Source organism: Arthrobacter glacialis (assembly GCF_002909415.1).
Taxonomy (GTDB): Bacteria; Actinomycetota; Actinomycetes; order Actinomycetales; family Micrococcaceae; genus Specibacter; species Specibacter glacialis.
The window spans coordinates 288,358-346,028 of record NZ_PPXB01000002.1 but is presented as its reverse complement, the minus strand read 5'-3'; the positions used below and the strand labels follow the sequence as shown (position 1 = coordinate 346,028).

The following is a 57,671-nucleotide window of genomic DNA, read 5'->3' as shown; positions in this document are numbered from 1 at the left end:
TGCAGCCAGGCAACATCGCCCGGAGCCGGCGCATCGTCGGCAAAGAACACATCGGCGTGCGCGCGCACATCCCCTGAATAGTCCAAGGTGCGCGGGGGCAGCTCGCCCAGCCAGCGCATCTGCAGGGCCGGCAGTGCCACAGCCACCAGCAGGGGGACCGGAGCAACGCCCGCCAGGCGCTCCTGGGCGTCAGCAGGATGGGCCGTGGCCACAATGTCGGCACCATCGGGAAGGTCCGCCGTCACCGCAGTGCCACCCACGGCCCAGGTGGCCAGGAGCCACACCAGTGACCGCCAGTGCAGGGGCAGGTCCACGGCAACCACTGTGCCGGGTGCAGCGTCGAGCTCGTCAACAAGGTAGTTGGCAGTCTTGGCCACCCAGTTATCCAACACGCGGCCGGAGAACTCCACACGTTCGGAATCCGGCCCGTACCAGGACAACCGGGGCGATGTTGCGTGGTTGCTGCGCAAGGAGTTCAGAAGATCTGCGGGGGTGTTCGGCACGGTGTTCATAGTGCCCCATCTTGCCACTTTCTGCCTGACGAGAAATTCCAGCGATTGGAGTAAATGTCGATTGTGACGTGAGCTGCGTTACATAAGGCTTCGGGCATATTCGCTCGCGGGCTCAGAAAAACGCGAAGACTGTGCGGAATCAAGGTATTTAGGCGATTCAAGGGTGTAAATGCACGGATGTATTGGTATGAAATTGCCGGGCGTGGCGTGCGGGATGTTCGTGCTGTGTAGTGGTTATCATCTACGTCCGCTTGACGTGGGAGACTTACATGGATGTAATTAGACCCACGAACAGCTGACAACGGCACTGAAACCGCAGCTAGCGGTATCCGGGGGGACCGGGCCTCAGTGACCGAAGATTTCAGCAACATTCAGGAGGACGATTATGGGGCAAGCTCAGCTGAGTGTGGCAAATTTCAACGACGACTCCGTAGCGGCTCAGGCTGCGGACACCTATCACTCACGTGGCGTGCCCACTGATTGGTATGTGGACCCGGCAGATCCGGATGCAGCAGCATTTCATGAACGCGAAAACCGCCAGGCTCTAACGGATGCGGCCACGGCATTCCTGACTGAGCACGAGGCGGACGAATCGGCGGTAGCCCACCCGACGCCAGTTACGGGCGTGGACAGTGTGGCTGTCTGGATAGGCCTGCGACCGTCCAAAAACGACTTCAGCGACGAAGGTGAACTAGGCTGGCAAACGGACGCCCTCTGTGCACAGACGGACCCGGAAGCGTTTTTCCCTGAAAAGGGAGGCTCCACCCGGGATGCCAAGAAAGTGTGCGGCGCCTGCAATGTTAAAGCAAAATGTTTGGAATACGCTCTGGCCAACGATGAGCGGTTTGGAATCTGGGGCGGCCTGTCCGAGCGTGAACGCCGGCGGCTGCGGAAGCGAGCAGTCTAATTCTTGATGCAGTAAAAATCACCGCCGTTCTGGTTGCCCACAACGGCGGTGCCTATATCCCCACGGTTCTAGCCGCTCTGGCAGCACAAACGCGTCCGGCCGACCAGGTCTTGGCCGCGGACTGCGGCTCCAGCGACAATTCGGGGGAGTTGCTGCGTCAGGAGCTCGGAGAGCGCAACGTCATCTCTCTCGAGGCCCGAAAAGGCTACGGAGCGGCCGTCAACGCGGTCCTGGAACATCAAAGCCGTCAGCACCAACGCAGTGCGCAAGCGGGCGGCAAAGCCGCCGCCCGCCGCAGTCTTGCTGAGCCCTCGCTTGCTCAGCCAGCGGGCGGCCGCGTGGCTGTCTTGGAGGACGAAACCAGCGCTGACCATGAATGGATCTGGCTGCTCCAGGATGACGCGGCGCCGGCACCGGATACCCTGCAATTGCTTTTGGAAGCCACCGAGCGGGCCACGAGTGCCACAGTAGTGGGCTGCAAGCAGCTCGATTGGGAGAACCGCAGGCGCCTGGTTGATGTGGGCCTGCAAGCCACACGCTGGTTCGATCGGTTCTCCATGATGGATCTGGATGAACACGACCAGGGCCAGTACGACCACTACACGGATGTTTTTGCCGTTAACACCGCAGGCATGTTGGTGCGTCGGGACGTTTTTGAAAAACTGGGCGGTTTTGATCCTGCCCTGCCTGGCCCCGGTGATGACCTGGATTTTTGTGCCCGTGTTCGCTTAGCCGGGGACAGGGTCCTTGTGGTTCCGGCGGCCCGCATGTTTCACGTGGTGCACAGGCCCAACGGCATGGGCTCGGCTGTTGCGGCCCGCAAGGCAGCAGTTTTCCTGCGGCTCAAGCATGCGCCGCTCTGGGCGGTGCCGTTGCTGGCCGTGGGCACCTTCTTCGCGGCCATCTATTGGTTGATGGCAGGTTTTGTGCTCAAGGCCCCCGGGCACGCGGTGCGCCTGTTCGTGGCAAGCTGCGCCGGGCTGCTGCGGCCCATAACGCTGAAGCACAGCCGGGCAGCGCTGGCAGCCCAGCGGCGCAAGCCGCGCTCCGTCCACAAAGCGTTGATGGTGGAGGACAGGGTTGCGCGGGCTCATTTGAAGTTGCTGCGTGAAGCAGTGGCCCCCGAAGAATTCGCAGCCCCGGAAGAGATGAGTGGCCCCTCCCTCTTGGAGCCCACGGGTGAAACACACCAGTCGGGTGTGACACCACTGGCACACATCAAAACTGCGCCCATTGTCAGCGCCATGGCACTCATTGCACTACTGAGCGGGCTCTCGCTGATTGCTCTCTCACGTTTCCTTGGCGTCCCGGCCTTGAGTGGTGGCGCCCTGCTGCCCGTTTCCGCGCAGCTGGGCCAGGTATGGGAGCACGCCACGGACTGGTGGGTGTCCCTTGGCTCCGGGATGCCCGGCCGCGGAAACCCCTTTAACTTTGTGCTGGCCATGCTGGGTGCACTGGGTGGCAATGCTTCCGTATCCGCCCTCTGGCTGGTGCTGCTGGCGCTTCCGCTCTCAGGTTTCACGGCCTGGTTGGCGGCCGGCGCCCTGACGCGGCACCGCTGGCCCCGCATTGTGGCCGGGCTGGCGTGGGCAGGCGCCCCCGCATTGCTTGTGGCCATGGGCCAGGGCAGGCTGGGCGCGCTGGTGGCACATGTGCTCATGCCGTTGGTCATGCTGGGCCTGATCCGCGCCGTGGGTGCGGCCGTGAGCCCCGTGGCCAAGCCGGACGCTGCTCACAGCCAGGTTGAAGAGTTGGCCGCCAGCAAACGCTTGACCAAGTTGGGCCGGCCCGGTGTTGATGGCAACTCGTCGTGGACCGCCGCCGCAGCAGCCGGTCTGGTGCTGGCGGTTGTGACAGCAGCCTCGCCCACCCTTTTCCCCGTGGCCGTCGTGGGCATCTTGCTGACAGCTGTGCTGATGGGCGGCCGAGGCAAGACCATTTGGTGGGCCCTGCTTCCCTCGGCCGCCGTGTACTTGCCGTTCGTCTGGTCGGCGTGGGGCAATCCGCGGGCGCTGCTGGCCGATCCGGGTGTGCCTGTTCCCTCCACCCCGGGACCCATGTGGCAACAACTTTTGGGCTTCCCCGAACAGCTTGTGGCCTCTGAAGGTGCACTGGGGATTGCCGGTTTAACCGCTTCTTGGTGGCTCTGGCTGGCAGTGGCCGTGATCGGTGTCCCCGTGGTTGCCGCGGCATTGGCGGCCCTGGTGCTGCCCTTGCGCCGTGCTCCCATGGTCCGCGCGCTGTGGCTGATTGCCTTGCTGGCGTTGGCCGCCTCATATGGGGCAAAAATGATTGCTGTGGCGTTCGACGGCGTCACCCTCGTGACGCCGTTCACCGGCACTGCCGTCTCACTCGCCTTCTTTGCGCTGCTCGGAGCAGCAGTTCTGGGCTTCGATGCCATCTACAGCCGGGCTTACGACGCCTCCCATCGCGGTCACGGACGCCGTAAGAGCGCCCGGCTCACGGCCGCCGTTCTTTCGGTGGCTCTGGTGGCGGCCCCCGTGGCGAGCCTGGCGTTGTGGACTGCCCAGCAGTTCTCGGAGCAGCCCGGTTCGCCGGCGTTGACAGGCCCCTTCCTTCCCCAAGCTGCCACGACGGGTACCCTCCCCGCGACGGCCGCTGACCGCGGCACAGGGCCCGAAGCCAGCCGCACCATTGTGCTGGCCGTGCAGCCCGGCGGCGGTGTCCAGGCCACCTTGATGCAGGGCGCCGGCACCACCCTTGACACCATGTCCAGCATTGCTGTGGCAGCACGCGTCAATGGCGCACCGGGTCAGGAAACCCTTGAGGACGTGGATTCTGCAACGGCGGCCTTTGAAGCCAGCGTCGCTGACATCTTGTCCAAGACGGGCATTGATCCGCGCCCGGGGTTGGTTGAACTGGGTGTGGGGTTTGTGGTGCTGCGCCAAGGGGATACAGCGGCTGAGCTTGTTGCCGGTGAACTCGACGCAGTCCCCGGACTGGACACTGTGGGCCCCACTGATTCGGGTTGGTTGTGGCGGGTCAAGCCAAGCTATGCCACGGCCGGACTCAGCGACGTGGTCAACCGGGTCAGGCTTGTTGATGCCAAGGGTGAGGCCCTAGCTCCTGTTCCTTCCGAGGGCCAAAAGGTGAATGCCCCCATTGCTGCTGGCAGTGGTGATCGCCGCGTGGTGATGGCGGAGCGTTCAGATCCGGGCTGGCAGGCATGGTTGGACGGCAAGGCGTTGACCAGCGTCAGTTCCGACTGGGCGCAGGCCTTTGAGGTGCCTGCAACTGCTGGCACTCTGGAAATTCGTTATGTACACCCCCTGGATTCGATCATGAGCCTGGTTCAGCTGATCTTGCTGGGCCTGACCGTTCTGCTGGCTCTTCCTGTGAAGGCACGCCGTGGCCGCACAGGGGCCTACAGGGATGAAGCGTCATTGCAAAAGGTTGGTAGAAGTGCCTGAGAACAAGGAAAGCAACCCCATGGGCAAGGCTGACATGGGTAAGGCTGAGGCGCCCAAAGCGTCCAAGCCGTCACGGCCAGTAAAATCCAAGAAGCAACGCCGCTGGCCCCTGGTGGTGGCCGGAACCGCCACCGTGGCCTTGGCTGTGGGCGTCATCGGAGCAGGCACACTGTTTCCTGGCCTCAATGCGACAGCGGAGACCACACCAAGCCCGCACGCCCTGCCGGTGGGGGAGACCCTGGCGAATTGTCAGGGCCCCACACAGTTGCTGGCAGGCTCGGCGGCGGGGACGGATCCGCAGTTTTCTGCCAACTCCTCCGCCACCAAGTCACTGTTGAACGCAGTGGTCTTGAGTAACCCCAACGGAGACTTGCCGGGCTCGGTTTTCCAGGCTCTGGACACCAAGTTCTCCTCCTTGCTCACGCTCGCCAAGGCATCCGATTCCCCGAGCACGCCAGCCACGGCCCTCTCCGGCTCACCCAAGGCACGTGCGGCCGTGGTGCTCGGTAGTGCTGTGGGTGGCGAGTCGGTGCTCCGTGCCCAGCCCTTTAGCGATGAGTCCTCCACCGGCTCGGCCTCCGTGGTGGTTGAGGCGGGCGACGGCGATCTTGCCGGCTTGGCTGCCGCAACGTGCCAGCGCCCGGCCAATGACCTGTGGCTCTCCGGTGCCAGCACCAGTGTTGGCCGCACGGCAGTGCTCATGGTTGCCAACTCATCTAAGAGTCCTGCCACGCTCACACTGGAAATGTTTGGCAACACGGGGCCTATCAACGCCCCGGGCGGCAAGGGCCTGGTCGTTGGTCCGGGCGCTGTGCGCTCCGTGGTCCTATCCGGTTTGGCCCCCGACCAGGAACTTCTCAGCGTGCACGTCAAGAGCGCTGGCGGCGCGGTCAGCGCCGTCATTCAGCAATCGGTGTTGCGCGGTCTTACCCCAGGCGGGGTTGATTATCTGGCACCAGTCCAGGCGCCGGCGTCGTTGGCCACCATTGCCGGGGTGCGGGTTCAGTCCCCGGCGGATGCCGCTAAGATTTCGTCGCAAAACTCCTATGCTGACGCAGCCACAATGTTGGCTGTGACGGTGCCCGGGGTGGGCGACGCCGTAGTGGAGGTCAAGGCCTTTGGCGCCTCGGGCCAGGTTGCTTTGCCCAACGGCGGCGTTTTCACGGCACCTGCCGGCAAGGTCAGCTCGCTGCCGCTGGCAGGACTGCCGGAGGGATCCTACTCGCTCAGCATTAGCGCCGATGCCTCAGTGACGGCGGCCGTTCGCTTGGTGAACTCCACCAAGCCCGGCGAGGCCGTAGACATGGCTGTGGCGCCTTCCACCGGCCGGCTGGGTGACAACCATGTGCTCACTGTGCCCCAAGGCGTGCGCTCCAGCCTAGTGTTCACAGCGCCAGAGGGTGCTGCGACAGTCCGGCTGGTACCGGTTTCGGACAAGGGTGTTCTGGGTGCGCCCAAGACAGTGGATCTCAAGGGCGGCAGCACGGCCGTAGTTGATCCGGGCGCCTTGCTGGGGGATGGCACTGCAGCAGTTGTTGTGTCGGTGTCCGGTGCGCCCACCTTTGGCAGCCAATTGCTGGGCAAAGACGGAACAGCCGGCATTGCCGTGCTGCCCATCCCGGGGACAAGCACCGCCAGCCACTCAATAAACATCATCACCGGGTACTAATCCCCAACTCCTCCCCAATCCAAGCCGCTGGCGCGTCTTGAATTGGGGCCCCTCGGAGTTGTGGGCCCAGTCAACTCCTCCTCAACCCAAGCCGCTGGCGCGTCTTGAATTGGGGCCCCTCGGAGTTGTGGGCCCAGCCAACTCCTCCCCAATCCAAGCCGCTGGCGCGTCTTGAATTGGGGCCCCTCGGAGTTGTGGGCCCAGCCAACTCCTCCTCAACCCAAGCCGCTGATTCGAAAATGCAGCTGATGCGGGTTGCTGATTCGAAACTGCAGCTGATGCGGGTTGCGCCGTAAGGCACCCGCATCAGCTGCCGTTTGGAATTCACAGCCAGGGGCCCACGGGCAGTTAAGTGGCCGTTCAGTGTCAGTGGCCCCGGAACTTGCGGAACAACGGGTCAACGGTGTCGGGGTCGATGTTGAGCAGCCCCGCAACTTGTTCCACCATGACCTCGTGCACCAGCTCGCGGATTTGGCCCGGGTTGTCGCACAGGACCTCCACGGGGTGCCGGTAAATGGCGATGGACGATGGCACTGCAGGGGAGGTGCCGGTGGCCGCATTGGCCCGGTTGAACTTGCCCAAGGGTGCCTGGGCCCCTGAGGCGATGATGGCTTCGAGCTGATCGGGAACTTCTTCAATCAAATATTCCACCGAGGCCAGGGAATCGGGCCACAAACCGCGCAGCCGCTCGACGGAATCCACCACCAGGTCCTCAAATTTTTCGCTGCGTGTCCGTGCCCCGGGCAGGCTTTCGGGGAGCACAGACCCGCGCAGACCGCGGCCGTGCCTGTCGCGGCGACGGCGCACAAAAGACCGCCCTGCCACTGCATCGGTTGCTGCTGTACTCGTGTCCTGGTCCGCGGAAACCGTCGGTTCCAGCGAGATGGTGAGCGATTTTTCGCTGTCTCTGGCATTGAACTGCATCTATTTACTCTAGGCTCGTGCGCCGCCAACGGGAAATATCCCGGCGCTAAGGGTAGTCTAGGGAATCGTGGGAACACTTCGTCAATGCACAAGATCAGCCTGCCGTGAATCGGCAGTGGCCACTTTGACGTACGTTTATGCCGATTCGACAGCTGTTTTGGGGCCGCTGGCCACCTTCGCTGAGCCGCATTGTTACGATCTCTGCGCCAAACATTCAGCCCGGTTGAGCGCCCCCTTGGGGTGGGAAGTCATCCATCTGGCCCGTTCGGACAAGCCCCCTGCGCCGGGTCCTGACGATCTGCTCGCCTTGGCGGACGCCGTCCGTGAGGCCGCCAATGGGCAGCCTTCAGCCGGAGATGCCTCACCGGCTGTGCGTGAATACCGCGGAACTCTTGAACCGCCGCAGTTCTCTCCCGGTGCCGGCAGCAATTCCGGGCGTCGCGGCCACCTGCGCATCCTGCGCGACTAGACTGGTAAACCAGTTGCATCTTACTTAGCGAAACGGAACACAGTGGCTAACATTAGCGAGAAATTGATGGCAGTGCTGCGCTGCCCCGTCACCGGATCGACCCTGATCCAGGACGGTGAGGAACTTGTGAGCACGGTCAATGGCCCGGCAGGTGTCCCCTTGCGTTACACCATTGACGAGGGCATTGCCTTGCTGTTGCGCCCCGAGCAGATCACCTCCTAGCAGATCAACTCGTAGCAGTAAGTTCCGCCAAGGAAGCGAAGGGCAGCCCTCATGAGCGCACGGTGGGAGCGTATCGGCAGCGTTGTCAGGCGGCGGCGGGCTGAAAATCCGGGCCCCATGACGCTCGACGGGACCAATTCCTACGTGCTGGGAGTCCCGGGCGCTGGCGGCGTTGTGGTGGTTGATCCCGGCCCGCTGCTGGATGGCCATTTGCAGGCGCTGGCCGGTGCGGGGGCCGTGGAACTGATCCTGATCTCCCATCACCACGGCGACCACACGGATGGCAGCCTTGCCCTGCACCAGCGCACGGGCGCCCCCGTCCGTGCGGCCCAGCCACGTTATTGTCACGCCGCCAATCCCTTGTACGACGGCGAACTCATCCAGGCGGGCGGGCTCACCATTACGGTGCTCGCCACCCCGGGGCACACCAGCGATTCGCTCTGCTTTGCCGTAACTGCCCGTGACGAGACAGAAGCGCCGGCCATGGTGCTGACGGGCGACACTATCCTGGGCCAGGGCAGCACAGTGATTTGCTACCCCGACGGCAGGCTGGGGGATTATCTGGATTCCCTCGAGAAGCTGCGCGGCTGGGGCCTTGAACACCGCACGGCCACCCAAGCCGTAGCCGGGCTTCCGGGTCACGGGCCGGTGCTGGCTGATGTGGCCGAGGCGGCCGGGGCCTATGCCCAGCACAGGGCCGAGCGCCTCGCCCAGGTGCGGGCCGCCGTCGAACATCTGGCGGGAAAAGGCGCCCCAGCGAGCACCGAAGCCGTGACAAGCATTGTGTATGGGGATGTGCCAGCCAATCTTCAGGGCGCGGCGCAGCTGTCCGTGGAGGCGCAGTTGGATTATCTGCGCAGCGCAGGTTCGGCGGGCCAGCAGCCACAGGGGCTATAGTCTCTTCAACAGGCACGGTAAGTCAGTTGGGGGAGGCGAGGGCCGCTTGATGGGCAACGGTGCACCACCACGGAGAAATGTGGCCATTTTCTTTGACGTTGAAAACCTGTTCGGCGGCTACCGCAGGGACGTTACGGGCGTGCAGCTGGGCAAGGTGGTGCGCACCATTGAGCAGATTGTTCGTACGTCGGGCATCGGCGGCAAGACGGCCATGGTCAGGGCCTATGCGAACTGGGCGCGTCCGGAGATGGTGGGCTACAAGCGCGAGCTGCAGGAGTACGGGATCAAGCCCGTGCAGGTCTTTTCCTTCGAGAAAAGTGTCAAAAACGCGGCCGACATTGAGCTGTGTGTTGAGGCGCTTGAGGTGGCCCATGATGCGCCGTGGGTGGAAGTATTTGTGATTGTTACGGGCGACGGCGGATTTGTCCCGTTGGTTCGTCGGCTCCACTTCCTGAACAAGTACGTTGTGGTGGTCTCCACCACTGCCCCGAACTCGGGAATCGTCAACCCGCTGCTGAAGTCGGTGGCGGATGAGTATCACCAGATAGATGTCCAGGGTCCTGCTGGTCCTGCTGGTCCGGCTGGTTCGGCTGACGTGACGCAGCCCAGCGGCCCACCGGACGTGGCGGTCCTGAAGGAAGCCATCTTGGGGTTCATTGAGAAACAGCCGCAACTCTCGAAGAAGGGCCAGATCAACACCCAAGCGCTCGGCCAGCTTGTGAGCAAGAAGTGGCCGGGGTTGAAGTACACCTCTTATAAGTCGACGAACTTGGGTGGCTTTCTTGAGAAGCACTGCGGGCTGGCAATCCAGCGACCGGCGCCCCAGAAGGCCATAACGGCGCAGAAGGCACCTGGCAAACATGTGAAACTGCCTGAAGTGCCGGTGAAAGTGCCGCCGAAGCCGGTGAAACCGCCGGCAGCACTGACAGTCAACAACCGTGACGAGTACATTGCGTCGGTGCGGGAACTTTTCACCGACGGCGAGCTGGGCCAACTGGTCCGTGCCCAGAGAATTGATGGCCTGCACTTAGGTCAGGTTTCGGCTCACCTGAGGGAGGCGATTAGCGGGTACACGTCCGCCGACTCCGGTTTCCCCAAATTCCACATGGCGCTCCAAGAGGCACTCGGCGGCACAGACTTCCGTGTGGTCCGGACCGGAGAGAAACTGATGGCAGTTGTTCACTTCCATCATGCCGACCCAGCCCACGTGCTGGCGGAACAGGCGCCATCTGGCATCGAGTAGCGGAGTCCAGCTGACGCCTTCAACAACGCCCTCACGACCGTGTCGTGTTTGCCGGGGAAGTGATCAATGTGCGTGAAATCATGGCGTAAAATGTCCTTATAGCGAATTGCGCGCCGCGGGTCAATACTGTGGAGTTAATCCACCGAATGGGGAGTTTGAATGGCTGATGTGGAAGAGACCAGGAAACCTTCTCGAGGTTTGAAGATCACGCTGATCTCCTTGGTCGCTTTTGTGGTCGTTGCCGGGGGCGTGGCTGCCGCATCGGCAACTGGCTTGTTGCCACTTGGCCAACTACTCGGGCAAGCGTCGGCTCCCACTGCGTCGGCAACTGCCACCGTCGCGCCGACCCCCACGGTTGCCGCCATCCCGGCAACTGTTGCCACGACACCCAACACTGGTGCTACCTCCGTCAATCCGGTAACGGAAGTGGCAGCAGAGGTCATCAACGGTACGGTTTTTAGCGCCGTCCTGAAGGAAACCGCCACAGGTGTTGTTTCCGAGGGTGAGCTGGTGGTCAGCGGACGCAAATGGATTTCCAAAACGCCCCTCAAATTTGCCACGGACTACACCTTTAATGTGACAGCCATGGACTCGGTGGGCGCCAAGTCCACCCACATCAGCACCTTTTCAACCGTTCCCGCCTCGCACGAGGTAGACGCCGTGCTGTACCCGGGCGCTGATTCCAAGGTGGGCGTGGCCCAGCCGCTGGAGTTCAAATTTAGTGAACCAGTGGTGAACAAGGAGGCCGTGGAGAAGGCCATCACCGTCACCACCAGCACAGGCCAGCAAGGTTCCTTCCGCTGGTACTCGGACACCTTGGTGCGTTACCGCGCCGCAGACTACTGGCCGGCCAACTCAACCATCAATGTGGACGTCAAGCTGTTCGGCCTGGATGTTGGCAACGGCATGGTGGGCAATTTCAATAAGAACTACAACGTCAACATTGGCAACAAGGTTGTTATGGAAGCCGATGCCGCAGCCCACAGTGTGACGGTCCTGGTCAACGACCAAGTTGCTCAGGTGTTCCCCGCAACTTTGGGTGATGAGGCTTTCCCGTCGGCTTCCGGGTTCATTGTGCTCACCAATGACAAGCAACGCCACGCAACGTTCAAAGCCTCCACCATTGGCTTGAAGCCGGGCGACCCCGGCGACTACGGCTCCGTGGATGTGGAATTTGCAACACGACTTTCCTACAGCGGAATCTTCATCCACCAGGCAACAGAGTCGGCCATGCCATTCCTTGGCGTCAAGAACCTCTCGCACGGCTGCATTGGCCTGTCCGCGGAGGGTGCGGGCTGGGTGTTCAACAACATGGGCGCCGGCGACATCGTCCACACGGTGGGAACACCCAATGAAACCATTGCCCCCACCGACGGTTTTGGTGACTGGAACATCCCCTTCGAGCAGTACGCCTCGCGCTAACCGCACCCGCCGGTCATAGTCCAAAGATGCCGGCCCCCATGCCGTAGCATCTGGCTATGATCAATGTGCTGGCGGACTTGTGGGCTGATGCGCCCGTGGCCTTTTGGCTGGTGCTCACGGCCGGGCTGTACTACCTGGTCATGGCAACGTGGCTGAGCGTAATCGACATCAAGCACCAGCTGCTGCCCAACCGGATTGTGTTTCCCTCGGCGGCCATTGCTGGGGTGCTGCTGCTGTCAGCATCCTTTTTCATGCACGACGCCGGAACCGCCTTGCGCACGCTCCTTGGGGGAGTGGTGCTCTGGGCCGTGTACGTGGTGCTCAGGCTGGTTTCGCCCGCCAGCATGGGCTACGGGGACGTCAAGCTGGCGTTTGTGCTGGGCTTGTACCTTGGTTTTGTTAGCTGGTCAGCAGTGCTGTGGGGGACCTTCTTGGCATTCGTGTTGGGCGCACTGTGGGGGCTGGCGTTGATGGTCACCAAAAAGGGGACCGGGAAAACCCAGATCCCCTTTGGCCCGTTCATGCTGGCAGGTGCCCTAGTCGCGCTGGTGGTGGCCTAAGGAATGTTAGCGGCATCAAGTGTCCTGGCCACATGAATGCACTCAAGCGTGGCCGCGAACGTAACTCCATTGCTTCTTGCTCGAACGCAATCAGGGAGAATGCCGCGAATTTCGGGAATCCAACTTGGCTGGAACTCGTGGGCCGCAAGAAGGCTGACGCACCCGTGCTGGGCGCCGGCCAGGTTTGCATGATCGGAAATGGCCAGATTTTCCACCCGGTATAGTGTCAAGTTTTGGTGGCAGGTGGGACTCGTTCCCGGACAAAAACACAGTCGTCAGCGAAGATGTTATGGGAACCAGCGAGTCCTGTAAGAGCTGAGGCACTCCATTCTCAGGGTGAACTGCCTGCGGGCACGCCAAAGGGGATCGGGAAAACCCGGATCCCCCTTTGGCCAGTTCATGCTGGCCGTCGCCTTGATCACGCTGGTGGGGTGAAGCGGGTCGCTATCGACCGCCCATGGAGCCACCGGGTGCAAAGATCCCAATGATATTGATGACTGCCGGCCCCATGATGATGATGAACAGTGTGGGAAAGATAAAGAGCAGAAGCGGAAAGAGCACCAAGACGGGTAATTTCATGGCCTTTTCCTCAGCCCGTTGGCGCCGCTTCAGGCGCAGCTGGCTGGCCTGAATACGCAGCACCTTGGCGATGCTGATGCCGTAGACTTCCGCTTGGATCACGGCCCGGACAAAACTCTTCAACTCTGGCACGGTGGTTCGGCTCGCCATGGCCTGGTAAGCGTCTCGGCGAGGGCGACCCATCTGCATGTCCTGGAGGGTTCGTTTCAGCTCCTCCGCCATGGGTCCCTTGCCGTTGGCGGCTGCCCGTGCCATGGCACTTTCAAAACCGAGCCCAGCCTCGACGGCAATGAGCATCTGGTCCAAGGTGTCTGGCAGTTCAAGTTGGATGGCCTTCTGACGTTCCTGCCCCTTGCTCAGAATCAACAGGTCGGGGATGAAGTAACACAGCGTTGTGAGCAAGAGTGCCAACAGCACTGTGGGGGGTCCCGGACGCAGTGCAACAAACATCAGGCTCACCGCCGCGGCACCCATGGCAAGCAATGGCTTGCCGATCAGCAGTCTTGACAACGGCAGGTTGGCCGGCCGGCCGGCCCGGGCGAGCAGGGTGTCCAATTTGGCCACATATCCTGCCGGCGTAATTTTTTTGGACAGCTCCAACCAGGTTTTGTCGCTGAAGGCCGGTGCCCCTTGGCCGCTCTGGTCGGTGCGGCCCAAGTTGTTGCGAATGGTCAGCAAGGATTTCGAATCCACACTGACAAATGACCAAACCAAGTAGCATATGGGCAAAACTATGGAGGCTATGATGAGCCAGGGCATGAGGGTCATGGTGTTCACACCTTTCAGAACTTGATTTGGATGGTTTTGCGCATCCAAAGTGAGCCAATGATCATCATGACGGCCCCGACTGCCAACATGACCCAGCCCACGGGGTTTGTGAAGAGCACGCCCAGATACGTGGGGTTGACGACCATGAGCATGAGAGCCATGACGAACGGCAACGCCACAAGGATGATTCCTGACAGTTTTCCTTCGGCACTGAGGGCCTGAACCTGGGCCTTGATCTCGCCACGTTCACGAATTGTTTCCGCCACATGGTCCAGGACTTCGGCCAAGTCACCACCCACGTCACGGTTGATCTGGATTGCCTGACTGACCCAGGAGAAGTCATCGCTTTTCATACGGTTGGCGGTTTCGCTGAGCGCCACGTCAAGGTCTCGGCCAATCCTGACCTCGTTTACAACTCTGGAAAACTCCTCGGAGGCGGGTGACTCGGCTTCCTTGGCGGCAGCGTCAAGGGCCGCCAAAACGCTGTGACCTGCACGGAGTCCGCCCGTGATCAACATGAGGTTGTCACCGAGCTGTTGATCAAATTTCGCTTTCCGTCTGTCCGCAAGCAGGCTCAGGGCCAGCCAGGAGAGCAGAGGGGCCATCACGGCCAAAATGATCGCCAACGCGGGGCCGCTGAGCAGCATTCCCGCGAGGGCCATGACAGCGCTTGCTGCCACTACCAAAATGAGGAAGTTAGAGGGAGGCATGCGAAGGCCAGCATCTTCTAGTCTGCTGCGGCTGTAAGGGCCGCCGCCGACTGTCTTGTCCAACACAGCAACTGTGGAATCCGTGAAGCTGGTCAGTGAAGACTTGCTGGAGTCGCCGAAGGGCCGCCGCCGCGCCTCCGAGATGGCCGCACCCCAAGGCTTGACTACAACCAACAAGACAACTACCAGCGCGGCAATGCAGAGGGCGAATCCAAGGACGGGCAGGGCCGTGTTCATTGTTATCTCTTTCCCTTGACAGGTGCTGGAACAGAAAAAATGTGGCTGGGGACTGAGATACCCATGTCAGCAAAATGATCGACAAAGCGCGGCCGGACACCGGTGGCTACTGGCTTGCCCAGGAACCGTCCGTTGCTGTCCACTCCTGCGGAGTAGTCAAAGACAAACGCATCCTGGAGTGTGACAACGTCGCCCTCCATGCCTTGAACCTCCGTAATGTGAGTGACCCTCCGGGTTCCGTCCCGGAGCCTAGACAAATGCACAATGAGATTTACTGCGGATGCAACTTGTTCCCGAATGGCCCGCAACGGCAGGTCCATTCCGGCCATCAAAACAAGCGTCTCCAGACGGGCTATTGCGTCCCGGGGCGAGTTTGCGTGGACTGTGGAAAGTGACCCGTCGTGGCCGGTGTTCATGGCTTGGAGCATGTCGAGTGCTTCTCCGCCACGAACTTCACCAATGACAATGCGGTCCGGGCGCATGCGCAATGAGTTGCGCAGGAGGTCCCGGATGGAGACTTCACCACGGCCCTCGATGTTGGCTGGCCGGCTCTCCAGCCGGACGATGTGACGTTGCTGCAGTTGCAATTCCACGGCATCTTCAATGGTGACAATACGGTCTTCTGCCGGCAGGAACCCGGACAAAACATTCAGCAACGTGGTCTTGCCGGTGCCCGTGCCGCCTGTAACTAGGATGTTCAGTCGGGCCCGCACACAGGCATCCAACAAAATAGCCATGTCCGGGGTCAGTGTGCCATAGCGGGCCAGATCTTCAACCGTCAGCGGGACCCGGCTGAACTTTCTGATTGTTAGCGAAGGTCCGCTAACCGCAAGAGGGGGGATGATGGCATTAACGCGGGAACCGTCCTCAAGCCGGGCATCGACCATGGGTGAAGATTCATCGATGCGCCGCCCGATTCTGGAAACAATCCTCTCTATGACCCTGCGAAGATGAGCTTCAGTGGCAAACCTGGCCCCCGTGAGGGTCAGCTGGCCGCCGCGCTCAATGTAAATTTGGTCTGGCTTGTTGACCATGATTTCAGTGACAGTGTCGTCATCCAGGAAGCGTTGCAAGGGACCCAACCCCAACACGTCGTCGCCAATCTCCCGAATAAGGCGTCGACGTTCCTCCGGCGTGAGTGGAACCTGTTCCTCGTCAATGACTTGGCTGAGTTCTTCCCGTGCAGTCTTGCGCAGATCTTCCTCGGAAATGTTGGGATCGGCGAGCCGGGCACCCATCCGTTCAAATAGTGCCTCGCCAGCACGTTGTTTTAGCCCTGCAAGGGCAGTACCCGTACCGTCGACAGCCGAATAATCATCCGGGAATCCTTCTGGCATCGTGCTTCGCTGGAATGAGTGATTTACTGGGATTTCCACGCCTGCAGCAGGGGAAATGCCGCGTGCTGCGTTCAGTCGATCAGTCAGATTCATGACACAACCACCCTTCGGTGCAGCTTCTTGTGCATTTGCCCCGCAGAATCCGGGGCAAAGCGCTCGACGAGTTTTCTTAGATTCTTTGACACGGCGCTTCTGGGACCGTCCTGCAACAAGGGCACGCCCTTGTTGGTTGAAAAGGACACTGCGGGCGAGAGCGGCAGCACCACATCCACGGGAACCCGGAGGGTGGCTTCGATGTCTTGGACGCTCAGGCCCGTGTGGCGGTTGGCAAAGTTCAGTACAACGTGACGTCCTTGTGGGACGAGCCCCAACTCGTGCAGGACGCCGAAGCCGGTGCGCAACCCCTTGATACTGGGGATGTCCATCCCCACCACCCACACGGCATCGCTTGCCTGTTCCAACGTGGCAAGTGCCAGTTCACCCAAACCAGGGGCAGTGTCCACCACCACGTACCTAAACTCTGTGGCCAGTTGCGCGATCAGGTGGCTCACATGGTCTGCCGTGACCAGATCGGCTTCGTTGGGGTTCATGGGGGAACACAACGCGTAGATGCCGCCAGTGTGCACAGTGAGGAAGGCCTTTAGGACCATGGCATCGTGCGCCGCAGCCCCGGTGACGGCATCCACCAAGGTGTGTTCCGGCTCAAGGGACAAGGCAGAGGCCACATCTCCAAACTGGACATCGAGGTCAACGATCACCACACCCATGGGGGCCAGCTTCCCAAGCCCCATGGCCAAGTTGGTGGCCACGGTGGTCTTTCCCACGCCGCCCTTGGGCGACATGACAGCAATGACACGGCCAGTTTCATGGTCGGCGGTGGCCGGGTTGGACAGCCCGCGCCGCCGTCCAGCGGAAGAAAGACAGGCCCGTTCCAGCAGGACCCGGATCTCGGCCAGGTCGGCCCCGGGGCTGACAATGTCACGAATACCCGACCGCATGGCCGTCAGCACCAGCTCCGGTGAAGTCTCTGCTGCCAGGATGACGCTGACCTCGGGGTACTGGAGGTCCAACACGGTGGCCAATTTGAGGGCCTCGTCGGTCGACACTCCAGGACCCAGAATGACCACTTCGGGTGGTTCGGACGGGTCTTGAAGGATGATTCCGCTGGGAGCGCCGTTGATGGCTGATTCAGGGAGCCTTTGGACATTTCCGTGCAAACCGCCTGTCACGGCCGCACGGACACGCTGCTCAAAGCTTGTATCTGTTGTAATGATGACGAAGCGGCTCATCTCAGCACCTGGTCCTTGTGCAACGTGTCCACGGGAGCTGTGTCGGTGTCGGCGTTTTCCTTGGACAGGTAGACGTGCCCGAATTCGATTCCATGGACGGTCTTGGTGGCATCGGTCCCTGATTGTGCCAGGGTCACCAAGACCGAACTGCTGGACTTGGCCGACTGATTTTCTTGTGAATCGGTGGTGTCCACGCCGCCATCCCCTGTGCCGACCTTGGTCACCAGTACCTTGTGGAATTGCAGTTTGGTGGCTGGAACTTCCTTGGTTCCCGGCGCAACACCGTCATTATAAGAGATGAACACGCCCACCGTGTCCCCAGCCTGCAATTCCCCGCCTAAGACGCGGTCCAAGGGCAACACAAGACTTATTTCAGCCAAGCCCTTGGGCACATCAACGCTGTTGGGAGCTGCCAGACTTTTTGGATCTACGAGACGAGCTGCCAGCAATTGTTCACCCGGTACTAGGTCAACTGCAGCAACCCTTCCCTTGAAATCATCCAGCTGCGTCACGGCACCGTCGGTTATGGCCGTCTTAGGGAATGACTGCATCTTCACCATGGACTTGAGTTCATCGACGGTGGTGCCAGCAGTTATTGGCTGCTGAACAACGAGCACTTCCACCGGCTCCATGCCGGCTTGGGCACGGTTGTCGGCTGCTTGTACGTATGAGGAGAGGAGAATCGCGCCCACAATGGCCAAAACCAGTGCGACAACGCCCCCCAGCAGGCGTGTTTTCACTTCATGCTCCTTATATCTAGTTGGTAAGACGGACTATCGATCCGCCCAGGTTCGGTCCAGTTCCCAGTGACAGCCCTTCATCGAGTGAAACAAATCGTGTGAAGTAGCCCATGAAGCCCCTGCAGTTGCCAGTGCAAGCCGGTGCCAAAGAATCCGGATGGTTTTCCGGATTGAATTTCCACCCGGTTACCTGGAAGGCAGCGAATCCATAGATGGTGTACTCCGCGTGTTGGCCGCCCTTGTCAGTGGACGAGGAGAAGATGGGAATCAGGATTGGCTTGGCCAACATGCCGTCCAGTTGCGGCTTGCATAGATTGTCTATGCTGTTTCCTGGTTTACTGCCGGCCTGCCCTGTGCCAACATCGACGGTGGCCTCACACTTGCCGCCTTCCAGGTCAAGCCATCCAAAGCCACCGGTGGGGTAAGCGCTGGTGGGGCATTCGGGCGTATAGACAGCGTTGGTGTCGGAACGAAGCAGTACGTGTGCACCGCTTGGATCGCCCGTGAAATTGCCGGTGTCCGCGAGCTCTGCTTTTTGCGTGGCTGTCAGGCTCTTGTCAAAAACGCACTTGCCGAAGGTCCAAGGCACAGAGGTTCCGGATTCTGGCGGACCCCAACTTGCTGTGGCGGAGGCGCTGACGTCGGCCTCGCTTGTACCGAAGATATTGGCAAAGGCCAGTTGAACAGGGTTCCCATTGGCAGCGTCCTTGCTGACCACAACGTTGACGCTGTTGCTCGTGGGCCGGGTGACACTCTTGAACTCGGCAAGCTGGTCGTTGGAGTTGAATTTTGCAAAATCTGCTGCGGTGACTTCATTCTCGGCCTGCACACAGGTTCCCTTGGCACATTTGTTGGCGATTGCCAGAGACGCAGCATCGGCGCCATTTTGAAGTTGTGCACGCGAGGCATATAGCATTCCAACGTCGATGGCAATGGCCGCAAAGGCCAAAAGGACCACCATGAGGATGGCTGTTATGACGGCCGTTGCTCCGCACTCACTTTGTGTGGGGGAACCCTTGAGATTATTGATTATCCGCCGCATTGCATGACACCTACTCCGGAAATTGGTGGTGCGTCAAAGGGGAAGAACCCGATCAGCCAGCCACGGGCCGGCCCTGGTGCAACGTGCACTGTAACGGTTACTCGGACGTTGGCTCCGCAGGCGGATCCTGAGCTGTAAGAAATGGTTGGCGTTCCCGCAATTGAAAGTGTTGGGGCCGAAGCAACGGCAGCTGTGTTCACGCTGCCAGGAAAACCGGCGTCTGCGTAGTGGATAGCTGCGTTGCGGGCCCCTTCTCTTGCAGCATTGGTGGCAGAGATCTGCTGGTTGAACAGGAAGCCAAATTCCATAATGCCGATGACCAATAGCAACAGAACGGGCAAAATGAACGCCGCTTCGACGGCTGCTGCGCCGCGCTCGCTAACTTGGTTTTTCATGCGACGTTCCCCCATGGGTAGTCAACAATGATTGTGCAATTTGATGGTGCGCGGCGGCCCTGGTCGAGACCAAGGCCGCCACACAGGATCCTGCCGGGCAGGAGGTGAAGTGAAATTACGGCAGTGCGTTGACGACGGTCGTGAAGGCAGTCCTGATCTCTGTGCCCAGAGTTGCGACGATCCCGACGATGACTGCTGCGATCAGGGCCACCATGATGCCGTACTCAACGGCGGTGGCGCCCTTCTCGTTGTCGCCCTTGAGGCGGTCGGCGCCGGCGATGAAAAGGGTCTGCAAGGTAACGTAGAACTTCAACATGACGTACTCCTAGAAATAGTTAAAAAGGATTCTTATTGAATTATCCCAAACCGTGTACTTGTCAATAAGTACATGTCGACATTTCCGCTGCCCCCCAGTTAGGCGGTCTTGGAAGTTCGATACCTAATGAATACAGAGTTATCCAATGGTTGGTCAACACTCGCTTTATCTAGGTGTGGCAATTAACCACTCGGTTTTATGGCAGGAACTACTTGGCTGACTACTCAGTTTCGCTGACTCTGGGAACAAAGTGGGTAAGGCGACGCGTCCTAGCCGTGAACCAGGTGCGACGGTCACTGCAGCCCCTGCAAACTCGGGTGGTCCGAGCGACCTGAGCCATTTCGCCCCGCCAATGCGGCCATCACAAGAGCATCACAAGTCACTGAAAAACCAGCAAACCCAAGGAGCGTGCCTAATACCATCAGTCCCATGGAGGGGCATTACAAGTACCAAACCAAGTAGAGCCGCGTGTTTGAGGCCGCCCAGGCCCCATCCACGCGAAGAAAATATGTCAAATCTAGATAAGTCATGGATGTGACGGCCTGTCCGGCCATCCGCAGATCAAACCTGGTCAGGATCGCGCCGGCCACCGAGGGCGGCAGGCTCGACGGATGCGACCAATAAGAGCCCTCAGCGCGAGGCCATGGTCGCAGAATGGTGGCCAGAATGGCGACACTCTCCAAGGGCGCCCGTGGAATTATTAGGGTAATGCCAGTCATAATTTCGGGTAATGCCGTGCCAGTTCTGGCTTAGGTTGAGAATGTTCAGAGACGCAAGGAATATATCCTTAATTTTTGCTCAAGATTTATGCAATGATAAATACATATGGTTCTCAAGCGGGCAATAGATAAAAATAATTGTTGCACCCATGCTGACTTGGGAACTATTCTGCACTTGAGCAGCGTTGGAGGTTATAGGGACAAGGAGCCTCGCGGTGACCAAGCAGCCACCCACACACATGCACTACCGAGACTGAAAGGTTGAATTTGATGTCAACCTCCCAACCAGCTTCATCGAACTACCTCACTATCCTTGAAGTGGCCCAACAGCTGCGTGTCTCAAAGATGACTGTGTACCGATTGGTGCAGACCCATGAGATTGAGGCCGTCCGCTTTGGCCGTTTGTATAGAGTGCCGCAGGAAGCGCTTGACGTCTATATTGAGCGCTCAGCGATCCAGGACTAGCCAAGCGCCGACGGACTAAGCAGCACCACAGCGCAAGCCTGTGCTCAATCAGACTGCTCAATCAGCCTGCTTGCCGCCCGCCCCATACCGTTGCAGCCGCCCACGAACCTGTTCGGCCCGCTGCGCTGCGGCACTCATGCGTTCGAACTCGCGGTCCCTTCGCTCGGCAATCAGGGTGGCCAGGAAAATATCCGGGGGTGTGCCCGGTGCCGGCAGCGGCGCCACATGGTGGCTGGCCTCGCTGGCAAGTTCCACGGCTAAGGAAAAGCGTGAATCGGCCGCCATGGCGCTGCCCTGGCGCAGGAAGAGCGATATCCGCCGGGCTAACGGGTCCGGCAGCCGGCCAATGTCCGCCACGGCAGCCCACTGGGCCAAGGCCGGGGCCACAGAAACCTGCAACGGCTTGTGCTCCGGGGCACGGTCCCTGATGGCATAGGTGCCGGCGAGCATGTCGCCCAAGCGCTTGGACTTGTCGTTGAACAAGGAAACCAGGCAAGCCACGGAACCCAGCGTCATATAGATTTCCAGCACGGCAAGGATCCCGCGGATCAAGGCTTGCCGAAAGCGGATGGAGCCGCCGTCGTCGCGCACTACGCGCAGGCCCATGACGAGCTTCCCCAGCGATTTGCCGCGGCTCAGTGTCTCCACAGTGATGGGGACAATCACAAACAGCGTGACGATCGTCAGCAGGATCGTGGCCCGGGCGGCGGCCGAATCGAGGGTGAACGGCAGGGCTCCGAGCAGCAGGAACAGGCCCACGGCAACAACCAGCGTGGCCAGGACATCGATGGCAGTGCCCAGCGAGCGGGCGGCAAACGATGCGGGGCGCAGCTCAAGGACAACGGCTTCGCCGGTGATGATCGCGGACATGAAAACAGTCTAGCCACCCCGCACCAGAGAGCAGCCTAAGCCTCAATGCGCCCACCAATCCCTATATGCTTGGGCACCATGGACATGGATGCCTTTACAGCCGTGCACCGCCCGCAATGGGAGCGGTTGAAGTCCCTTGCCCGGAAACGGCGCCTGGGCGGGGCAGAGGCCGACGAACTGCTGGAGCTGTACCAAAGCGTGTCCGCCCAGCTGTCGCTCATCCGCTCGGTCACGGCGGAGAGCGCGCTGTCAGCACAATTGTCAGCCATTTTGGCCCAGGCCCGCACACGCTTCACGGGCGCCAAATCCAACATTTTTGTGGACACCGCCCAATTCTTTGTGGTGTCCCTGCCCGCAGCGTTCTACCGCCTGCGCTGGCTGACGGTCATCATTGGCGCGGTCTTCGTAGCAGTTGGGTCCCTGTTTGCCATATGGACGGCGGGGAACCCCGGCGTGTTGGCGGCCATGGGCAGTGATGCCCAGCTGCAGCAGCTGGTGAACCACGATTTTGTGAACTACTACTCGGAGAACCCGGCAGCGTCCTTTGCCGGCGCCGTCTGGACCAACAACGCCTGGATCGCTGCCCAATGCGTGGCCTTCGGCGTCACGGGCATCTTCATCCCGTACCAAATCTTCATGAACGCCCAAAACGTGGGCATGACGGCGGGCGTCATGTTCGCGTACGACCGCGGTGACGTCTTTTTCAGCTACATCCTCCCGCACGGGCTCATGGAACTGTCCGCCATTTTCATCGCTGCCGCCGCCGGCCTGCGCATCTTCTGGTCCTGGGTCAGCCCGGGCCCGCGCACTCGCCTGGACTCGCTGGCCAGGGAAGGCCGTTCCCTCATCACGGTGGCCGTGGGCCTGGTGCTGGTGCTTTTTGTCTCGGGGCTGGTCGAAGCATTTGTCACCCCGAGCCCGCTGCCCGTCTGGGCCAAGATCAGCATCGGCGCGCTGGTGCTCGCAGCCTACTGGGTCTACACCCTGATCCTGGGCCGCAAGGCGGTGCTGGCGGGGGAGTACGGTGACCTTTCCGAGGACGACGCCGGAGCCTCCGTCCGCTCAGTCTGAGACTTCCGCTTCGCAACAGACTTGCCGCGTGCCAAATCGCTCCGTGCCAATTCACGGACATGGGTGCACTATGGGGGTATGGACCTGCAACGTGGCAACCGGCTGGACGGACTGCCGCACGCCCTGCCGCTTCACGGTCCTACCCATGCTGCGGTGCCATCCCCTGTGGGGGGTCGCCATCCGTGGCGGCGGTTCGTTGCCTTGGGCGACTCGTTTACCGAGGGCATTGATGATCCTGAGCCGAGCAGCGCCCTCGGCTACCGGGGGTGGGCGGATCGAGTGGCCGAGGAGCTCAGTGTAGGGGTGCCCGACTTTGCCTACGCCAATCTGGCGGTTCGGGGGCAGCTGCTGCATCAAGTGGTGGAAACCCAACTTGGCCAGGCCGTTCGGCTGGGCCCGGATCTGGTCTCCCTTCAGGCCGGCGGCAACGACCTCCTGCACCCGGGCGCCGATCCGGACAAACTCGCAAGCATCATGGAATCCGCGGTGGAGGTCCTGCGCGGCCAGGGCATTGGCGTGGTGCTGTTTGTGGGTCCGGATTCGGGCAGGTCAACTGTGCTGGGCCAGTTTCGCACCAAAATGGCCATCTACAACGAGAACTTGCGCAGCATCGCAGACCGGCATGACGCCGTCGTAGCTGACTTGTGGGCCATGACGGAGCTCCACGACATTCGCATGTGGAGCAGGGACCGGCTGCATCCCTCCGCCGTCGGACATCACGCCGTGGCCATCATGGTGCTGGACACCTTGAATGTGGAGCATTCACTGCTTCCACTCTCACCAAAACCACTTCCGGCGAAGAGCTGGCGCGAAGCCCGGGCAGAGGACATTGTGTGGGCGCGGGACTACTTGGTGCCCTGGGTGCTGCGTGGCATCAAGCGCCAGTCTCCCAGTTTGGGCTTTGAACCCAAGCGACCCCTGGCGGCGCCCCTGTTCGGCAACATCGTCCCGCCCGAGCAAGATCCCCGTTGAATATCCGGTGACAGTTTGGCATCGACCGGGGTGGCAGCCATGGCCCACGCCGGGGTGCCGGTAGTCTTTCGTCTTGTGAGCGAGAATCCAGAGCACCCAGACTCAGTCAAGAGCCCTGCTGTGGGCCAGCCCCCGATACGGAAAACGGCGGACCCGCACCGGGACGCCGTCGCGGTGGGAAAGGGTGCTGTTTCTGAGCGGGCAGCCGCCCGCCGCCTGGCCAGCACGGGATCTTCCGCCACCAAGATCAAGCTCGAAGCCAGCGCCGCCGGTGAGGACAGCGAACCCATGCGTCCCGCCAGCAGGTTCCCCCAGCTGCCCAGCGACGAGGAGATCGCCGCTGAACTGGACAACGCCGCTCCTGCCAGTGACGCCAACGAGCCCGCTCGGGATGACTCCGGCGTGTTCGTTGAGGACAGTCCCACCACCATGATCCAGCTGCGCCCTCCCGCAGAAGAAGTGGCCAAACGCCAGGCCGCCCGGGAGAAGGCAGCCAACACCAAACCCGTCCTGACCCGCGTGTTCCAGGTGCTGATTGCCGCCTTGTACCCCATTGTTCTTTTGGTGCTCTCCATCCGCCTGGTGACCACCTCCGTGTTCCTGTGGATTGAATACCACCGCCCGGGCTTTCCCGCTGATTCCTTTGGTTTCAGCACCGAGGACCGGCTCACCTACGGGTCCTACACCGTGGATTACCTGCTCAATTTAGCCCCGCCCAGATACTTGGGCGATTTGGTCACCCCCGACGGTGATCCGCTGTTCCTGGCCCGGGAGGTCGGCCACATGGCCGACGTCAAGGACGTCATCGTCATGGCGTTCCTGGTGGGGCTGGTCCTGGCCATAGTCATGGTGATCGGCATGATGTACCTGTCGAAGAAGAGCTTCGGCGGGATCCGCCGGGCCCTGTTCGCCGGTTCCATTGCCACGCTGGCGCTCATTGTGGGGCTGGGAATCTTTGCCGTCACAGGCTGGGAGAAGTTCTTCACCGAGTTCCACAAGATCTTCTTTGCCGACGGTACATGGACGTTCTACACCAACGACACCCTGATTAGGCTCTTCCCCAGCCAGTTCTGGACCGATTCCGGGATCTTCATCGGCGCGTTTGTGCTGATTGTGTCCTCCCTGACGCTGGCCTTCACCTGGCCCACCAAGGACCGCCGCCAGGCAACGGTCGCGGCACAGCGGCCCGGGCGCCGCACCGCCTAACGGCATTTCTGCTTAGTGGCTGCCTAGATCCAGCTGGGCAGCCACATGTGTTGGCGCCAATATTCCTGGGAGATGATTTCCCCGGCCCAGAGCGGGTAGAAGTACGCGCTGACGGCCACAACCAAGACCAGGAAGATGCCCACGATCACGGCGCCTTGCTGGCGGCGCCACGGCGGATCGCCCACCTTGCCCAGGATCAGGCCCAGAACCAGCACAATGGCCAGGATGATGAAGGGCTCGTAGGCGATCGCGTAGAAGAAGAAGATGGTGCGGGTGGGGTAGAAAATCCACGGCAGGAACCCTGCGGCAAAACCGGCCAGGATGGCGCCGGCACGCCAGTCGCGCTTGGCGATCCAGTAGCCAATCAGGAACAAGATGGCCAGCGTCCCGCCCCACCAGATGAGCGGGTTGCCCACACTGGTGATGGCCGCCGTGCACTTCTCCGCGGCACAGCCGCCTTGGCCTGCCTCGTAGTTCTGGACGTAGAAGGAAGTGGGCCGGCCCATGACCAGCCAGGACCACGCGTTGGATTTGTACGGGTGGTCCGAGCCCAAGCCCGTATGAAAGTTGTAGGCCGTGGAGTGGTAATGCCACAGCGATCGGAGGGAATCCGGGATCCAGCCCCACGTGCCGGAGGGGTTCTCCGCCCCCCAATTCCTGTCGTACGCGTCCCTGGACAGGAGCCAGCCGGTCCAGGTGGCCAGGTACGTCACGGCGGCCACCGGAACCATGCTGACGAACGCCACGATCCCGTCCTTCCACACGGAACCAAGGACCCAATACTTGATGCCGGCAATGCGGCGGGCGTTCAAGTCCCAGATGACGCTCATCAGGCCAAAAGCGGCCAGGAAGAACAGCCCGGACCACTTGGTGCCGATGCACAGGCCCAGTGCAATGCCCGCAGCCAAACGCCACCAGCGGATCCCCAGCCAGGGACCGTACAGCAATTCCTTGGCCGGAACCCGGCCATCAGCGCCGGCGAGGGCTGCGAGCTTAGCCGCGAGCCGGCGTCGTCCATCATCCCTGTCCATGAGCACTGCGCCAAAGGCCAGCAGGGCAAAGAACATGACAAAAATATCCAGCAACGAGGTCCGCGACTGCACAATGGCGTGGCCGTCAACGGCAAACAGGAGCCCGGCGATGGCACCCAGAATGGTGGACTGGAACATTTTTTGGGCGATCAAGGCGAGCAGGAACACCGAAAGGGTGCCCACCAGCGCCGCCGTAAACCGCCAGCCAAACGTGCTGTCTGATCCAAAGATCCACATGCCGAACGCGATCATCCACTTGCCTACCGGCGGGTGAACCACATACTCGGCCGTGCTCTCCAAGCTGGTGAAAATGCCCTGGTTGAAGAGGTCATTGGCCTTCTCCGCCCAATTGCGTTCGTAGCCGCTTTGCAAATAGCTGTAGGCGTCCTTGATGTAGTAGGTCTCATCAAAGACCAACGACGGCGGCTGGCCCAGGCGGATGAACCGCAGCAACCCGCCAATCACGGCCGTCAGGGCCGGTGCCAGCCAAAACCAGAGGCGCACATTGACCGGGGAGGTTGGCCGGCGTGCTCCGAGAAGCCTGGCCCGCAAACTTGATTGCGTGAACGCCCGTGCCGGATCACGCACCCACCCCTTGGCGGGGTCGGCAACGGAGGCCTTGGCAGGCTCGGCCGTTGGCCCGCCGTCGCCGGATTTCGGCGCGGGCGGCTCATCGTGGGCAGGGTTGTCCGGGGCCGCCGGGGCGGTATCCATTGCTTGGGATTGCACCCTGCCCATGCTACCCAAGTGGGCCGCTGATGCTGTGGCGCACTACGCTGGTGTCATGGAAGATGACTTTGGCCAAAACGCCGGCACCGCAGATGAACTTGGCGCAGATATTGATGATGACGGCGCTCCCTTGGCCGAGGAAGCCCTTGACTCGTCCATGGCGCCTCCTGTTCGTGAGGGGGAGGGCTACATCATTTTGGCTGCAACGCCCATTGGAAACATGGGCGACGCCTCCGCCCGCCTGATCGCCTGGTTGGGGGCTGCCGACATTGTGGCGGCCGAGGACACCCGCCGCCTGCACCGCCTGGTCACCAGCCTCAACGTCAAAGTGGGTGGCCAGATCATCAGCTACCACGAGCACAATGAGGCCACCAAGACTGCCGAACTGTTGACCCAGGTCCAGAGCGGCAAGGTCCTGCTCATGGTGACCGACGCCGGCATGCCCTCCGTCTCCGACCCCGGCTTCCGCCTGGTGGCCGCAGCCGTTGAGGCCGGCGTGAAGGTCACGGCCGCGCCGGGTCCCTCAGCCGTGTTGACGGCCTTGGCGTTGTCGGGGCTGCCCACTGACAGGTTCTGCTTTGAGGGCTTCCTGCCGCGCAAATCCGGTGAACGCGCCAGCCGCCTGCACGATCTTGCCGTCGAAAAGCGCACCATGGTGTTCTTTGAAGCACCGCACCGCCTCGAAGCCATGCTGCGTGCCCTGCACACTGCGTTTGGCCCCGCCCGGGCCGGCGCCGTGTGCCGCGAGCTGACCAAGACGTACGAAGAAGTTGTCCGCAAACCACTGTCCGGGCTGTTGGAGTGGGCTGAGACCACTCAGATCCGCGGCGAGATTGCCATTGTGGTGGCCGGTGCCCCGGACAAGGCTACCGGCACCCTCGAGGACCATGTTGCGGCAGTCAATGAGCTCATGTCCCAGGGCATGCGCATGAAGGAAGCCGTTGCTGTCATTGCGCACGACGTCCACGTCAGCAAGCGTGAACTGTACAGCGCGGTGCTCGCCGCCCGCGGCTGAAACTGAACATATGCGTTGAACCCGTGGTGAGTCCTGCGCATAGCAACTTATGCGCTGAACTCACTGCGGGTTTTGCGCATAATTTCAGGGCTCCCAATCCGGCTTGGACCCGCTGTTGTACAAATGCACAGCGAAGTCGCTGTTGGTAGTGCGTACATGCGTAGACACTTTTATTGGCTGAGAACTACCGTGAACTAAAGCACATTGGACTGCTGCATGGCCCAGCCGGTTCGGAGTAATTCCGCCCCGGCCATGAGTCAGCAGTCATGCATTAGCACACGATAAATCGGCCTTCGATAACGTCGTCCAAGCAACTAAGGAGTCATCATGACCGTGACAGCTGCCACCGAACTTACTGAGCGCGAAAGTGCTTTGCTGGCAAGTGTTCCCACAGGACTGCTGATCAATGGTCAATGGCGCAGTGCAGCCTCGGGGAAGACTTTCAGCGTTGAGGACCCCTCCACCGGAAACGTGCTGCTTGAGATTGCCGACGCCGGAGCCGAAGACGGTGCCGCAGCCCTGGACGCCGCCGTCGCCGTCCAGGAAGAATGGGCCGCCACGGCACCGCGTGTTCGTGCCGAGATCCTGCGCCGCGCCTTCGACATGGTCACGGCCCGCGCCGAGGACTTTGCGCTGCTCATGACACTGGAAATGGGCAAGCCGTTGGCTGAAGCCCGTGGCGAAGTGGCCTACGGTGCGGAATTCCTGCGCTGGTTCTCCGAAGAAGCCGTCCGCTCCTTTGGCCGGTACTCAACCAACCCCGAAGGTACCGCCCAGATCCTGGTGCAGAAGAAGCCGGTTGGCCCCTGCCTGTTGATCACGCCCTGGAATTTCCCGCTGGCCATGGCAACCCGCAAGATTGCCCCGGCCATCGCGGCAGGCTGCACCATGGTGCTCAAGCCGGCAAATCTGACTCCTCTCACCAGCCACTTGTTCGCACAGGTCATGATCGAGGCCGGCCTGCCGGCGGGCGTGCTGAACGTGGTTTCCACCACCACCGCCGGCCAGGTTACTGGCCCGCTGATCCAGGACACCCGACTGCGCAAGCTTTCCTTCACCGGCTCCACACCCGTGGGCCGCCGCCTGCTGGCTGATGCTTCCACCAACGTGCTGCGCACCTCCATGGAACTGGGTGGCAACGCCCCGTTCCTGGTCTTCGAGGATGCTGACATCGATGCAGCCGTTGACGGTGCCATGGCCGCCAAGCTGCGCAACATGGGTGAGGCCTGCACCGCTGCGAACCGCTTCCTGGTGCACGAATCCGTTGCCGACGAATTTGCCACCAAGTTTGCTGCCAAAATGGGCGCCATGACAACAGGCCGCGGCACCGATCCGGCAACCAAGCTGGGCCCGTTGATCGACGGTAAGAGCCGCGACAAGGTCCACTCCCTGGTGACCGATGCCCTGGCCGACGGCGCCCGCGCCATCACCGGCGGCGCCCACGCCGAAGGCCCCGGCTACTTCTACCAGCCAACGGTGCTGCAGGGTGTTGAGCCTGGCTCACGCATCCTCAGCGAGGAAATCTTTGGCCCGGTGGCACCCATCGTCACGTTCAAGAATGAGGACGAAGCCGTGGCCCTGGCCAACGACACCGAGTATGGCCTGGTGGCCTACGTCTTCACCAAGGACCACAACCGCGGCCTGCGCATGGCCAATCGCATCGAGACGGGCATGATGGGCCTGAACGCCGGAGTCATCTCCAACGCGGCTGCCCCCTTTGGTGGCGTGAAGCAGTCCGGCATGGGCCGTGAAGGAAGCATCGAAGGCATCGCCGAGTACCAGTACACCCAGTACATCGGCTTCCCGAACCCGAACAACGCCTAACGTTTTTCCAACTGACCCGCAGAAAACGGCGAATATTCACGATTTTGACGTGTTTTTCGGCGTTTTCTGCGGGTCAGTTGGCATGTGAGGCTAGGGGCGGGTTAAGAACGACGGCGGCAGGAACGTTGCGCGGAACCGCTGCCACGGCGTTGCTGTGGTTTTCAGACGGGCCAGCAGGGTTTCCAGGGCGTCGGCCAGCTCGTCATTTCCCGGCGCACCATTGCTGTTCTTGCCGCTCTCCGCCTTGCCGTAGGCGGCCTGTTCGTAGGAACTCAACACCAGGGCCAGTCCGCCCGGGTCGCTGCGCCCCAGCATCCGGGAGATCTTTTCGGCATGGCGGGCAGGGGTCAGGGCAGGGTCGTAGTCGTAGCCATAGTCCACGGCCGTCGCCACCAGTTCACGCCACGCCACAAGTGCGTCCGCCGTGCCGGCCAAACCCGTATCAGCCAACCCGGAGCCTCCCAAGCCAGACCCCCAGCGAGGTGAGCCGCGCACCTGGCCCAGGCGGCGGCGTCGAACCACCATGCGGGCCAGCGCAGGCGTGGCCAGCAACAGCAGGAGTGCCGCAGAAACACCCGACACCAATGGCCACCGGTTGGTGGTCGAGGACGCCCCGCCGGCAGCCACGGCAGCAGCAGTGGCGGTGGCACTTGGAGTGGATGTTGGGGTGGCCGAGGCAGCAACTGTGGGTTCGGCGCTGGCTTGAGGAGCCGCGGCGGTGTCGTCCTGGGTATAGTCAGGCACCGAACCGCGTGCGGGGGTTGGCTCAAAGGGAACCCACCCCAGACCCTGGAAGTACAGTTCAGGCCACGCGTGCGCGTCCCGTCCCGTGGCCTGGAAACCGTTCAAGGTCTGCCCGTCCAGCTCGGCCCGCGCGGAGGTGGAAGCGCCCGGAGCGTAGCCCACGGCTATGCGTGAGGGGATGCCCAGCTCACGGGCCATGACGGCCATGGCTGCCGAGAAGTGTATGCAGTATCCGCTCTTGACGTCCAAGAATTTGGCCAGGACGTCCATGCCGGAACCGTCGTAACCGTCCTGCACGGGTGTGTCCAGGCTGTAGGTGAAGGCGCCCGAACGTAAATAGTCCTGCAGCGCCACGGCCTGGGCGTAGGGGGACTGCTGATCTCCTGCCACCTCGCGGGCTGTTGTACCAACAATTGGTGGCACGTTGGCTGGCAGGGCAGAAAAAACGGGGTCCAGTTCAGCCCCGGACGCGGCAGACGCGGTGGACAGCACTGCCCGGCTCAACCGTGGCATTTTGCTGCGCACCGTGTATTGCTGGCCGGCTGTGCTGGAGGTGCTGCTTCTGATGGTTTGACGTTCCGGATCCCACAGCCAACTGCCGTCGAGGCCAGACACATCCGTTACGGAGAGCGGGGCCGGCAGCCACTCGCTGGCAAGGTTGGGGGTGGAGATGACAGTCAGCGTATCGAGCGATGGCACCGAAGCTCCTGCGGCGGGTGCCGGGCTCAGCTGGCCAAGCCCGGGATCGAGGCTGTTGTCAAAACTGGCGGGTTGCCAGATCTTGCCGGTGAAGTCCTCCAAGGTGCTCAGCCGCATGTAGTGGGCACTGGTGGAGTTGGACAAATACGTCAGGGCCACTTCATTGGACTGCTGGCGCAGATTCGCTCCGAGGGAGATCATCGGATCAAGTTCGGATACACCCGAGGGGCCGTTGAGTCGTGAGCCTTGCGGGAACGAGCCCTGCGTGAAGCCCGGGATGGCAGCTGGCAGCAGGGCCGTCAGCAAAACCACGGCAGCACCCAACGCCATGGCCCGGGACAGGATCCCGGTTGGCTGCACCATGCTGGCGGATCGGATTTTCCCTTCGGGGGCATACCAGTTGCAGCAGCCCAGGACCAACAGGTAACCAGCACCGGCGGCCATGAAGCCGACGGTGCCAACTCCTGCCTTGGTGGTCAGCGCTGCCGGCAACATGATCAGCACCAGCCCCAGGGCACTGGCCGCTGGCATGGCCACGGTGATGGCAATAGTGTCGATGAGCAGCGCCGCAAAACCCAGCCCCGCGCAGATCAGAAAGAAGATGGCGGGAGCCGACGGAACCGGTGCGTTGTTCGTCATGATCAAGGTCGATGCGCGGGAGGCCAGTTCCAAGGCGGCCCCCACCGTGGCAGGGGTGGGCACAAACCCCAACAAGGCAGTCCCGGGAAAGAACACCAGGGTCAGGCCCAGGAGCCAACCCAGCAACGCCCCCACGGGTGCAAAGGGACTCAGCGGCAGGCGCCGGCGCAGCAGTGCGGGAAAGAGCAGCGTGCAGGCAACCACGAGGGTGGCCGGCGGGAACCAGCTAAAATCCACCACCAGGCCGCGCAGGCTCAGCGAGGTGCCCATGACAGCGGCAAAAACAGATGCGGCCAGAACCCAGCGCGCCGGCCCCGTTTGGGGCCTGCCCAGGAGCTTGGGTGCCGGTTCGCTGGGAATGCCCCGTCCGACGTCGTGCCCGGGCTCAGGTGTTGCCCTGCCACTGAGCAGCTTGCTCATCGCCCACCGCCCAAGTGCAGGGTCTCTGATTCCAGTTGGGCCCAGGCATCCTCCACGGGGGAGTGGCGTGTCAGGGCGGCGGCCTGCCAGCCTGCGCGGCGCAGGATCTCCAAGGCTTCGCCGGCGTCGGCAGTGTCATGGCACAGCACCAGGGCATAGGCGCCCGCCGATTGCTCGGACGTGCCCGCCAGCAGCAGCGCTTCCTGGGCGCTGAGGGTGCCCGTGATGGCAACGAGGGGGCCGCGGCGCCGCGACTGCTGTAATTTATGGGCCAAGGACTCGGCGAAGGGTTCGCGGTGGGGCACGGTGACGGTGTGAACCCCGGCCAACTCGACGGCGGCCAAGGCGGCTGAAACCTCAAGGGCAGCCGTTGGCCCGGCAAAGTCCTCCTGTTCCGGATTTGCTGCGGACGGGGAGGAACTGAAGGCAGGCTGGCCCAACTGGTCAAGGATGCGCAGGGTGTACCCGCGCTCCAACAAGTGGCTGGCGACGGAGACGGCCGCCACCACGGCCGTTTCAAACAGCGCCGTGGTCCGCAAGGATCCCGACGAATCAGCCTCGCCGGGGTTTGCCGCCAGCTCCGGGCCAAACGCACCCGGGCGCTGGTCCAAGATCAAGGCAGCCTCGGGGGTGGTGACCGACTCTTCGGCACGCACCATGAGTTTGCCTGCCCTGGCTGTGACCGGCCAGTGAACCCGGCGCAGCGGATCTCCGTGGCGGTATTCGCGGGCCATGGCGTCGTCGTGGCTGGCGTGGGCCGGTGACCGGCTCGCCTGGGAGCCGTCGTTGCCGCGTGAATCGCCCAGCGAAATTGCCGGCAGCTCCACGGCCGCCGGGGCAACCGTCAGTAAATCCCCGGCGTCGAGGGCCCTTTGGGCAAAAGCCACATCAAAGGGGTCGGTGAAGTGCCCCTTCAGCGGGCCAAGGGTAAATACCCCGCGGTGGCGTGGGTGCAGTTCATAGTGGTAGCGGCTCAACCGCCCGTGCGGCACCACGGGCTGGGGAAAGCTAAAAGGCCGTGCACCGTTAAAGCCAGGCGGCAGCGTCTCCACCAGACGGATCCGCGACCCGCCGGGATTGCTGCCACGCACCTCCAAAGTCACGTTGACGGCCAGGCCCACCTGGGAAAGGGACGGGGAGATGTGGCGCTGGACGCTCACCCCGGGCCGGAGCGCATAAATCCCCAAGCAAGCAGCCACCGGCAGCAGGAAACAAAACACTGCCACCATCAACAGGTCACGCCGGCCAAAATATGCGGCCAGCAGCAGGGCCAGGACACCAAAAATGACCAACAACCAGCCGCGGGGCCGCAAGGGACGTAGCGCAAACACTGTGGACTCCTAGCGGTTCCGGGCGTCCTTTGCGGCACGCCCGTCAGGCATTCCGCCGGGGACGGGAATGCTCGCCAGTACCTCGGCTATGACGGTGGCGGCAGTGACGCCCTGACTGGCAGCCCTTCGCTCAACGATCAATCTGTGGGCCAGCACGTGGTGGGCAAGATGGTGAATGTCGTCCGGGAGCACAAAGCCGCGCCCGGCAAGGGCGGAGGCAGCCTTGGCAGCGCGCAAAAGCTGCAGCAGCGCTCGCGGGCTGGCACCCAGACGCAGATCCGGATGTGCCCGGGTGGCCTGCCCAATATTCACTGTGTACGCCTTCACGGCGGCCGAGACGTGAACTTCCGTGACCAGTTCGATCATCGCGGCCACCTGCTGGGCCGAGGCCACGGGCTGCACCGAATCCAAGGGGTTGACCGACTGGTGGGTTTCCAGCATGGCCAGCTCCGCGCCAGTATCTGGATAGCCCATGGAGATGCGGGCCATGAAACGGTCCCGTTGCGCCTCGGGCAGAGGGTAGGTGCCTTCCATTTCGATGGGATTCTGGGTGGCAATCACCATGAAGGGCTCTTCCAGGGTGTAGCTGGTGCCGTCGACGCTGACCTGGTGCTCCGCCATGGATTCCAGCAGCGCCGACTGTGTTTTGGCCGAGGCCCTGTTAATCTCGTCCCCAATCACCAGATTGGCAAAAATGGCGCCGGGACGGAACTCAAAAGCCTGGGTGGACTGGTTGAAAATGGAGACGCCTGTGATGTCGCTGGGAAGCAGGTCAGGGGTGAACTGAATCCTGTTCACCGAGCAGTCAACGGTGCGGGCCAGCGCCTTGGCCAGCAGGGTTTTGCCCACCCCGGGCACGTCCTCCAGAAGCAGGTGCCCGCCGGCCAGCATGACTGTCAACGCCAGCTTCACGGCTTCTTCCTTGCCGTCAATAACCGTGTTCATGACTGCCATGATGCTCTGGCTCAGCTGGGCAAAGTGCTCGCTGTCCACGGAACGTGGCGCGCGGAACGGTGAAGCCGGCGGCTGACTCACTGGTGCCGGTGCCGGCGAGGCCGCCGTGAAAGTCTCCTGTGCGTTCATGCTCCGCCTCTCAAACTTTCATCCAGATGCACTCAGCATCCGCCTAGTGTGACCAACGCTACTATCCCGCACGCATTTTCGCCCTACCGGCCGCCAAATTCCCTCACGGTAAAGTAAGGGAATATGTGCACTGACGACATTCCCCGCCCTTACCGACCCGCATCGCTCGCCTCCCAGGGCGGCACGCACAGGGGCGATTTCGCGCCGGCGCCCGTGATGCTTGAGGTGCCCATCTATGACAACCACACTCACTTTGACTTTGGTGATTCACCCGTTGAACTGACTGCCGCCCTCGACGCCGCGCAGGCGGTGGGCATTGCAGGGGCCGTACAGGTTGGCTGCGACCTGGAGTCCTCGCGCTTCACGGTGGAGGCGGTCGACGCCGATCCCCGCCTGTTGGGTGCCGTGGCCATCCATCCCAATGATGCCCCCGAGTTGGCCCAGCAGGGTTCCTTGGATGATGCGTTGGTGCAGATTGATGCCATGGCCGCGCACCCCCGGATCCGGGCCATCGGGGAGACCGGTCTGGACTACTTCCGCACCGGGGAGGAAGGCGTGGCGGCACAGCACCACTCCTTCCGGGAACACCTTGACATGGCCAAGCGCCGCGACCTTGCCCTGCAAATCCATTGCCGTGACGCCCACGTGGACGTGCTGAACATTTTGGCGCAGGTGGGCTCGCCCTCACGTCTGGTTTTTCATTGCTTTTCCGGGGACGCGGAACTGGCAAGAATCTGCAACGAGAACGGCTGGTACATGTCCTTTTCGGGCACGGTGACGTTTAAAAATGCAAAAAATCTTCGCGAAGCCCTGGTGGTTGCCGATCCGGCGCTGATCCTGGCCGAGACGGATGCGCCATTTTTGACGCCGCACCCCTTCCGAGGGCGGCCCAATGCCAGCTACATGCTGCCCTACACGGTGCAAAGCATGGGACAAATTCTGGGCCGTGAGGTCAACGAACTCAGCCTGGCGATACGTCAAAATACAGAGGCTGTCTACGGTTCGTGGGCTGATTAAGCGTATTTGAGCCTGTCGAGTTCATCACTTTTCCGTTATCAACTCTTGTCCACTTGATCACGATTAGGTTACGCTGGGGAACTATTAGCCGTGGTCGGGGAAGGCCAACGGATCAAATGCTGCCGGATTCACGCCTTGTTCGTGGTTCGGGGCGAACGTTCGCAAGAACAATTTTTACAGTGCAGTCCGTGGTGGTTTGCGGACTAAATCTGTTCATGATTGCTTCCTTACTTCTCCGTGCCCGGGTGCTCTAGCAGTTACGGGAACAAGTGAATTTTCTCTACAAAACCGATGGCAAACTGAGCTTTTTGAAGCTTGCCGGCCAAGCCGCCGTCCTGGTGGCTCTGGTAGCCGGACTACTCACCTTCACCGGTACCAGCAAGTCCGTCACTTTGGTCATGGATGGCCAGAGTAGTTCAGTTCAAGCCTTCGGCGGGTCCGTGGCAGATGTGCTCAAGGGTGCAAATGTGAGCGTGACCGGAGAAGACCACGTCAGCCCCGCGCTGGACACTGCTGTTGCTGACGGTGACGTTGTCACCGTCAACACAGCCAAAGACATTACCGTGAGCCTGGACGGTGCAGAAAAAACTGTCACCACCACCTCCACCAAGATCAGCGGCTTGATCAGCCAATTGGGCATCGCCGCCAATGCGCGCCTGTCAGTTCCGGCGGACACCCTGCTGGCAAATTCCAGTGACATCAGCATCATCACCCCCAAGCAGGTCACCCTGGTGGCTGACGGCAAGAAGACCGTCAAAACCACTACGGCCCAGGATGTTTCGGCAGTTCTCGCCGAAGCCGGCCTGAATTTGGCTCCCACGGACCAGGTATCCGTCCCGGGCGTGGCCACGGTGGTGGAAAACATGGTGGTCAAGGTTACCCGGGTGAATACCAACGGCACCGACACGGCCACCGAAGCCGTCGCCTTTGAGTCTGAGCAAAAAGTGGACGCCGAACTTTTCAAGGATGAGAAGAAAACCACCCGCGAAGGTGTCGCCGGCTCGTTGGAAAAAACGTTCAGGACTGTCACCATTGACGGCGCCGTGGTCAGCCGCACCGAGACCGGGTCCAAGGTTGTGGTGGCCCCTGTTGCCGCGCAAATCTCCGTAGGCAGCAAGGAACGCCCCGCTCCGAAGGCGGAAGCCGCAGCCACCCCCGCCGCTGGCGCCAACACCGGCGCCAGTGCCCCGGCCATGTCCAATGAGGCCATGTGGGACGCCATCGCCCAGTGTGAGTCAACAGGCAACTGGGCCATCAACTCCGGCAACGGCTACTACGGCGGCCTGCAGTTCGACATTGGCACCTGGATTGGGGCCGGTGGCGGAGCCTACGCCCCCAACGCCAGCCTGGCCACCAAGGCCCAGCAGATTGACATAGCTAACAAGGTGTACGCAACGCGCGGCTTGCAGCCGTGGGGCTGCGCGCACGCCGCGGGCTAGCACCAAAAAAGTAAATACAGTCCTAATCACACACTCCCTTGCCGGTTTTCATGCCAGCAGGGGAGTGAGTGCGTTAATAGCGGCTACGATTATTTAGTGACCGCACCCGAGCCCAGCCCCGCACCCCAGCCACTGCTGGGTGCCACCGAGATCCGTCGACTTGCGGAGGAGATTGGTGTGCGTCCCACTAAAACACTGGGACAGAACTTTGTTATTGACGGCAACACCATTCGCAGAATTGTGGCTGCAGCCAAGGTGGACCCCACCGAGACGGTCCTTGAGGTTGGTCCCGGCCTGGGCTCGCTGACCCTGGGTCTGCTGGACGCCGCCGCCCGCGTGGTGGCTGTTGAAATTGATCCGGTCCTGGCGGCGAAGCTGCCCTCCACGGTGGCCGCGTTCCGCCCCGCATTGGCGGGAAACCTCGACGTCGTCCTCTCCGACGCTATGCGCGTCACCGAACTGCCAGCCGAACCCACCGCGTTGGTGGCGAATCTGCCGTACAACGTGGCAGTTCCTGTGGTGTTGCACCTGCTGGAACACTTCCCGTCGCTCAAGCATGGGCTGGTCATGGTCCAGGATGAAGTGGCTGACCGCATGGTGGCCGGGCCCGGCTCCAAGACGTACGGCGTGCCGTCGGTCAAGGGCGCCTGGTATTCACAGATGCGCAAGGCCGGCGTCATTGGCATGAACGTTTTTTGGCCGGCACCGAAGATCTCCTCGGGCTTGGTGGAGTTCACCCGCCGCGAACCACCGAAGACCCACGCCAGCCGTGAAGAAGTTTTCGCCGTCATTGATGCAGCATTTGCCCAGCGCCGCAAGACCCTGCGCGCAGCGCTTGCCGGGTGGGCCGGCGGGGCGGCACAGGCCGAAACGTACCTGCGCCAGGCCGGGGTGGATCCCAGCGCCCGCGGCGAAGTCATTGATGTGGTTGCCTATGCACGCATCGCCGAAGCCAAGATTTCCGCCACGGTCTAACCATGGATCCCTTCAACAAGGCTGCCGGCACGTCCAGGGACACCGGCGCGGCACGTGGGCCGGACACCTCGGCCACGGCTGATGTTTTTGCCAACGACCCCTTGTGGGCTGCCCGTCCGCGCCACGTAAAAGTGCGTGCGCCGGGGAAAATCAATGCCTTCTTTCAGGTGGGCCCGCTCCGGCCGGACGGGTACCACTCCGTAGCCAGCACGTATCTGGCGGTTTCACGCTATGAAGAAGTGCTGGTCATGGTCAAGCCCGGCACGGACGCCACGGACATCACCGTGAGCATCGGTGCGGGAAGCACGTTGGATCCTGTTGACCTGGCCAATATTCCGCTGGACAAAGGCAACCTCGCCGTCCAAGCAGCGCTGCTGGTGGCTGACATCAGCGCCAACCCCAGCGGCATCCACATCGAAATCACCAAACATGTCCCCATCGCCGGCGGCATGGGCGGCGGCTCGGCGGATGCTGCAGCCACCCTGGTGGCCTGCGATGCACTCTGGCACACCGGTCTCTCCCGCGAGGAACTCTCACAACTGGGCTCAGAACTGGGCGCCGACGTGCCGTTCGCACTCTTGGGAGGTGCCGCCGTCGGGCTTGGCATCGGGGACAAGCTCACGGCAGCCCTGGCACCCACGCCCCTGCACTGGGTTCTGGTGCCGGCAGGTTTTGGGCTGTCCACGCCCGTTGTTTACGGCACCCTCGATGCTCTGCGGGAGGCGTCCGGGCGAGAGGTGCGCGAGCCGGAGCAGGTAGAGGCCGGCGTTTTGGCTGCCCTGCGGGCGGGGGATCCGCACGCGCTGGCACCGTTCCTGCGCAACGATCTGGGGGCTGCGGCGGAAAGTTTGGCACCGGCCCTGAGCGAGGTGCTGGCCCTGGGGGACGAGCTGGGTGCGCTGGCGTCCTTGGTTTCCGGCTCCGGCCCCACGCTGGCGTTCCTGGCCTCAGATGCCGACGATGCCAGCGACCTCGCCGCAGCGTTGGCCGAGCACGGCCACCAGGCGTGGGCTGTGGAAGGCCCCGTGCACGGCGCCGCAATCATCCCCTAAATTTATTTGTCCTCTTAATAATTTGTTGTAAGGAAAGTGGTACCACGTGGCTCATTTGCTTGGCGGGGAAAATCTTAGCGTTGCCTTCGCCACCCGAACCGTCCTCGACGGTGTCAGTGTCGGCCTGGAAGAAGGGGACCGCATTGGCATTGTGGGCCGCAACGGCGACGGCAAGTCCACGCTGATGCGCCTGCTGGCCGGGCGGCAGAGTCCGGATTCCGGCCGCGTCACTGTGCGCGGCGGCGTCCAGGTCAGTTACCTGGACCAGACTGACGTGCTCGACGGCGAGGACACTGTGGGCTTCGCGATTGTGGGGGAGGCCGCCGATCACGAGTGGGCCTCCAACCCCAAGATCCGCGAGATCATGGGCGCACTGGTGGGCGAGGTCGACTGGCACGCCAACATTCACTCGCTCTCCGGCGGGCAGAAGCGCCGCGTGGCCCTGGCCAAGCTGCTCATTGGCGATGACGACGTCATCATGCTCGATGAGCCCACCAACCACCTTGACGTTGAGGGCGTGGCCTGGCTGGCCAAGCACCTCAAGCAGCGCTGGCGTGCCAACGAGGGCGCTTTCGTGGTGGTCACCCACGATCGCTGGTTCCTGGATGAAGTGTGTACCCGCACCTGGGAAGTCCATGACGGCATCATTGACCCGTTCGACGGCGGTTACGCCGCCTATGTACTGGCCCGCGCCGAGCGTGACCGGTCTGCGTCCGTGATGGAGTCCAAGCGCGTGCAGCTGGTCAAGAAGGAGCTGGCCTGGTTGCGCCGCGGCGCCCCTGCCCGGACGGCCAAGCCGAAGTTCCGCATTGAGGCCGCCAACGAATTGATCGCCGATGTGCCAGAACCCCGCGACACCGTGGCCCTGTCCAAAATGGCCACCGCGCGCTTGGGCAAGGACGTCATTGACCTAGAAAACGTGTCCCTGAGCTACGGCGAGAAGGAACTGTTCAACAACATCACCCTGCGCCTGGCTCCGGGGGAGCGGCTTGGCCTGGTCGGCGTCAATGGTGCCGGCAAGACCACCTTGCTGCAGCTGCTCAACGGTGAGGTCCCGCCGTCGTCCGGCAAGGTCAAGCGCGGAAGCACTGTCAAGACGGCCGTGCTGACCCAGGAAGTCAAGGAGCTCGACGACGTCCTGAACATGCGCGTCATTGAGGTCATCGAGCGCGAAAAGCGTTCATTCGAGGTGGGCGGCAAGGACATGACGGCCGGGCAGCTCGTGGAGCAGCTCGGGTTCACCAAGGACAAGCAGTGGACCATGGTGAAGGACCTCTCCGGTGGTGAGCGCAGGCGCTTGCAGCTGTTGCGCCTGCTGGTGGGGGAGCCGAACGTGCTCATGCTCGATGAGCCCACCAACGACCTCGACACCGACACCTTGGCGGCCGTGGAAGATGTGCTTGATGGTTGGCCCGGCACCCTGGTTGTGGTCTCGCACGATAGGTACCTGCTGGAGCGCGTCACCGACCACCAGATGGCTCTCCTGGGCGACGGCAAGCTGCGCGGCCTTCCCGGCGGCGTGGATCAGTACCTGGAACTGCGCGAGAACGCCGGACTGGCACCCTCCTCCGGCAGTCCGAGTGCCGCCCCTGCGCCGTCGGGCCCCACTGAAGGTGAAAAGCGTGATGCCCGCAAGGTGCTGAACCGTTTGGAGCGCCAGCTGGGCAAGAACTCAGCCGCGGAGGCCAAGCTGCACGAGAAGATGGCCGCCCATGTGGGCGAGTACGACGTCCTGGCTGACCTTCAAGCCAAGCTGGCCAAGCTTGCCACTGAGCGCGAAGGCCTTGAACTGGAGTGGCTGGACGCCTCGGCCGTCCTGGAGTAACCCGCTTCTGCCGAACCCTGAACGTATGCGCTGAACCCGTGGCGAGTTTTGCGCATGAGTACCTATGCGTGGAACTCGCCACGGGTTTCACGCATAATTTCAGAGCCCTGAACTTATGCGTGAAACTCGTGGTCAGTTTTCCGCATAATTTCATGGTTGCGGCCTTTGCTTCCTCCACAGCGGCACGTGGGGGCTCTTTTGTCCCCAATTACGACGCCGAGGCTGCCGCCATCGCGGCATTCGGCCCACCCTTGATGCATGGGCGAGAACAGGGATGAAAAAAGTCAGGCGCTGGTGCAAGCCATTGATCGCCGAGGCGGCGTTGCCCGCCGCAAGGACCTTGTGGCTCTCGGGTTCACCACCTGGGACTTTCACCAGGGCGAGGCGCAGGGATTGCTCAGAGCCGTTGCGAGGGGACACTACGCATTGCCCCACGCCAACCCGGCGGACATCTGGCTGGCCAACCACCAAGCCAGACGGACGTGCTTGAGCAAAGTTGCGGATCTGGGACTGTGGTTGTTGGTGGAACCGCGGCAAACCCATGTTGCCGCGGCGCACGGGCGCCCTGTTGCCGGGTGCTTGGTGCACCGGGTCAGTGGCGGGCAATCGATGGTTAATATCCTGCGCCAGTGCGTGCAATGCGGCACCCAGCTTGAAGCCCTCGTGGTTCTTGAATCCGCGGTGGTCAAGAAAAAGTGCACCATTGGGCGGTTGCGCAGGGAATTCAATGGTCGTGAGGACACAGCCGGCCGCGCCATTGTGGCCATGATTGATCCGCAGTCCATGTCCATCACCGAAACCTGCGGGCGCTACCATCTGCGCCAGGCCGGGTACAACGTGCAAGGGCAGGCGTTTATCAAAGATGCCGGGCATCTGGACCTGTTGGTTGAGGGTGTTCTGGGCATTGAGACGGATGGGGAAAAGTATCACAACACACCGGAGGGCTGGGCCGAGGATCTTAGGCGCGACACCATGTACGTGCTCAACGGGATCTGGCGGCTGCGGATACCGGCAGCCGTTGTGCTGTACCACCCCGAACTCATGCTCCGTTGGGTGGAACAAGCCTTGGCGATGATCCGTTCCAAGTGACATCCCGCCTGCGTCAGCACGGAAAGTGCTGTGACCTTTGACACCTGCCGCCACGAATTTGCCCGCCACGGTGGCTCTCAACTCGCGAAATATGCCACCGGCGTGGCACACTATATTCTCGTGAGCTTCTAGCGAGAGCATGTAGCGCACGGTCCGCCCTGGTGTAATGGCAGCACCCCAGCCTTTGGAGCTGTGGAGTATAGGTTCGAATCCTATGGGCGGAACCACTTTTGTACGCGATCTGGCACAACGCCCGAGCAGGTACCATGGAATAGTTTCCCATTGCGTACGTTTTAAGACGGACTCTGGTCCGGGCAGGAGTGCCACTTAGTGAGCCCCCAAGAAATCCCCACCGATATTCCGGCAGCTGTCATCGTTTTGGCTGCCGGCGCTGGCACCAGAATGAAGTCGCGCACACCCAAGATCCTCCATCCCCTGGGCGGAATTTCCATGGTGGGCCATGCCTTGGCAGCAGCCAAGGGCCTGAACCCGGCCAAGCTTGCCGTGGTGGTTCGCCACGAGCGCGATCTGGTGGCCGGTCACGTTGCGGGGCTGGATGCGGCTGCACAGATCGTGGACCAGGATGAGATCCCCGGCACCGGCCGCGCAGTGCAGCAGGCCCTGGATGCCCTGGACGCTGGCGCCGAAGTCAGCGGCACCGTGGTGGTCACCTATGGCGATGTTCCCCTCCTGACCACCGAGCTGCTGGCCGAGCTTGTCGCCACGCACTCAGCCGACAACAACGCCGTGACGGTTTTGACGGCAGTTCTCGACGACGCAGCCGGTTACGGCCGGATCCTGCGCGACGAGGCAGACGGCACCGTGCTGGGCATTCGCGAGCACAAGGACGCCACGGACGCGGAACGTGAAATCCGCGAGATCAACTCAGGCATTTACGCTTTCAACGCCGCAGTCCTGCGCAAGGCGCTCAAGAACGTCACCACGGACAACAACCAGGGTGAGATGTACCTGACGGATGTTTTGGCGTTGGCCAGGGCCGACGGCGGTCGGGTTGCCGCCGTCTCCACAACTGACCGCTGGCAGGTGGAAGGCGCCAACGACCGCGTGCAACTCTCCGCGCTGGGCGCAGAGCACAACCGCCGCATCGTTGAGGCCTGGATGCGCGCTGGCGTCAGCATCATCGACCCCGCCTCCACATGGATCGACTCCACTGTGCAGCTCGATGAAGACGTCACCATCCTGCCCGGCACCCAACTGCACGGAAAAACTACAGTGGCGCGCGACGCCGTCGTAGGTCCCGATTCCACGCTGACCGACGTCCAGATCGCGGCAGGGGCGGAAGTGACCCGCACGCACGGCTCCGGTGCCATCATCGGAGAGGGTGCCCACGTGGGCCCGTACACCTACCTGCGTCCGGGCACAGTGTTGGGCGCCGACGGCAAGATTGGTGCGTTCTATGAAACCAAGAACGTCACGATCGGCCGCGGTTCCAAGCTCAGCCACCTGGGCTATGCCGGTGACGCGGAGATCGGCGAGGACACCAACATTGGCTGCGGCAACATCACGGCCAACTTCGACGGCGTGAACAAGCACCGCACCGTCATTGGTTCGGGCGTGCGCACGGGCTCCAACACGGTGTTCGTGGCCCCGGTAACTGTGGGCGACGGTGCCTTCACGGGCGCCGGCGCCATTGTGCGCAAGGACGTTCCGGCGGGTGCCTTGAGCATGACCGTGGCACCCCAGCGCAATGCCGAGGGCTGGACTCTGGCCAACAGGCCCGGCAGCATCCCCGCGCAAGCGGCGCAAAATGCCAGCAACTAAGACTTCTCAACTACCCCACCATTGCGAGAAAGCGAACCCATGAGCGAACTTAGCCACAACGTCGACAAGAAACTGGTCCTGGCGTCGGGCCGCGCCCACCCCGAGCTGGCTGAAGAAGTGGCGCGCTGCCTGGGCACGGAACTGCTGCCGATGTCTGCCTACGACTTCGCCAACGGGGAAATCTACGTCCGGTCCGGCGAGAGCGTGCGCGGCAAGGAAGTGTTCATCATCCAGGCCCACCCGGCCCCGTTGAACAACTGGCTCATGGAGCAGCTCATCATGGTTGACTCCATGAAGCGTGCCTCGGCCCGTGGCATCACCGTGGTGGCGCCGTTCTACCCGTACTCACGCCAGGACAAGAAGGGCCGCGGCCGCGAGCCGATCTCGGCGCGCCTGGTTGCCGACCTGTACAAGACCGCCGGCGCGGACCGCATCATGAGCGTTGATCTTCACACGGCGCAGATTCAGGGCTTCTTCGACGGCCCCGTTGATCACCTCTTCGCGATTCCGTTGCTGGCTGATCACATTCGCACCATCGTGGGGGACGACGACGTCACTGTTGTCTCGCCCGACACCGGCCGCGTGCGTGTGGCTGAGCAGTGGGCCGAGCGCTTGGGTGGGGCGCCGCTGGCCTTCGTGCACAAGTCACGCGACTTGACGGTGCCTAACCAGGCCGTTTCCAAGACTGTTGTGGGGCAGGTTGAGGGACGCACCTGCGTTTTGATCGATGACATGATCGACACCGGTGGAACCATCGCCGGCGCAGTCCGCGTTTTGAAGGATGCCGGCGCCAAGGATGTCATCATCGCCGCAACGCACGCCATCTTCTCCGACCCGGCCGCCGAACGCCTGGCCAACTGTGGTGCACGCGAAGTGGTTGTCACCAACACGCTGCCCATCCCGGAAGAGAAGCGCTTCCCCACGCTGACAGTGCTCTCCATTGCACCGTTGCTGGCCCGCGCCATCAAGGAAGTCTTCGAGGACGGCTCAGTAACGAGCCTGTTCGACGGCAACGCATAGCATTTAGCGCTAACAACAGACGGCCGCTTCCCTTCGGAGGCGGCCGTTTGCGTATGCGCTGCGCTGGCGCCCGAGGAGGCGCATGATTTGCCGGGTTGATTCATCCACAACCGCTGCTGGATTGGCTCTTGTCCACATTGACGACGCCGGGGCTACCGCGGCTCCCGCTGTTTGGGAACCATGGGTGACATGACACATGAAGATGACCTCAAGAGCAGCACAGTGGTGGCCGAACTTGTTCGGCGGGGCAAAGTCGCACGGCGCAAGGACCTGCTGGTCAGTGGCTGCACGGATTGGGGCGTCAGCGTGGCCGAGCGCAATGGATTGATCAGAAGGATTGGCCGCGGCTATGTGGCACTGCCAGATGCAGACCCACTGGATGTTCGGCTGGCGCAGCACCAGGCGAGACGAACCTGCTTCAGCAAAGCTGAACAACTGGGGTTGTGGATCATCACGGCGCCGGAAGCACCACATGTGGCAGCGGCCCATGGACGTCCAGTTCCGGGATGTGTGGTCCACAGGGTCAGGGGCCCGCAGTCGCTGATGGACATTTTGCGGCAATGCGTCCAGTGCGGCACGGAAGCGGAAGCGCTGGTTGTGCTGGAATCTGCTGTGGTCCTCAAGAAATGCACCATTCCCCAACTGCGGGCTGCTTTTACGGGGCGGACAGGGGCCAAGGGGCGGACCATCATCGAGATGCTTGATCCGCAGTCCATGTCCATAGTGGAAACCTTGGCCAGGTACTACTTGCGCCAACAGGGATACAACGTGCAGAGCCAGTTCCATGTCAAGGGTGTGGGGCATCTGGACCTGCTGATAGAAGGACTCCTTGGCCTGGAAACCGACGGGGAGCGCTACCACAACACGCCTTCGGGGTGGGCCGACGATTTGATGCGGAACAACCTGCTGGTCATCGAGGGGCGGAAGTGTTTGCGGGTGAGCGCCCAAATGGTGCTCCATCGGCCCGATATTCTGTGCGACTGGGTACGCCAGGCACTTGCAACCATCAGCTCAGAAGCAAAGTGACCCCTGAGCCTGCATTCAGCTTGGCGTATGCGCAGTGTTGGAGTCTGCCGCGGCGCAGCTGTCACACGGGCGCAGCGCTGGCCGCCACCATGGCGCATAGCCCAAGGGCACTTTGCACATGCGCAGCGTTGGCCGCCACTATGGCGCATAGCCCAAAACGCTTTGCACATGCGCAGCGCTGGCCGCCACCATGGCGCATAGCCCAAAACGCTTTGCACATGCGCAGCGCTGGCCGCCACCATGGCGCATAGCCCAAGGGCACTTTGGGTATGCGCCACGCGGGAGCCTTCCGTGGCGCATGGCCGAAGTCCGTTGGTGCCACAGGGTGCTGGCAAGCCGGCGTCGTTCTGCTAAGATGGATCAGTAAACCTTGGCGAGGGACGCTTGCGAAAGCGAGAGTCCGTGATCGACTGGGTCTTCTACGCTCCTTGCATTCGTGTGGTGGATTGTGTTGACCTGTTTAGTCCACGCCCACCCCCAATGAATGAAGGAGCTTTTTTCATGACTGAATTGAACCTGATCGGCGAAGCCCGCAACGAATTCGGCAAGGGCGCGGCTCGCCGCATCCGCCGTGCCAAGCAGATCCCCGCAGTAATCTACGGCCACGGTGTTGCTCCCTTGCACATCGTTCTCCCGGAGCGCGAAACTGTTCGCGCCATCCGCGGCGCCAACGCCCTGCTGACCGTCACGGTTGATGGCGTAGAGCACCTCGCCCTGGTGAAGGATGTTCAGAAGGATCCCGTACTGCAGATCGTTGAGCACATCGACCTGTTGACCGTCCAGAAGGGCGAGAAGGTTGACGTTGACGTTCCCGTCGTCATCGTTGGCGAGCCTGCTCCCTCCGTTATCGTCAACCAGGAAACAATGACCATCAGCCTCTCCGCTGATGCAACCCACGTTCCCGTCAAGATCGAGGTTGACATTGCCGGCCGCACCGCCGGTGCGCACATCCACGCTTCCGACCTGGTCCTGCCGGCCAACTCGGTTCTGGTTACCGAAGGCACAGCGCTGATCGTTCACTTCGCTGAGCCCGCCGTTGCCACTGAAGCTGAAGCAGCTGCAGAGTAATAATCACTTATGAGTGAAACTTGGCTTGTAGTCGGGCTCGGGAATCCCGGGCCCGGCTACAGCCGTAACAGGCACAATATTGGTTACATGGTGGTTGAGGAATTGGCCTCCCGCATGGACGCCACTTTCAAGACCCACAAAGCCAAGGCGCTGGTGGCCACGGGCAGGCTGTCCATGGGTGGGCACAAGTTGATTCTGGCCAAGCCAGCAACTTTCATGAACCTCAGCGGAGGTCCGACGGCGCAACTCGCCAAGTTCTACAACCTCGCCCCCGACCATGTGATTGCCATCCATGACGAGATTGACATCCCCTTTGACACTGTCAAGGTGAAACTTGGTGGCGGCGAGGGCGGCCACAACGGCCTGCGCGACATCTCCAAAACCCTTGGCACCAAGGACTACTACCGTGTCCGTGCCGGCGTGGGGCGTCCGCCCGGACGCGCTGACGCCGCCAGCCACGTGCTGCGGGATTTCTCCACGGCGGAGAACAAGACTCTTCCCTTCCTGATCGATAACGCGGCCGACGCCGTCGAGCTATTGGCTGGCAGCGGACTGCTGGCTGCACAGGACAAATTCAGCTAAAACGCGCAAGCGAATTTAGCGTTAGCTGCACTTCTTGGAATCGCCACGGCAAAGCGATCGGCAATCTTGGCCAAGCACGTGTGAAACGCTGTTAGAATCTCCCTAATTGCGACTGAGGTACCTCTTGGATACCAGTCAGGTCTCTCGTGGTGTAAGGGAACAGGTTATGGCAAGCGTCTGGGGTGAGTGGTCTACCGCCAGGGGCGATCCGACCGAACACCGGTCTGGTCGCCGTGACATGGGCGCGGCAGAACGGCGTCGTTGGTCATCCTTCATCCGGCAAGACCTGGTTGAGCTTGCCGTTGAACGGCTAGAAGACCCCCAAACCCACGGCCTGGTGGTGATCGGCCACCGTGGCGTCGGAAAAACCACCCTGGCACGGTCCGTCGAGGCCCGCATCACCGCCACCACCCATTGTGTGAAGCTGTTTTGTCTTGACACGGAAACGGCCATTCCCTACGGCATTTGGGGTGTTCAGCTGGCCCGGCTGGACAGCGTGCACATGAAAACACCCAATTCCATCATCCACGGGATTGCCGACCTGGTGCACGCTGACGCCGCAGGTCGCCGCGTGGTTGTGGTTCTGGATCATCTGCAAACCATTGATACCTCCAGCATGGGCGTTTTGATGCACTTGATCTTCAGCGGAGCTGCCAAAGTGATGGTCCTGGCCCGGGCCACCAATGAGTTGCCCGAAGACTTGATGTGGCTGCTCAAGGACAACCTGCTTTCGGAGCTGGCGCTGGAGGAGTTCACCAAAGGTGAGGTTCAGGAACTCATTTCCAAGGCCTTGGGTGGTTCCATTGCGACAGCCACTGTTGCTACCTTGCACGAATCCAGTGGCGGAAATCCGCTGGTCCTGCACACACTGGTCCACGAAGAGCTCAATCGCGGAAACCTGGTGCAACACCATGACACCTGGGTGCTCAACAGTGAACGCTCCACCGAACCCATAAGCTTGCTCGCGGAGCTGGTCCAGGGCCGCCTCGAGCGCGAATCGGCCGAGCTTCGTCACGGCGTCGAAATGATGTCACTTGTTCAACGGATTCCCCTGTCCATGGCGCTGGAGGTTCTGGGTGCCGACACTTTGAATCTGATGGAAGAGCGCAAGTATCTGGCTATCAGTGGGAAGGCTGGGCGCTACACCTCGCTTGCAGAACCCTTCATCGGTGAGACTGTTCGCGCCTTGCTGGACCAACAAGCAAAGGCCCGGCTGTACAGGGAACTGACGGACGTTGTTTCGATGGATTCACAGGACTTCTCACGGCAGGAACTTTTAGTCTTCGCCACGTGGGCGCACGACGCCGGAATCCCCCTGAAGCCGGAGGTGGCCCTGTCCGCAGCAAGGACTGCCTTGGTGTACTCGGAGCCCATGCTTGCCTTGAAATTCGCCGATGCTGTGGAAGACGGCACGCCCCATGCAATCTATGCCGCCCTTGAGCGCAGTGCTGCCTACTCGCTCCTTGCCAACTACCCCAGAGCGTTGCACGAAATTAGTGAAACCAAGGACCTGGCGGAAATGTGCTTGAACATTGCAGACCATTCCGCGTGGCTGGGTGAACTCTGCAGTGCGCTGCAGTGGGTTGAGGGGGGATTGGCACAAATACCGGAGCTGCTGAGTGCCGAATCCGCCAAATTGCTGGATCCTGGCCATGAACTCGCGCATGTAGAGCAAGCCAGAAGAAACCTTAGCCTGGCCATGTGCGAGTATCAGGTGCACTGCGGGCAGTTTCGCGAAGCGGCACCGGCATTGGAAGCCGGTTACCGGGAAATGGTGGATATCGACTACAGCCTGTTCTGCGGGAGTCTGTTGGTGCTGGTGTGGGCAGCCACTGGCAGGGAACTAGACGCGGTTGATTTGGCGCAGGAGATTTCTCCGCAATTCAAGAAAGCATCCCGGTTTATTCGGCAGCCGGAGCTCCACATTCACGGATTGGTACTAGCCCTGATTTGGTCCGGACAATGCCTGGAGGGAGTTGAGATGCTGACGCAGATGTTCGTGGGCATGGGGCGCCGCTCCGAGTATCATGGCGGCATCATCGAATTGGGTCTTGGTATTGCCCACGTTTGCGCCGGCAATGCGTTGGAGGCCGCAGAAATCCTGCGGGTGGCCGTGGCGCAGCTGGAATTACGGGATACGTACCACTGCACCCAAGTGGCGTATTCTGCACTGGCCTACGCCTTGGCCCAGGTTGAAGATGACACTGAAGCAACAAAGTACCTTGCCCTCGCTGGAAACTTGGCGCCCACTACGACGTGGGTCAACGTGGCCCTGACCAGGTTCTTTACCTTGATGGCCCAGCGGTGGCTGGGAGACCCGGATGCAACGGAGCGGTTGGCCGCTTCTGCGCAGGAAGACGCTGCTGCCGGCAGGTATACACTCGCCTACCTGAGCCTATTTGGCGCCTCCACCAGTGCCCGCGAGAAGGACCTTGAGCTTCTGGAATCAACTGCAGCCATGGCGCAGGGGCCCATGGCCGAGCTGTCCGAGCTGGTGGCGCAAGCATTTCTGGACAAGGATGCGGAAAAGGCACTGCTGGCTGCGGAAGTGGCGCAAAGCATGGAACTGACCGCCGTGGAACTGCGCTGCGCGCTCTTGGCTCTGGATCTTGCCCGTGCGGCCGGATACACGCGGCAGGCCAAGGAAGCCGAAACGAGAATAAACCGCTTGACCCCGAGTTCACCAGTTCTCCCACTGGTGCCGATCATGGAGGGTGCCAAGCTGACCCAGCGTGAATCTCAGGTCGCCAAGCTTGCCCGGCGCGGAATGGCCAACCGGGCCATTGCCGAAAGTATGGGAGTGTCCATTCGGACGGTTGAGGGGCACCTCTACCAAATATTTTCCAAGCTTGGCCTCAGCTCCCGCAATGAGTTGTTTTAGGTGGTGACCCCGATGAGCCATCATGATCAGGAGCCACGTGGTGTTTCGCTTGCCATGCACGTCCATTCTCCCTTTGTGCGCCACGCCGAACTTGCGGACATTGAATTTGCCCTCGACAATGAGGATTGCCAGGCAGTCATTCTGCGTTACGACACTGGTCTGGGTGCCTCCAGCATTCTGCGTCACCTTGCCGAAGAAATGTCCAAGGTGCGGGCCGTGCTGGCCATCCATGGCATCCCCTCGCTGAGCTCGGTGCCGTATGGGGCATTCGCTCCACTGCTCGCTGGTGTGAACAGCGATGACCTCAGCATCCGCACCAACGTTTTCAGGGCAGTGCTGGATGCCCTCGCCGCAGGTGGTGACGTGTCCCATGGGACCGAACTCCCACTGGTGATCGTTGACGATGCGCACGCTGTTGATCCATCAACGGCGGAACTTCTGCTCACCTTGGTCCTCTCCGGAACCATCAAACTCGTTGCCTCGCATCTGCGCAACCACAAGTTGCCCCAGCCGCTGCCGAAGTTGTGGAGCGGTGGCAGTGCCGAAACCATCGATGTCCATCCGCTCACCCGTGATCAGGGGCATGAATTTTGCCGGGCCATGTTGGCTGCCCCCGTGGCCCTGCCTACCAGCTGGTACTTCTGGTCACGGTCCGGGGGTAACCCCATGCTGCTCAAGATGCTGGTCAGTGAAGCGCTCGACGACGAATTGCTCACCAAGAACCGCGGCATTTGGCTGTACCGGCTGGGCCACCACAGGGTGGGGCGGAACCTCCGCGATGTTGTTCGGCAACAAATTCGTGGTTTGAGCGGGGCAGCCGAGTCAGCGCTGGACCTTGTTGCGTTGGCCGAACCTGTGTCGCGGGAAATAGTTGAACAAGTCAGCGGAACAGAAGCCGTTGCTGAACTGCTGGGCCGCCAACTGGTGCAATCGCCGTTGCAACAAGAGGGCATGCTCAGACTTGCCAACCCCATTTACGGCGAAGTCATCAGGCAAATGGTGCCCCCTGCGCGCAGCCGCATTCTGCACGATAGTTTAATGGCGAAACTTGACGCCCAACCCATGGGAATGGAAGCACTCCTGCGACGGGTCAGTTGGGCCGTGGACAGCGGCTTGGAAGTCTCGGCGGACCGGCTATTTCGTGCGGCGCTAATCGCCTGCAAGCTTTCTCAGCCCACGTTGGCGCTGGAACTTCTTGACCATATCACCGTGGCTGACCAGGCATTGGAGGTGCAGGCGGTTCAAGCCAGGGCCTTTTACATGATGGGCGACTATGAACAAGCCGCCAAGCTTCTCGATGACGCCTTTGATGCGGCCAGCACCCTGAATGAGCTGTTGTTTGGGGCCCTTCTGCGCGCAGTAACCCGGCTTGCCCTGGGGATGCCGGCCGCCACGATGGAGGATGACATCAACACATTGCTCGCCGCCGGTGAACGGCTCATGGCGGAGATGCCTGAGCAGGCTGAGGTCATCAGGGATCGTGTTGGGCACAAGGCGGCTTTGCTTGAACTGATGATGCTGTCTCAAAAGGGTGACTATGGCCGCATGGGCCCGCTCATAGAATCTGTGCTTGCTGGCAGCCCGCAGCTTTCGGCGGACGAACGCCGGTTGAACGAATCCATTGCCTTGGCCATGGATGCCGAACGGCTGTGCGCTTTGGGTTTGTCCGCACAAAGCCAAAAACGCTCCGCCGAAGCCTTCGCCATTGAACACTCGGACCTCTACGACGTCTTCTTCATCCCCGAAATGATCGTCTTCCGCCAAGTGACCACGGCACTTTGCGCCGGGGATTTGCCCTTCGCCGCCAAACTCCTGGACCAGTTCTTTGTGGACACAGGGCCAATTATTATCACTTTTGGTGGTGGCGCCAATGTGGCCCGGGGCATGGGGCTCATCCGGCAGGGACTTCTGCCGGAAGCGGTGGACGCTCTACTCCCGGCCATAGAATCGCTGCGGGACAGCGATCCACAACAACTGCTTGGATTCTGCACCTCCATGTTGGCCTACACAGCAGCCAAATTGGGCCAGGAGGAACTGGCGGCACGCTTGATTGCCGAGCATCAGGAGAAACCGGGCATGTTCCTTGTCACCGCCCACGAGCGCGCCTTCATGGCTGCGGCATGCGAATACCTTACACATGATGGTGCTGGACTGGCCGAGCTGCTCATCTTGGCTGACAACGCCAGAGACCAACAGGCGCCTCTTCTGGAGCTCAATGCCCTTGCCCTGGCCGTTGAACTTGGAGGGGATTCCCAGATTGAACGCTTGCTGCTGATTTGCCAGACGGTGGAAGGTGCCTGGGCTGAATCGATCACGGACTTCTGCCACAAGCAACTTTCGCTCCGTGACATTCCCGTTGACGCCGCAGTTGATCAACAGGGGCCAGATAGCACGCCTCGGCTTGAGAATGCTTCTTCGCAGCAGGTCTCGTTTTTCGGCACATCACCGGTTTCACCGCACCAACAGGGAGCTACCGCCAAGCCGGCCGTTCCGCCCAGCAGGGCCCGGCAGTACGGCCAAATTAAACGCTTGCCACTGACACGCCGGGAACGCGAAATCACGGAATTGGTGGTGGAAGGCTACTCGGATCGGGAAATCGCTGAACGGTTGCAGCTGTCGGTACGTACAGTCGAAGGTCATCTGTACCGGTGCTACGCGAAATTGTCTATCAGTGGCAGGCACCAGATCATTGCCCAGGAGTGGATCCTGGACCACTTGCATTAACTGAGTGGCGTAAGTACTGAACTGAGTACTGAAAAGCGAGGTACTTGCGCATCTGCCCTCCAAAAGTACTGGGAAATAGAGTACACACTACTCATGCCCGCCTGCGGGCTAGATCCTACTGTTGAAGTACTGGAGTTAGCTGTACATCATGGAAGGTCTCGACCCATGTCTCATACGGTCCTGGAATCAACACACATAGTTACTCACCCAACTATTTCACCGAATGGCCACAGCAAAAATGGTGACACATTTTCCGCAGTGCGTGAACCAATTCTTGAAACCATCCAAGGCAGGCTGCTGCACCGCGACAGCTGTGGTGCCATTCTGTTGGGCGAGTACGGAGTAGGAAAGACTTGCGTGGCGAAACAGGTCCTTGAAGTCATGGAACATGATTGCCTGGTGGTCTCGCTGCGGTGCAGTGCCAGCACCGTCACCATCGATTATGGTGCCTTGAGCCCCTTGATGGGCAGCGTGGCACCTGACACCATTGAAAGCCCCATGTCAGTCCTGCGGGCTGTATCGAAGGAGCTTCTGCAACGGGCCAGCCGCAGGCCAATCGTGTTGTTTATTGACAACGTTCAGGACCTGGACGACCATTCCGCGTTGATCGTGAGCCAGTTGGCGGTGAGCAAGGCGGTCAAGTTGCTCTTGACCGGCGATTCCCTAACCTCAATTCCGGGGGAGATTCTTGGACTCTGGCGGGATGGGCTCATTAGCCGCATGGATGTGTTGCCGATTTCGGAAGCCGATGCCCGTGACTGGCTCGAAGAATTCTTGGACAGGCCTGTTTCGGCTGCAGCCGCGAATTCACTGTATGAAGCAGGCGGTGGCAATCCGCGATTCTTGAGTGCCGTGGTGGTGGAGCAAATGGGTGCCGGAAGCGTGGTTCTCAACGAGGGTGTTTGGGTCCTTTCCGGCGCACCGTTTGTCTGCGGGCGCAACAGTGTAGACACGGTAATGGCTGCGTTGCTTTCCCTCTCGGTGCACGAGCGCCTGGTTGTTGAGGCCCTGGCATTGTCTGGCGGATTGTCGATTGGTCAGCTCATGGCTTTTTGTGATGCCAAAGCCGTTGACTCCTTGCAGCAGCGAGGTTTTCTGACCATGGGCAAGAAGGACGGAACCCTGGTCCACCTCCGTAACAACCTTGTGGCGCAAGTTCTGCGGCAAGAGGTTCCGGCGGGGCGCAGCCGCGAACTCCAGCGGCTAGCGGCCGCTTCAGCCGATGACCAAGGCGCAGCTGACATGGACAATTTTCAACTGGCCATTTGGGCCATCGACTGCGGCAATGCAGAGGGCCTGGAGCATGGCCATGACCAGGCCAGGGAGGCGAACAATGCCGGTCGCCCCGACTTGGCCTTGCGCATTCTTGACGCGATGCCCGGGCATGGTTCTGATCCTCTCGTGTTGGTTGAAAGTGCGCGGGCTTACTTGGGTCTGGGGAATCTCGACGGCGCCAGGGCTGTGCTCTTTGCCCCATCGCTGCGGCTCGCGGAGTTGCCCTTGGAACAGTGGGTGGATGTGATGCTGCTGCGCATGGCGATGGCCAGTGGTGGGAAGACAGCCGCAGCGGACGCCCACGACCTGCACGCATCGATTAGTTTGCGGCTTCATGACGAGCGTGCAGACTATTCGGCCACCATTGTGGACCTGAGAGAGCGGCTCCAGCTCGCAGAGATTGACCTGAACTTGGAAAAGGGCCGCTACGCCGAAGTGGGGCCGCAACTCCAATTGCTCCATTCAACGGGCGCAAGCGCCAGTACTCGGCGCTTGGCCGGGCTGTGGCTCATCGAAGTGTGGACCTTGACCGGCCGTGCATTGGATGCGGCCAAGATTGCTGACGAGCTCGAGTTGGAAGCCATAGTGCGTGACGATGCGGGCCCCTTTGAGGACCTTGCCGGCTCCGCCCTGGTCACGGCCATCACCGCTTCGCTGATGGCCGGCAATCCCGGCAGCTATTTGCTTCAGGCAGCTCAGGGCCCGTCTAACAGGATGCGGTCCATCACACTGGGACAACTGGTGGAAGGTTTGATGCACGCCTACTCTGGGCGGGCCGACAAAGCCCTCAGATCACTCTTGGCTGCTGCCAGCCAATTCGATCAACTCGATGAGAGCGCTTCACAAGCATTGGCGTACTCGGCCATCGCATATTCCTACGCGCTCAAGGGTGACGACGAGTCAGCAAAAACGTTCATGACGCTGCGCAATGCCATGGCGGTGTCAGGGCCCCGGTTGACAGTGCTCGCGTGTGAATCCTTTGAAGTTCTGGCGTCTGCCGAGATCGCGTCACGGGAGAAGGCCATTGTCTCCCTCTACTCCCTCGCCGATGAAAGCCACAGGGGCCAGGTGCCTGCCTTGGAGATGGGGTTCCTCTGTGCAGCAGTGAGATTGGGAAGCAGCAAAGGTGCCCCGCGGCTGCTGGACATTGCTGCCCAGGTGCAGGGCCCGTGGGCCAGGTGTTGTGAAGGATTCGCCCAAGGTGTCATGAACTCGAACGCACCCCACTTGCTGGAGATGGCCGAGGCAGCAAGTGCCTATGGCGACGATTTGTTTGCCCGCGACATTGCCCGGGCTGCACTGAAGATTGCCAGCGACGGTGCCGACAAGGGTTCGTTGCGCGTAGCCCACCAGCTTATCCGAAATGGTGTTATGAAGTTGGGACACGTCAAAGTGAGTAGCGATGACGGCCAGATGCTGACATTCCGCGAGCAGGAGATAGCCTCGCTTGCGGCCCGGGGTGCCAGCAACAAGGCCATCGCCGCCCAGATGCACATTTCCGTTCGTACGGTTGAGGGCCATCTCTACCAGGTGTACTCCAAGCTTCAGGTGAATTCCAGGGCGGAGTTGCGTGAAAGCCTAGCCTGAGAATTCCAGGGCCTGGGGCTTGGCGGTGTGCAGGTTCTCCGCAAGTTTCTCGACAGCCTCGCCAATTCCCATGAAGCTGGTGTCTATGCTGAAATCGGCATCGGCGGGGACTTCGTAGGGAGAATCGATGCCGGTGAACCCTGTCAGTTCGCCGTTGCGTGCCTTGGCGTAGAGTCCTTTGCGGTCCCTGGCCTCGCAGACCTCCAACGGGGTGCAAACATGAACCAGCACAAACTTTCCCACAGCCTGGGCCATCTCCCGTACTTCCTGGCGTGTGCTTTCGAACGGCGCAATGGGCGCGCAGACCACGGTGCCACCCACTCGTGAGATCTGGGCGGCAACCCAGCCGAGGCGGCGAATGTTGGCCTCCCGGTCTTCCTTGGAGAATCCGAGACCGGGCGAGAGGATGCGGCGGGTATCGTCGCCGTCGAGCAACGTAATGGGTGTGGTGGTGTCTTCTTGCAGACGCTCCGTGAGGGCACGCGCCAGCGTGGACTTTCCTGATCCGGAGAACCCCGTCATGAAAATGACTGTGCCACCTTTGGTGGATTCCAGGGCGGGCTGCACCGCATGTGGCGCCCGAGTGGTGAAATCAAGGATGGCGTCACCGCCCAGATTCTTCACGACGAGGCGGAATTGCTCCGCATCGGCGGACGTGCCACCGAAGGTGGGCAGAACAACAAGTCCCACCCGGCTGTCTTCGAACAAATGCTGGACTGCACGGAGTTCGGCAAGAACGGGCAGCACAGAGTACGAGCCATGACATTGTGGGCCGCACACCGCAATCATCCACAACACAGCATTCATGGCCCGGGCAGCGTCAACAGATTCCACTATTTGCGAGGGCAGGGGAGGCGTGGCAAAAACGGCTGTCACCACAGTACGACGGCGCTCGTCGCGGGGAAGGGGGGAGCAAATGCGAAATTCACGGGCTGGGGGATGTTCCGCTGCCCGGATGGTTGTCAGGGTGCCTGCAAGGAACGAACGGCCGGGGTTGCCTTGGCCGAGTCCTGTCACGTCCATGCGGACCAGGGGAGTGCCATCCGGGTCTGTGAGCAAGGCGCTGCGGCACAACATGGCAACGTCACCGTCAGCCGCAGAGACTTCCAGGGTGAAGCTGCCCGGCCACGATTCCGGCATGGCGCCAGGGAGGCAGTAGCCCGTTGCCGGTGTGTAGAGGCCGCCCGCCAAGAGCTCAAGTTCATCCAGCCGCGCACCACTCAAGGCGATGCAGGGCGGTGCCAGAGGTGTGGTGCGATAAGAGTTCATCAGCGTCAACAGCTTTCATCTCAGGAGGTTACCGGTCCGCCAGTGTCTTCCGGACCTGGCGGATGTCAGTGGTGGCCAAAGCCGGAAGGCCAAGGCGTTTGCGCAGCAACATCCAGGCCACTGGCGCCAAGACGAGCACTGCCACGAGCACTGTCGCGGTGCTTATGTTGTCGACATTGAGCATCTTCAGTCCGGAAGCCAAGAGGACAAATGCCAGCGCCCTCCTGATGAACCCACCGGTGAGACGGCTGGACAGCTGGGCGCCCAGGTAAACCCCCGGGATGCTGCCAATGAGCAGCGGGATGGTCAGGCCAAGATCCAGGTCACCAAAGAACGTGTGCCCCAGGGCAGCGGCGGTGACGAGGGGGACGGCTTGAAACAAATCCGTCCCCACCAGTTGATTGGACTTCAACGCCGGGTATAGCGCCATGAGGCCCACGATGATGATTGAACCGGACCCAACAGATGTCATGCCCACCACCACGCCACCAATGATGCCCAAGCACACGGTGGGCAACGGCCGGATCCTCATGGGCCCAGTGTTTACTTCGGGAGCCAATACGCCACGTCTCC

Annotated in this window: 46 protein-coding genes and 1 tRNA gene (2 of these 47 only partly in view); 30 read left to right on the top strand and 17 right to left on the bottom strand. The window is 61.4% G+C overall.

What is annotated here, in order from left to right:
- On the bottom strand, positions 1-512 hold the 5' portion of the coding sequence (locus CVS28_RS03465) for a TIGR03089 family protein (RefSeq protein ID WP_103480639.1). Its footprint begins 241 nt before the window's first position; the window shows 512 of its 753 coding nt (coding positions 1-512); it begins with the start codon at positions 510-512; its stop codon lies beyond the left edge, outside the window.
- Between the two features lie 385 nt (positions 513-897).
- Here CVS28_RS03465 and CVS28_RS03460 point away from each other — a divergent pair, with 385 nt between their 5' ends.
- From CVS28_RS03460 to CVS28_RS03450, 3 genes are read left to right on the top strand one after another with little or no spacing between them, the layout of a single operon-like run.
- Entirely contained in the window at positions 898-1,419 is a 522-nt protein-coding gene (locus CVS28_RS03460; protein WP_103464246.1) for a WhiB family transcriptional regulator, read from the top strand.
- On the top strand, positions 1,419-4,850 hold the full coding sequence (locus CVS28_RS03455; protein ID WP_341476399.1) for a glycosyltransferase family 2 protein: 3,432 nt from the start codon (positions 1,419-1,421) through the stop codon (positions 4,848-4,850). The genes CVS28_RS03460 and CVS28_RS03455 overlap by 1 nt, the downstream gene beginning before the upstream one ends.
- Entirely contained in the window at positions 4,843-6,519 is a 1,677-nt protein-coding gene (locus CVS28_RS03450) for a DUF5719 family protein (RefSeq protein WP_103464248.1), read from the top strand. Before CVS28_RS03455 ends, CVS28_RS03450 begins: the two co-directional genes overlap by 8 nt.
- A gap of 366 nt (positions 6,520-6,885) precedes the next feature.
- Here the strand turns inward: CVS28_RS03450 and CVS28_RS03445 are convergent, their stop codons facing one another.
- Complete coding sequence (locus CVS28_RS03445; RefSeq protein ID WP_103480637.1) at positions 6,886-7,443, bottom strand: metallopeptidase family protein; 558 nt, start codon at positions 7,441-7,443, stop codon at positions 6,886-6,888.
- A 67-nt stretch (positions 7,444-7,510) separates the two neighbouring features.
- Between CVS28_RS03445 and CVS28_RS03440 the strand changes: the two genes are divergently transcribed.
- The 6 genes from CVS28_RS03440 to CVS28_RS03415 all read left to right on the top strand — a co-directional run bounded on the left by CVS28_RS03440 (position 7,511) and on the right by CVS28_RS03415 (position 12,256).
- Positions 7,511-7,912 (top strand): DUF3499 domain-containing protein, encoded by a 402-nt coding sequence (locus CVS28_RS03440; RefSeq protein WP_103464250.1) that lies wholly within the window; start codon positions 7,511-7,513, stop codon positions 7,910-7,912.
- Between the two features lie 42 nt (positions 7,913-7,954).
- Positions 7,955-8,134, top strand: a complete 180-nt coding sequence (locus CVS28_RS03435; protein ID WP_103480636.1) for a hypothetical protein — start codon at positions 7,955-7,957, stop codon at positions 8,132-8,134.
- 51 nt (positions 8,135-8,185) lie between these two features.
- Positions 8,186-9,031: an MBL fold metallo-hydrolase gene (locus tag CVS28_RS03430; protein WP_103480635.1), complete on the top strand. Its 846-nt coding sequence runs from the start codon at positions 8,186-8,188 to the stop codon at positions 9,029-9,031.
- A gap of 79 nt (positions 9,032-9,110) precedes the next feature.
- Positions 9,111-10,274 carry an NYN domain-containing protein gene (locus CVS28_RS03425; protein WP_165788045.1) on the top strand — a complete coding sequence of 388 codons (1,164 nt, stop codon included), beginning with the start codon at positions 9,111-9,113 and terminating at the stop codon, positions 10,272-10,274.
- A 159-nt stretch (positions 10,275-10,433) separates the two neighbouring features.
- A complete protein-coding gene (locus tag CVS28_RS03420; RefSeq protein ID WP_103464254.1) occupies positions 10,434-11,696 on the top strand; it encodes a L,D-transpeptidase in 1,263 nt (420 codons plus the stop codon).
- Between the two features lie 56 nt (positions 11,697-11,752).
- A complete protein-coding gene (locus tag CVS28_RS03415) occupies positions 11,753-12,256 on the top strand; it encodes a prepilin peptidase (protein WP_103480633.1) in 504 nt (167 codons plus the stop codon).
- A gap of 444 nt (positions 12,257-12,700) precedes the next feature.
- Here the strand turns inward: CVS28_RS03415 and CVS28_RS03405 are convergent, their stop codons facing one another.
- The 8 genes from CVS28_RS03405 to CVS28_RS03370 all read right to left on the bottom strand — a co-directional run bounded on the left by CVS28_RS03405 (position 12,701) and on the right by CVS28_RS03370 (position 19,669).
- Positions 12,701-13,603, bottom strand: a complete 903-nt coding sequence (locus CVS28_RS03405; protein WP_103464421.1) for a type II secretion system F family protein — start codon at positions 13,601-13,603, stop codon at positions 12,701-12,703.
- 14 nt (positions 13,604-13,617) lie between these two features.
- Positions 13,618-14,550 carry a type II secretion system F family protein gene (locus tag CVS28_RS03400; protein WP_103464257.1) on the bottom strand — a complete coding sequence of 311 codons (933 nt, stop codon included), beginning with the start codon at positions 14,548-14,550 and terminating at the stop codon, positions 13,618-13,620.
- Between the two features lie 2 nt (positions 14,551-14,552).
- The gene (locus CVS28_RS03395) at positions 14,553-15,980 is read right to left on the bottom strand and encodes a TadA family conjugal transfer-associated ATPase (RefSeq protein WP_103464258.1); all 1,428 of its coding nucleotides are present in this window, start codon (positions 15,978-15,980) and stop codon (positions 14,553-14,555) included.
- The gene (locus CVS28_RS03390; protein WP_103464259.1) at positions 15,977-17,176 is read right to left on the bottom strand and encodes a CpaE/TadZ family protein; all 1,200 of its coding nucleotides are present in this window, start codon (positions 17,174-17,176) and stop codon (positions 15,977-15,979) included. The genes CVS28_RS03395 and CVS28_RS03390 overlap by 4 nt, the downstream gene beginning before the upstream one ends.
- Positions 17,173-17,916, bottom strand: a complete 744-nt coding sequence (cpaB, locus tag CVS28_RS03385) for a Flp pilus assembly protein CpaB (RefSeq protein WP_103480631.1) — start codon at positions 17,914-17,916, stop codon at positions 17,173-17,175. The genes CVS28_RS03390 and cpaB overlap by 4 nt, the downstream gene beginning before the upstream one ends.
- Before the next feature lie 16 nt (positions 17,917-17,932).
- Positions 17,933-18,958 carry a pilus assembly protein TadG-related protein gene (locus CVS28_RS03380; RefSeq protein WP_103480630.1) on the bottom strand — a complete coding sequence of 342 codons (1,026 nt, stop codon included), beginning with the start codon at positions 18,956-18,958 and terminating at the stop codon, positions 17,933-17,935.
- Positions 18,946-19,353, bottom strand: a complete 408-nt coding sequence (locus CVS28_RS03375) for a TadE/TadG family type IV pilus assembly protein (RefSeq protein ID WP_103480629.1) — start codon at positions 19,351-19,353, stop codon at positions 18,946-18,948. Before CVS28_RS03375 ends, CVS28_RS03380 begins: the two co-directional genes overlap by 13 nt.
- Positions 19,354-19,468: 115 nt before the next feature.
- Positions 19,469-19,669: a Flp family type IVb pilin gene (locus CVS28_RS03370; RefSeq protein ID WP_103464263.1), complete on the bottom strand. Its 201-nt coding sequence runs from the start codon at positions 19,667-19,669 to the stop codon at positions 19,469-19,471.
- 989 nt (positions 19,670-20,658) lie between these two features.
- Here CVS28_RS03370 and CVS28_RS03365 point away from each other — a divergent pair.
- The gene (locus CVS28_RS03365; RefSeq protein WP_103480628.1) at positions 20,659-20,853 is read left to right on the top strand and encodes a helix-turn-helix domain-containing protein; all 195 of its coding nucleotides are present in this window, start codon (positions 20,659-20,661) and stop codon (positions 20,851-20,853) included.
- Positions 20,854-20,910: 57 nt separating this feature from the next.
- On the opposite strand, the gene CVS28_RS03360 is transcribed toward CVS28_RS03365, so the two are convergent.
- Positions 20,911-21,723 carry an RDD family protein gene (locus tag CVS28_RS03360; RefSeq protein WP_103464265.1) on the bottom strand — a complete coding sequence of 271 codons (813 nt, stop codon included), beginning with the start codon at positions 21,721-21,723 and terminating at the stop codon, positions 20,911-20,913.
- 78 nt (positions 21,724-21,801) lie between these two features.
- Here CVS28_RS03360 and CVS28_RS03355 point away from each other — a divergent pair, with 78 nt between their 5' ends.
- From CVS28_RS03355 to CVS28_RS03345, 3 genes are all read left to right on the top strand, one after another.
- Positions 21,802-22,794: a stage II sporulation protein M gene (locus CVS28_RS03355; protein WP_207797153.1), complete on the top strand. Its 993-nt coding sequence runs from the start codon at positions 21,802-21,804 to the stop codon at positions 22,792-22,794.
- A gap of 78 nt (positions 22,795-22,872) precedes the next feature.
- Entirely contained in the window at positions 22,873-23,766 is an 894-nt protein-coding gene (locus CVS28_RS03350) for an SGNH/GDSL hydrolase family protein (protein WP_103480627.1), read from the top strand.
- Between the two features lie 75 nt (positions 23,767-23,841).
- Positions 23,842-24,972: a TIGR01906 family membrane protein gene (locus CVS28_RS03345; protein WP_243399667.1), complete on the top strand. Its 1,131-nt coding sequence runs from the start codon at positions 23,842-23,844 to the stop codon at positions 24,970-24,972.
- A 23-nt stretch (positions 24,973-24,995) separates the two neighbouring features.
- On the opposite strand, the gene CVS28_RS03340 is transcribed toward CVS28_RS03345, so the two are convergent.
- Positions 24,996-26,741, bottom strand: a complete 1,746-nt coding sequence (locus CVS28_RS03340) for a dolichyl-phosphate-mannose--protein mannosyltransferase (RefSeq protein WP_103480626.1) — start codon at positions 26,739-26,741, stop codon at positions 24,996-24,998.
- A 148-nt stretch (positions 26,742-26,889) separates the two neighbouring features.
- On the opposite strand from CVS28_RS03340, the gene rsmI reads away from it, so the two are divergent.
- Both rsmI and CVS28_RS03330 read left to right on the top strand, forming a co-directional pair.
- Positions 26,890-27,747 carry a 16S rRNA (cytidine(1402)-2'-O)-methyltransferase gene (gene rsmI / locus CVS28_RS03335; protein ID WP_103480687.1) on the top strand — a complete coding sequence of 286 codons (858 nt, stop codon included), beginning with the start codon at positions 26,890-26,892 and terminating at the stop codon, positions 27,745-27,747.
- 327 nt (positions 27,748-28,074) lie between these two features.
- On the top strand, positions 28,075-29,571 hold the full coding sequence (locus tag CVS28_RS03330) for an NAD-dependent succinate-semialdehyde dehydrogenase (RefSeq protein WP_103480625.1): 1,497 nt from the start codon (positions 28,075-28,077) through the stop codon (positions 29,569-29,571).
- Between the two features lie 90 nt (positions 29,572-29,661).
- Here CVS28_RS03330 and CVS28_RS03325 read toward each other — a convergent pair whose 3' ends face one another.
- The 3 genes from CVS28_RS03325 to CVS28_RS03315 are packed head-to-tail and all read right to left on the bottom strand — an operon-like array spanning position 29,662 to position 34,487.
- Entirely contained in the window at positions 29,662-32,073 is a 2,412-nt protein-coding gene (locus tag CVS28_RS03325; protein WP_103464270.1) for a transglutaminase TgpA family protein, read from the bottom strand.
- On the bottom strand, positions 32,070-33,404 hold the full coding sequence (locus CVS28_RS03320; protein WP_103480624.1) for a DUF58 domain-containing protein: 1,335 nt from the start codon (positions 33,402-33,404) through the stop codon (positions 32,070-32,072). The genes CVS28_RS03325 and CVS28_RS03320 overlap by 4 nt, the downstream gene beginning before the upstream one ends.
- Before the next feature lie 9 nt (positions 33,405-33,413).
- Positions 33,414-34,487 (bottom strand): AAA family ATPase, encoded by a 1,074-nt coding sequence (locus CVS28_RS03315; protein WP_103464272.1) that lies wholly within the window; start codon positions 34,485-34,487, stop codon positions 33,414-33,416.
- A gap of 123 nt (positions 34,488-34,610) precedes the next feature.
- On the opposite strand from CVS28_RS03315, the gene CVS28_RS03310 reads away from it, so the two are divergent.
- The 15 genes from CVS28_RS03310 to CVS28_RS03240 all read left to right on the top strand — a co-directional run bounded on the left by CVS28_RS03310 (position 34,611) and on the right by CVS28_RS03240 (position 55,829).
- Positions 34,611-35,504 (top strand): TatD family hydrolase, encoded by an 894-nt coding sequence (locus CVS28_RS03310; protein WP_103464273.1) that lies wholly within the window; start codon positions 34,611-34,613, stop codon positions 35,502-35,504.
- A 308-nt stretch (positions 35,505-35,812) separates the two neighbouring features.
- Positions 35,813-36,943 carry a resuscitation-promoting factor gene (locus CVS28_RS03305; RefSeq protein ID WP_243399665.1) on the top strand — a complete coding sequence of 377 codons (1,131 nt, stop codon included), beginning with the start codon at positions 35,813-35,815 and terminating at the stop codon, positions 36,941-36,943.
- Between the two features lie 96 nt (positions 36,944-37,039).
- The gene (gene rsmA, locus CVS28_RS03300) at positions 37,040-37,918 is read left to right on the top strand and encodes a 16S rRNA (adenine(1518)-N(6)/adenine(1519)-N(6))-dimethyltransferase RsmA (protein ID WP_103480622.1); all 879 of its coding nucleotides are present in this window, start codon (positions 37,040-37,042) and stop codon (positions 37,916-37,918) included.
- A gap of 2 nt (positions 37,919-37,920) precedes the next feature.
- Positions 37,921-38,970, top strand: a complete 1,050-nt coding sequence (locus tag CVS28_RS03295) for a 4-(cytidine 5'-diphospho)-2-C-methyl-D-erythritol kinase (RefSeq protein ID WP_103480621.1) — start codon at positions 37,921-37,923, stop codon at positions 38,968-38,970.
- Between the two features lie 46 nt (positions 38,971-39,016).
- A complete protein-coding gene (locus CVS28_RS03290; protein ID WP_103464277.1) occupies positions 39,017-40,795 on the top strand; it encodes an ABC-F family ATP-binding cassette domain-containing protein in 1,779 nt (592 codons plus the stop codon).
- Positions 40,796-41,053: 258 nt separating this feature from the next.
- Entirely contained in the window at positions 41,054-41,884 is an 831-nt protein-coding gene (locus tag CVS28_RS03285; RefSeq protein WP_103480620.1) for a type IV toxin-antitoxin system AbiEi family antitoxin domain-containing protein, read from the top strand.
- 152 nt (positions 41,885-42,036) lie between these two features.
- Positions 42,037-42,111 (top strand) — tRNA-Gln (locus tag CVS28_RS03280).
- Positions 42,112-42,214: 103 nt separating this feature from the next.
- On the top strand, positions 42,215-43,666 hold the full coding sequence (glmU, locus tag CVS28_RS03275; protein WP_103480619.1) for a bifunctional UDP-N-acetylglucosamine diphosphorylase/glucosamine-1-phosphate N-acetyltransferase GlmU: 1,452 nt from the start codon (positions 42,215-42,217) through the stop codon (positions 43,664-43,666).
- A gap of 39 nt (positions 43,667-43,705) precedes the next feature.
- On the top strand, positions 43,706-44,686 hold the full coding sequence (locus tag CVS28_RS03270) for a ribose-phosphate diphosphokinase (protein WP_103464280.1): 981 nt from the start codon (positions 43,706-43,708) through the stop codon (positions 44,684-44,686).
- 189 nt (positions 44,687-44,875) lie between these two features.
- Positions 44,876-45,712: a hypothetical protein gene (locus CVS28_RS03265; RefSeq protein WP_133159036.1), complete on the top strand. Its 837-nt coding sequence runs from the start codon at positions 44,876-44,878 to the stop codon at positions 45,710-45,712.
- 501 nt (positions 45,713-46,213) lie between these two features.
- Positions 46,214-46,780 (top strand): 50S ribosomal protein L25/general stress protein Ctc, encoded by a 567-nt coding sequence (locus CVS28_RS03260; RefSeq protein WP_103464282.1) that lies wholly within the window; start codon positions 46,214-46,216, stop codon positions 46,778-46,780.
- Between the two features lie 9 nt (positions 46,781-46,789).
- Positions 46,790-47,362 carry an aminoacyl-tRNA hydrolase gene (gene pth, locus CVS28_RS03255; protein ID WP_103480617.1) on the top strand — a complete coding sequence of 191 codons (573 nt, stop codon included), beginning with the start codon at positions 46,790-46,792 and terminating at the stop codon, positions 47,360-47,362.
- 166 nt (positions 47,363-47,528) lie between these two features.
- The gene (locus CVS28_RS03250; RefSeq protein ID WP_103480616.1) at positions 47,529-50,243 is read left to right on the top strand and encodes a helix-turn-helix transcriptional regulator; all 2,715 of its coding nucleotides are present in this window, start codon (positions 47,529-47,531) and stop codon (positions 50,241-50,243) included.
- A 12-nt stretch (positions 50,244-50,255) separates the two neighbouring features.
- Entirely contained in the window at positions 50,256-52,967 is a 2,712-nt protein-coding gene (locus tag CVS28_RS03245) for a helix-turn-helix transcriptional regulator (protein WP_133159035.1), read from the top strand.
- A gap of 258 nt (positions 52,968-53,225) precedes the next feature.
- Positions 53,226-55,829: a helix-turn-helix transcriptional regulator gene (locus CVS28_RS03240; protein ID WP_165788044.1), complete on the top strand. Its 2,604-nt coding sequence runs from the start codon at positions 53,226-53,228 to the stop codon at positions 55,827-55,829.
- Here the strand turns inward: CVS28_RS03240 and cysC are convergent.
- Together cysC and CVS28_RS03230 are read right to left on the bottom strand one after the other, a co-directional pair.
- Positions 55,821-57,098 (bottom strand): adenylyl-sulfate kinase, encoded by a 1,278-nt coding sequence (gene cysC / locus CVS28_RS03235; RefSeq protein WP_103480686.1) that lies wholly within the window; start codon positions 57,096-57,098, stop codon positions 55,821-55,823. The two genes, CVS28_RS03240 and cysC, sit on opposite strands and share 9 nt — an antisense overlap.
- Before the next feature lie 28 nt (positions 57,099-57,126).
- Positions 57,127-57,671 carry the 3' portion of a sulfite exporter TauE/SafE family protein gene (locus CVS28_RS03230; RefSeq protein WP_103464424.1) on the bottom strand. It continues 394 nt past the right edge of the window, so 545 of the gene's 939 nt are visible here — the last part of the coding sequence; the start codon falls outside the window, past its right edge; its stop codon occupies positions 57,127-57,129.

What these genes read in the sequence shown, in the direction of transcription:
- CVS28_RS03460 (WP_103464246.1), top strand. Translation starts at nt 898, where the DNA reads ATGGGGCAAGCTCAGCTGAGTGTGGCAAATTTCAACGACGACTCCGTA.
- CVS28_RS03445 (WP_103480637.1), bottom strand. Translation starts at nt 7,443, where the DNA reads ATGCAGTTCAATGCCAGAGACAGCGAAAAATCGCTCACCATCTCGCTG.
- CVS28_RS03430 (WP_103480635.1), top strand. Translation starts at nt 8,186, where the DNA reads ATGAGCGCACGGTGGGAGCGTATCGGCAGCGTTGTCAGGCGGCGGCGG.
- CVS28_RS03420 (WP_103464254.1), top strand. Translation starts at nt 10,434, where the DNA reads ATGGCTGATGTGGAAGAGACCAGGAAACCTTCTCGAGGTTTGAAGATC.
- CVS28_RS03415 (WP_103480633.1), top strand. Translation starts at nt 11,753, where the DNA reads ATGATCAATGTGCTGGCGGACTTGTGGGCTGATGCGCCCGTGGCCTTT.
- CVS28_RS03405 (WP_103464421.1), bottom strand. Translation starts at nt 13,603, where the DNA reads ATGACCCTCATGCCCTGGCTCATCATAGCCTCCATAGTTTTGCCCATA.
- CVS28_RS03400 (WP_103464257.1), bottom strand. Translation starts at nt 14,550, where the DNA reads ATGAACACGGCCCTGCCCGTCCTTGGATTCGCCCTCTGCATTGCCGCG.
- CVS28_RS03395 (WP_103464258.1), bottom strand. Translation starts at nt 15,980, where the DNA reads ATGAATCTGACTGATCGACTGAACGCAGCACGCGGCATTTCCCCTGCT.
- CVS28_RS03390 (WP_103464259.1), bottom strand. Translation starts at nt 17,176, where the DNA reads ATGAGCCGCTTCGTCATCATTACAACAGATACAAGCTTTGAGCAGCGT.
- CVS28_RS03380 (WP_103480630.1), bottom strand. Translation starts at nt 18,958, where the DNA reads ATGCGGCGGATAATCAATAATCTCAAGGGTTCCCCCACACAAAGTGAG.
- CVS28_RS03375 (WP_103480629.1), bottom strand. Translation starts at nt 19,353, where the DNA reads ATGAAAAACCAAGTTAGCGAGCGCGGCGCAGCAGCCGTCGAAGCGGCG.
- CVS28_RS03370 (WP_103464263.1), bottom strand. Translation starts at nt 19,669, where the DNA reads ATGTTGAAGTTCTACGTTACCTTGCAGACCCTTTTCATCGCCGGCGCC.
- CVS28_RS03365 (WP_103480628.1), top strand. Translation starts at nt 20,659, where the DNA reads ATGTCAACCTCCCAACCAGCTTCATCGAACTACCTCACTATCCTTGAA.
- CVS28_RS03360 (WP_103464265.1), bottom strand. Translation starts at nt 21,723, where the DNA reads ATGTCCGCGATCATCACCGGCGAAGCCGTTGTCCTTGAGCTGCGCCCC.
- CVS28_RS03355 (WP_207797153.1), top strand. Translation starts at nt 21,802, where the DNA reads ATGGACATGGATGCCTTTACAGCCGTGCACCGCCCGCAATGGGAGCGG.
- CVS28_RS03350 (WP_103480627.1), top strand. Translation starts at nt 22,873, where the DNA reads ATGGACCTGCAACGTGGCAACCGGCTGGACGGACTGCCGCACGCCCTG.
- CVS28_RS03340 (WP_103480626.1), bottom strand. Translation starts at nt 26,741, where the DNA reads ATGGGCAGGGTGCAATCCCAAGCAATGGATACCGCCCCGGCGGCCCCG.
- rsmI (WP_103480687.1), top strand. Translation starts at nt 26,890, where the DNA reads ATGGCGCCTCCTGTTCGTGAGGGGGAGGGCTACATCATTTTGGCTGCA.
- CVS28_RS03330 (WP_103480625.1), top strand. Translation starts at nt 28,075, where the DNA reads ATGACCGTGACAGCTGCCACCGAACTTACTGAGCGCGAAAGTGCTTTG.
- CVS28_RS03325 (WP_103464270.1), bottom strand. Translation starts at nt 32,073, where the DNA reads ATGAGCAAGCTGCTCAGTGGCAGGGCAACACCTGAGCCCGGGCACGAC.
- CVS28_RS03315 (WP_103464272.1), bottom strand. Translation starts at nt 34,487, where the DNA reads ATGAACGCACAGGAGACTTTCACGGCGGCCTCGCCGGCACCGGCACCA.
- CVS28_RS03310 (WP_103464273.1), top strand. Translation starts at nt 34,611, where the DNA reads ATGTGCACTGACGACATTCCCCGCCCTTACCGACCCGCATCGCTCGCC.
- CVS28_RS03295 (WP_103480621.1), top strand. Translation starts at nt 37,921, where the DNA reads ATGGATCCCTTCAACAAGGCTGCCGGCACGTCCAGGGACACCGGCGCG.
- CVS28_RS03285 (WP_103480620.1), top strand. Translation starts at nt 41,054, where the DNA reads ATGGGCGAGAACAGGGATGAAAAAAGTCAGGCGCTGGTGCAAGCCATT.
- CVS28_RS03270 (WP_103464280.1), top strand. Translation starts at nt 43,706, where the DNA reads ATGAGCGAACTTAGCCACAACGTCGACAAGAAACTGGTCCTGGCGTCG.
- CVS28_RS03265 (WP_133159036.1), top strand. Translation starts at nt 44,876, where the DNA reads ATGACACATGAAGATGACCTCAAGAGCAGCACAGTGGTGGCCGAACTT.
- CVS28_RS03260 (WP_103464282.1), top strand. Translation starts at nt 46,214, where the DNA reads ATGACTGAATTGAACCTGATCGGCGAAGCCCGCAACGAATTCGGCAAG.
- pth (WP_103480617.1), top strand. Translation starts at nt 46,790, where the DNA reads ATGAGTGAAACTTGGCTTGTAGTCGGGCTCGGGAATCCCGGGCCCGGC.
- CVS28_RS03250 (WP_103480616.1), top strand. Translation starts at nt 47,529, where the DNA reads ATGGCAAGCGTCTGGGGTGAGTGGTCTACCGCCAGGGGCGATCCGACC.
- CVS28_RS03245 (WP_133159035.1), top strand. Translation starts at nt 50,256, where the DNA reads ATGAGCCATCATGATCAGGAGCCACGTGGTGTTTCGCTTGCCATGCAC.
- cysC (WP_103480686.1), bottom strand. Translation starts at nt 57,098, where the DNA reads ATGAACTCTTATCGCACCACACCTCTGGCACCGCCCTGCATCGCCTTG.